The 57,094-nt window shown below is 69.7% G+C and carries 51 protein-coding genes and 2 pseudogenes (2 of these 53 cut by a window edge); 37 read left to right on the top strand and 16 right to left on the bottom strand.

Translation table 11 applies throughout. The features are described 5' to 3' along the window. The 3 genes from AB0N16_RS03095 to AB0N16_RS03085 all read left to right on the top strand — a co-directional run. A protein-coding gene (locus AB0N16_RS03095) for a response regulator (RefSeq protein ID WP_365792413.1) crosses the window boundary here: on the top strand, positions 1-297 show its final stretch. The gene continues 390 nt to the left of window position 1, outside the view; only the last 297 of its 687 coding nucleotides appear in the window; the start codon falls outside the window, past its left edge; it ends in the stop codon at positions 295-297. Positions 298-421: 124 nt separating this feature from the next. Next, positions 422-820: an OB-fold nucleic acid binding domain-containing protein gene (locus AB0N16_RS03090; RefSeq protein ID WP_351325771.1), complete on the top strand. Its 399-nt coding sequence runs from the start codon at positions 422-424 to the stop codon at positions 818-820. Positions 821-823: 3 nt separating this feature from the next. Next, entirely contained in the window at positions 824-1,579 is a 756-nt protein-coding gene (locus AB0N16_RS03085) for a DUF3159 domain-containing protein (RefSeq protein WP_365792411.1), read from the top strand. Positions 1,580-1,675: 96 nt separating this feature from the next. Here the strand turns inward: AB0N16_RS03085 and AB0N16_RS03080 are convergent, their stop codons facing one another. Beyond that, positions 1,676-2,347: a TrkA family potassium uptake protein gene (locus tag AB0N16_RS03080; protein ID WP_365792409.1), complete on the bottom strand. Its 672-nt coding sequence runs from the start codon at positions 2,345-2,347 to the stop codon at positions 1,676-1,678. After that, the gene (locus AB0N16_RS03075; RefSeq protein ID WP_351325777.1) at positions 2,347-3,018 is read right to left on the bottom strand and encodes a TrkA family potassium uptake protein; all 672 of its coding nucleotides are present in this window, start codon (positions 3,016-3,018) and stop codon (positions 2,347-2,349) included. The genes AB0N16_RS03080 and AB0N16_RS03075 overlap by 1 nt, the downstream gene beginning before the upstream one ends. 363 nt (positions 3,019-3,381) lie before the next feature. On the opposite strand from AB0N16_RS03075, the gene AB0N16_RS03070 reads away from it, so the two are divergent. From AB0N16_RS03070 to AB0N16_RS03030, 9 genes and pseudogenes are all read left to right on the top strand, one after another. Beyond that, entirely contained in the window at positions 3,382-5,427 is a 2,046-nt protein-coding gene (locus tag AB0N16_RS03070) for an APC family permease (protein WP_365792406.1), read from the top strand. 337 nt (positions 5,428-5,764) lie between these two features. Then, positions 5,765-7,093, top strand: coding sequence for a TRAM domain-containing protein (locus tag AB0N16_RS03065; RefSeq protein ID WP_365792404.1), 1,329 nt, complete (start codon positions 5,765-5,767; stop codon positions 7,091-7,093). A gap of 231 nt (positions 7,094-7,324) precedes the next feature. Beyond that, positions 7,325-8,010: pseudogene (locus AB0N16_RS03060) on the top strand (hypothetical protein). Then, positions 8,007-8,541 (top strand): annotated as a pseudogene (locus AB0N16_RS03055) (sigma-70 family RNA polymerase sigma factor). The pseudogenes AB0N16_RS03060 and AB0N16_RS03055 overlap by 4 nt, the downstream one beginning before the upstream one ends. A 188-nt stretch (positions 8,542-8,729) precedes the next feature. Further along, the gene (locus AB0N16_RS03050; RefSeq protein WP_365792402.1) at positions 8,730-9,767 is read left to right on the top strand and encodes an ABC transporter substrate-binding protein; all 1,038 of its coding nucleotides are present in this window, start codon (positions 8,730-8,732) and stop codon (positions 9,765-9,767) included. Between the two features lie 56 nt (positions 9,768-9,823). Beyond that, complete coding sequence (locus AB0N16_RS03045) at positions 9,824-10,789, top strand: iron ABC transporter permease (RefSeq protein ID WP_365792400.1); 966 nt, start codon at positions 9,824-9,826, stop codon at positions 10,787-10,789. A 4-nt stretch (positions 10,790-10,793) separates the two neighbouring features. Beyond that, the gene (locus AB0N16_RS03040; RefSeq protein WP_365792398.1) at positions 10,794-11,600 is read left to right on the top strand and encodes an ABC transporter ATP-binding protein; all 807 of its coding nucleotides are present in this window, start codon (positions 10,794-10,796) and stop codon (positions 11,598-11,600) included. After that, positions 11,548-11,853: a DJ-1/PfpI family protein gene (locus AB0N16_RS03035; RefSeq protein WP_365792782.1), complete on the top strand. Its 306-nt coding sequence runs from the start codon at positions 11,548-11,550 to the stop codon at positions 11,851-11,853. The genes AB0N16_RS03040 and AB0N16_RS03035 overlap by 53 nt, the downstream gene beginning before the upstream one ends. Before the next feature lie 248 nt (positions 11,854-12,101). Beyond that, complete coding sequence (locus AB0N16_RS03030; RefSeq protein ID WP_365792396.1) at positions 12,102-12,662, top strand: hypothetical protein; 561 nt, start codon at positions 12,102-12,104, stop codon at positions 12,660-12,662. 670 nt (positions 12,663-13,332) lie between these two features. On the opposite strand, the gene AB0N16_RS03025 is transcribed toward AB0N16_RS03030, so the two are convergent. The 3 genes from AB0N16_RS03025 to AB0N16_RS03015 form a co-directional block, all read right to left on the bottom strand. Further along, on the bottom strand, positions 13,333-14,001 hold the full coding sequence (locus tag AB0N16_RS03025; protein ID WP_365792780.1) for a nucleotidyl transferase AbiEii/AbiGii toxin family protein: 669 nt from the start codon (positions 13,999-14,001) through the stop codon (positions 13,333-13,335). A 5-nt stretch (positions 14,002-14,006) separates the two neighbouring features. Continuing rightward, a complete protein-coding gene (locus AB0N16_RS03020; protein WP_365792394.1) occupies positions 14,007-14,399 on the bottom strand; it encodes a hypothetical protein in 393 nt (130 codons plus the stop codon). A gap of 877 nt (positions 14,400-15,276) precedes the next feature. Continuing rightward, a complete protein-coding gene (locus tag AB0N16_RS03015; protein WP_365792392.1) occupies positions 15,277-16,710 on the bottom strand; it encodes an endo-1,4-beta-xylanase in 1,434 nt (477 codons plus the stop codon). Between the two features lie 1,081 nt (positions 16,711-17,791). Here AB0N16_RS03015 and AB0N16_RS03010 point away from each other — a divergent pair. Then, on the top strand, positions 17,792-19,216 hold the full coding sequence (locus tag AB0N16_RS03010; RefSeq protein WP_365792390.1) for a non-reducing end alpha-L-arabinofuranosidase family hydrolase: 1,425 nt from the start codon (positions 17,792-17,794) through the stop codon (positions 19,214-19,216). Between the two features lie 67 nt (positions 19,217-19,283). Here the strand turns inward: AB0N16_RS03010 and AB0N16_RS03005 are convergent, their stop codons facing one another. Together AB0N16_RS03005 and AB0N16_RS03000 are read right to left on the bottom strand one after the other, a co-directional pair. Beyond that, positions 19,284-20,348, bottom strand: a complete 1,065-nt coding sequence (locus tag AB0N16_RS03005; protein ID WP_365792388.1) for a carbohydrate kinase — start codon at positions 20,346-20,348, stop codon at positions 19,284-19,286. Then, the gene (locus AB0N16_RS03000; RefSeq protein ID WP_365792386.1) at positions 20,341-21,399 is read right to left on the bottom strand and encodes a LacI family DNA-binding transcriptional regulator; all 1,059 of its coding nucleotides are present in this window, start codon (positions 21,397-21,399) and stop codon (positions 20,341-20,343) included. The genes AB0N16_RS03005 and AB0N16_RS03000 overlap by 8 nt, the downstream gene beginning before the upstream one ends. A 149-nt stretch (positions 21,400-21,548) precedes the next feature. Here AB0N16_RS03000 and AB0N16_RS02995 point away from each other — a divergent pair, with 149 nt between their 5' ends. From AB0N16_RS02995 to AB0N16_RS02980, 4 genes are all read left to right on the top strand, one after another. Then, positions 21,549-22,676: a substrate-binding domain-containing protein gene (locus tag AB0N16_RS02995; RefSeq protein ID WP_365792384.1), complete on the top strand. Its 1,128-nt coding sequence runs from the start codon at positions 21,549-21,551 to the stop codon at positions 22,674-22,676. A 107-nt stretch (positions 22,677-22,783) separates the two neighbouring features. Next, positions 22,784-23,818, top strand: a complete 1,035-nt coding sequence (locus tag AB0N16_RS02990) for an ABC transporter permease (RefSeq protein ID WP_365792382.1) — start codon at positions 22,784-22,786, stop codon at positions 23,816-23,818. After that, positions 23,815-24,597, top strand: a complete 783-nt coding sequence (locus tag AB0N16_RS02985; protein ID WP_365792380.1) for an ATP-binding cassette domain-containing protein — start codon at positions 23,815-23,817, stop codon at positions 24,595-24,597. Before AB0N16_RS02990 ends, AB0N16_RS02985 begins: the two co-directional genes overlap by 4 nt. 16 nt (positions 24,598-24,613) lie before the next feature. Continuing rightward, positions 24,614-25,621 (top strand): aldose 1-epimerase, encoded by a 1,008-nt coding sequence (locus AB0N16_RS02980; protein ID WP_365792378.1) that lies wholly within the window; start codon positions 24,614-24,616, stop codon positions 25,619-25,621. Positions 25,622-25,934: 313 nt separating this feature from the next. On the opposite strand, the gene AB0N16_RS02975 is transcribed toward AB0N16_RS02980, so the two are convergent. Beyond that, positions 25,935-27,614, bottom strand: a complete 1,680-nt coding sequence (locus tag AB0N16_RS02975; RefSeq protein WP_365792376.1) for a CocE/NonD family hydrolase — start codon at positions 27,612-27,614, stop codon at positions 25,935-25,937. 263 nt (positions 27,615-27,877) lie between these two features. On the opposite strand from AB0N16_RS02975, the gene AB0N16_RS02970 reads away from it, so the two are divergent. The 7 genes from AB0N16_RS02970 (at position 27,878) to AB0N16_RS02940 (ending at position 36,494) form a co-directional block, all read left to right on the top strand. Continuing rightward, complete coding sequence (locus AB0N16_RS02970) at positions 27,878-28,945, top strand: SDR family oxidoreductase (protein WP_365792374.1); 1,068 nt, start codon at positions 27,878-27,880, stop codon at positions 28,943-28,945. A gap of 529 nt (positions 28,946-29,474) precedes the next feature. Beyond that, positions 29,475-30,314 (top strand): helix-turn-helix transcriptional regulator, encoded by an 840-nt coding sequence (locus AB0N16_RS02965; protein WP_365792372.1) that lies wholly within the window; start codon positions 29,475-29,477, stop codon positions 30,312-30,314. A gap of 246 nt (positions 30,315-30,560) precedes the next feature. Next, a complete protein-coding gene (locus AB0N16_RS02960; RefSeq protein ID WP_365792370.1) occupies positions 30,561-31,154 on the top strand; it encodes a helix-turn-helix domain-containing protein in 594 nt (197 codons plus the stop codon). A 104-nt stretch (positions 31,155-31,258) separates the two neighbouring features. Further along, the gene (locus AB0N16_RS02955; protein ID WP_365792368.1) at positions 31,259-31,993 is read left to right on the top strand and encodes an NAD(P)-binding domain-containing protein; all 735 of its coding nucleotides are present in this window, start codon (positions 31,259-31,261) and stop codon (positions 31,991-31,993) included. 198 nt (positions 31,994-32,191) lie between these two features. Beyond that, on the top strand, positions 32,192-33,775 hold the full coding sequence (locus tag AB0N16_RS02950) for an FMN-binding glutamate synthase family protein (protein WP_365792366.1): 1,584 nt from the start codon (positions 32,192-32,194) through the stop codon (positions 33,773-33,775). A gap of 13 nt (positions 33,776-33,788) precedes the next feature. Continuing rightward, positions 33,789-35,552, top strand: coding sequence for a thiamine pyrophosphate-dependent enzyme (locus AB0N16_RS02945; RefSeq protein ID WP_365792364.1), 1,764 nt, complete (start codon positions 33,789-33,791; stop codon positions 35,550-35,552). 96 nt (positions 35,553-35,648) lie between these two features. After that, the gene (locus AB0N16_RS02940; RefSeq protein ID WP_365792362.1) at positions 35,649-36,494 is read left to right on the top strand and encodes an RNA polymerase sigma factor SigF; all 846 of its coding nucleotides are present in this window, start codon (positions 35,649-35,651) and stop codon (positions 36,492-36,494) included. A gap of 491 nt (positions 36,495-36,985) precedes the next feature. Here the strand turns inward: AB0N16_RS02940 and AB0N16_RS02935 are convergent, their stop codons facing one another. Beyond that, the gene (locus AB0N16_RS02935; protein ID WP_365792360.1) at positions 36,986-37,159 is read right to left on the bottom strand and encodes a CsbD family protein; all 174 of its coding nucleotides are present in this window, start codon (positions 37,157-37,159) and stop codon (positions 36,986-36,988) included. 138 nt (positions 37,160-37,297) lie between these two features. Between AB0N16_RS02935 and AB0N16_RS02930 the strand changes: the two genes are divergently transcribed. Next, on the top strand, positions 37,298-37,468 hold the full coding sequence (locus tag AB0N16_RS02930) for a hydrophobic protein (protein ID WP_324942219.1): 171 nt from the start codon (positions 37,298-37,300) through the stop codon (positions 37,466-37,468). A 550-nt stretch (positions 37,469-38,018) separates the two neighbouring features. On the opposite strand, the gene AB0N16_RS02925 is transcribed toward AB0N16_RS02930, so the two are convergent. The 3 genes from AB0N16_RS02925 to AB0N16_RS02915 form a co-directional block, all read right to left on the bottom strand. Beyond that, a complete protein-coding gene (locus AB0N16_RS02925) occupies positions 38,019-39,227 on the bottom strand; it encodes a phospholipase D-like domain-containing protein (protein WP_365792778.1) in 1,209 nt (402 codons plus the stop codon). A 520-nt stretch (positions 39,228-39,747) separates the two neighbouring features. Continuing rightward, positions 39,748-41,379 carry a SpoIIE family protein phosphatase gene (locus AB0N16_RS02920; protein ID WP_365792358.1) on the bottom strand — a complete coding sequence of 544 codons (1,632 nt, stop codon included), beginning with the start codon at positions 41,377-41,379 and terminating at the stop codon, positions 39,748-39,750. Further along, a complete protein-coding gene (locus AB0N16_RS02915) occupies positions 41,376-41,906 on the bottom strand; it encodes a methanogen output domain 1-containing protein (protein WP_365792356.1) in 531 nt (176 codons plus the stop codon). Before AB0N16_RS02915 ends, AB0N16_RS02920 begins: the two co-directional genes overlap by 4 nt. 267 nt (positions 41,907-42,173) lie before the next feature. Between AB0N16_RS02915 and AB0N16_RS02910 the strand changes: the two genes are divergently transcribed. From AB0N16_RS02910 to AB0N16_RS02895, 4 genes are all read left to right on the top strand, one after another. Further along, positions 42,174-42,578 (top strand): ATP-binding protein, encoded by a 405-nt coding sequence (locus tag AB0N16_RS02910; protein WP_365792354.1) that lies wholly within the window; start codon positions 42,174-42,176, stop codon positions 42,576-42,578. A 247-nt stretch (positions 42,579-42,825) separates the two neighbouring features. Beyond that, positions 42,826-43,164 carry an STAS domain-containing protein gene (locus tag AB0N16_RS02905; protein WP_365792352.1) on the top strand — a complete coding sequence of 113 codons (339 nt, stop codon included), beginning with the start codon at positions 42,826-42,828 and terminating at the stop codon, positions 43,162-43,164. Continuing rightward, complete coding sequence (locus tag AB0N16_RS02900) at positions 43,164-44,096, top strand: anti-sigma factor RsbA family regulatory protein (protein ID WP_365792350.1); 933 nt, start codon at positions 43,164-43,166, stop codon at positions 44,094-44,096. The genes AB0N16_RS02905 and AB0N16_RS02900 overlap by 1 nt, the downstream gene beginning before the upstream one ends. Positions 44,097-44,244: 148 nt before the next feature. Then, a complete protein-coding gene (locus tag AB0N16_RS02895) occupies positions 44,245-45,093 on the top strand; it encodes an RNA polymerase sigma factor SigF (RefSeq protein WP_365792348.1) in 849 nt (282 codons plus the stop codon). A 249-nt stretch (positions 45,094-45,342) separates the two neighbouring features. On the opposite strand, the gene AB0N16_RS02890 is transcribed toward AB0N16_RS02895, so the two are convergent. Continuing rightward, positions 45,343-46,572 carry an NAD(P)/FAD-dependent oxidoreductase gene (locus AB0N16_RS02890; RefSeq protein WP_365792346.1) on the bottom strand — a complete coding sequence of 410 codons (1,230 nt, stop codon included), beginning with the start codon at positions 46,570-46,572 and terminating at the stop codon, positions 45,343-45,345. Positions 46,573-46,644: 72 nt separating this feature from the next. After that, the gene (locus AB0N16_RS02885; RefSeq protein WP_365792344.1) at positions 46,645-46,830 is read right to left on the bottom strand and encodes a hypothetical protein; all 186 of its coding nucleotides are present in this window, start codon (positions 46,828-46,830) and stop codon (positions 46,645-46,647) included. Between the two features lie 67 nt (positions 46,831-46,897). Between AB0N16_RS02885 and AB0N16_RS02880 the strand changes: the two genes are divergently transcribed. Together AB0N16_RS02880 and AB0N16_RS02875 are read left to right on the top strand one after the other, a co-directional pair. Continuing rightward, on the top strand, positions 46,898-47,500 hold the full coding sequence (locus AB0N16_RS02880; RefSeq protein ID WP_365792776.1) for an ABC transporter ATP-binding protein: 603 nt from the start codon (positions 46,898-46,900) through the stop codon (positions 47,498-47,500). Beyond that, positions 47,497-48,297 (top strand): hypothetical protein, encoded by an 801-nt coding sequence (locus AB0N16_RS02875; protein ID WP_365792342.1) that lies wholly within the window; start codon positions 47,497-47,499, stop codon positions 48,295-48,297. The genes AB0N16_RS02880 and AB0N16_RS02875 overlap by 4 nt, the downstream gene beginning before the upstream one ends. 55 nt (positions 48,298-48,352) lie before the next feature. On the opposite strand, the gene AB0N16_RS02870 is transcribed toward AB0N16_RS02875, so the two are convergent. After that, a complete protein-coding gene (locus AB0N16_RS02870) occupies positions 48,353-50,113 on the bottom strand; it encodes a SpoIIE family protein phosphatase (protein ID WP_365792340.1) in 1,761 nt (586 codons plus the stop codon). Between the two features lie 54 nt (positions 50,114-50,167). Here AB0N16_RS02870 and AB0N16_RS02865 point away from each other — a divergent pair, with 54 nt between their 5' ends. Further along, positions 50,168-50,983: an SDR family NAD(P)-dependent oxidoreductase gene (locus AB0N16_RS02865; RefSeq protein WP_365792338.1), complete on the top strand. Its 816-nt coding sequence runs from the start codon at positions 50,168-50,170 to the stop codon at positions 50,981-50,983. Positions 50,984-51,162: 179 nt separating this feature from the next. Here AB0N16_RS02865 and AB0N16_RS02860 read toward each other — a convergent pair whose 3' ends face one another. After that, the gene (locus AB0N16_RS02860; protein ID WP_365792336.1) at positions 51,163-52,002 is read right to left on the bottom strand and encodes a GntR family transcriptional regulator; all 840 of its coding nucleotides are present in this window, start codon (positions 52,000-52,002) and stop codon (positions 51,163-51,165) included. Between the two features lie 260 nt (positions 52,003-52,262). Here AB0N16_RS02860 and AB0N16_RS02855 point away from each other — a divergent pair, with 260 nt between their 5' ends. The 5 genes from AB0N16_RS02855 to AB0N16_RS02835 all read left to right on the top strand — a co-directional run. Beyond that, positions 52,263-53,531 carry an extracellular solute-binding protein gene (locus AB0N16_RS02855; RefSeq protein ID WP_365792334.1) on the top strand — a complete coding sequence of 423 codons (1,269 nt, stop codon included), beginning with the start codon at positions 52,263-52,265 and terminating at the stop codon, positions 53,529-53,531. Positions 53,532-53,563: 32 nt separating this feature from the next. Continuing rightward, a complete protein-coding gene (locus AB0N16_RS02850; protein ID WP_365792332.1) occupies positions 53,564-54,553 on the top strand; it encodes a sugar ABC transporter permease in 990 nt (329 codons plus the stop codon). Continuing rightward, entirely contained in the window at positions 54,550-55,389 is an 840-nt protein-coding gene (locus tag AB0N16_RS02845) for a carbohydrate ABC transporter permease (RefSeq protein ID WP_365792330.1), read from the top strand. The genes AB0N16_RS02850 and AB0N16_RS02845 overlap by 4 nt, the downstream gene beginning before the upstream one ends. Before the next feature lie 43 nt (positions 55,390-55,432). Continuing rightward, on the top strand, positions 55,433-56,965 hold the full coding sequence (locus tag AB0N16_RS02840; protein ID WP_365792328.1) for a beta-N-acetylhexosaminidase: 1,533 nt from the start codon (positions 55,433-55,435) through the stop codon (positions 56,963-56,965). A gap of 82 nt (positions 56,966-57,047) precedes the next feature. Continuing rightward, positions 57,048-57,094, top strand: partial view of a cellulose binding domain-containing protein gene (locus AB0N16_RS02835; protein WP_365792326.1) — the 5' portion only. 1,381 nt of this gene lie beyond the right edge of the window; 47 of the gene's 1,428 nt are visible here — the first part of the coding sequence; its start codon is at positions 57,048-57,050; its stop codon lies off the right edge, out of view.

Raw genomic sequence — 57,094 nt, 5'->3', positions numbered from 1 at the left:
CTGGTGGAGACCGAGGGGTTCACCGTCGACCTGGCCGCGAAGAAGGTCAACCGGGCCGGCCGGGACGTCCGGCTCACCCCCACCGAGTGGCATCTGCTGGAGGTGCTGGTCCGCAACACCGGCCGGCTGGTCAGCCAGAAGCAGCTGTTGCAGGAGGTGTGGGGGCCGTCCTACGGGACGGAGGCCAACTATCTGCGCGTGTACATGGCACAGCTGCGCCGGAAGCTGGAGGCGGACCCCTCGCACCCCAAGCACTTCATCACGGAGCCGGGCATGGGGTACCGGTTCGAGAAGTGAACCGGACGCCAGGTCGAGAAGCGAACCGGACGTTCGAGGAGTGGATCCGGCGTCCGGTTCGGGAAACGAGCCGGGGCGTGAGCTGGACTACGGCAGTGTCGGTGTGCCCCGGTACGCTTCAGACATGAGTGCTGTTCCCCGTTCCGAAAAGCCGGCCGGCCGGTTCCGGCGCATGCTGGGCCGGCTGTCCTCGTCGCAGGAGGACCTGGAGTCCGAGGAGCTGCGCGAGGACGCCGACACGGCGGGCTGCATCCGGATCGGCGACTGTCAGGACCGGCAGATCGTCACCGTTACTGGTACCTTGCGCACGGTCACCCTGCGGCCGCGCGCCGGAGTCCCGGCCCTGGAGGCCGAGCTGTTCGACGGCTCCGCGGCACTCGACGTGGTGTGGCTCGGCAGGCGCTCCATCGTGGGCATAGAACCGGGGCGCAGGCTCATCGCGTCGGGCCGGATCTCGCTGAGCCGGGGCCGTCGGGTGCTGTTCAACCCCAAGTACGAACTGAGACCCCTTGGTAGGGAGTAGCCGGTGACGTCGCTCGACAAGCCGACCGAAGACACTCAGGCGGAGGACCATGCGCGGGCGGTGACCGAGGCCGCGCTGTTCGAGGCCTTCGGCGGCGTGCGCGGCATGGTCGAGACGGTGCTGCCCGGCCTGCTGTTCGTCACGATCTTCACCATCAACAAGGACCTGCACTGGTCGGCGATCGCCGCCCTCGCGGTCTCCGTGGTGCTGGTCGTGGTCCGCCTGGCCATGAGGGACACCGTCAAGCACGCCTTCAGCGGGGTCTTCGGCGTCGCCTTCGGTGTCGTCTTCGCGATGATGACCGGCAACGCCAAGGACTTCTACCTGCCCGGCATGCTCTACACCCTGGGCCTGGCGCTGGCGTACATCATCACCACGCTGTGCGGGGTGCCGCTGATCGGCCTGATCCTCGGCCCGGTCTTCAAGGAGAACCTCTCCTGGCGCACCCGCAACCCCGGCCGCAAGAAGGCGTACGCCAAGGCCAGCTGGGCCTGGGGCCTGATCCTGCTCGCCAAGTGCGCGATCCTCTTCCCGCTGTACTGGTGGGCCGACACGGCCCAGCTCGGCTGGGTGCTGGTCGCGCTGAAGATCCCGCCGTTCCTGCTCGCCGTCTGGCTGACCTGGGTCTTCCTGGCGAAGGCGCCGGCGCCGATCGACGTCTTCGCCGAGATGGAGGCGGAGGAGAAGGCCGAGGAGGAGCGCAAGGCCGCGCTGGCCGAGGAGAGCGGCGAGCCCTCCGGCGGACGCCACCGCAAGTAGGCGAGTACCGGATGACGACAGAAGGGCGCCCTCCGCCACGGTGGGCGCCCTTCTTCCTGTGCTGTGTCAGACCTTCCGGTGCTGCCTAGTGCTGCCTCAGACGTCTTCCCGCCGTACCGACAGCAGGTCCTCCAGCTGTTCCTCGCGGGCCTGGGCCGCCACGAACAGAAGTTCGTCGCCCGCCTCCAGGGAGTCCTCCCGGGAGGGGGTGAGGACCCGGGTGCCCCGGATGATCGTGACCAGCGAGGTGTCCTCGGGCCACTCCACGTCGCCGACCTGGGTGCCGGCCAGGGCCGACTCCTCGGGCAGGGTCAGCTCCACCAGGTTGGCGTCGCCGTGGCTGAAGCGGAGCAGCCGGACCAGGTCGCCGACGCTGACCGCCTCCTCGACCAGGGCGGACATCAGACGGGGCGTCGAGACGGCGACGTCCACGCCCCAGGACTCGTTGAACAGCCACTCGTTCTTCGGGTTGTTGACCCGGGCGACGACGCGCGGAACGCCGTACTCCGTCTTCGCGAGGAGCGAGACGACCAGGTTCACCTTGTCGTCGCCCGTCGCGGCGATCACGACGTTGCAGCGCTGCAGCGCCGCCTCGTCCAGGGCGGTGATCTCGCAGGCGTCGGCGAGCAGCCACTCCGCCTGCGGGACCCGCTCGACCGAGATGGCGGTCGGGGCCTTGTCGATCAGCAGGACCTCGTGGCCGTTCTCCAGCAGCTCGCCCGCGATCGAGCGGCCGACGGCGCCGGCTCCGGCAATGGCGACCCTCATCAGTGACCGCTCTCCTCTTCCGGACCCCCGGCGAAGGCGGCCTCGACCTTGTCGACGTCGTCCGTCCGCATCATCACATGCACCAGATCGCCCTCCTGCAGCACCGTCTGCGAGGTGGGCAGCATCGCCTCACCGAGCCGGGTGAGGAACGCGACCCGGACGCCGGTCTCCTCCTGGAGCGTGCTGATCTTGTGGCCGACCCACTTCGGGGAGGCGTGCACCTCGGCGAGCTGGACCCCGCCGGTGGGGTCGCGCCACAGCGGCTCCGCACCCGAGGGCAGCAGCCGGCGCAGCATCTGGTCGGCGGTCCAGCGGACCGTGGCGACGGTCGGGATGCCGAGGCGCTGGTAGACCTCGGCGCGGCGCGGGTCGTAGATGCGGGCCGCGACGTTCTCCACACCGAACATCTCGCGGGCCACCCGGGCCGAGATGATGTTCGAGTTGTCACCGCTGGAGACGGCGGCGAAGGCGCCGGCCTCCTCGATGCCCGCCTCGCGCAGGGTGTCCTGGTCGAAGCCGACGCCGGTGACCCGGCGGCCGCCGAACCCCGGGCCCAGCCTGCGGAAGGCGGTGGGGTCCTGGTCGATCACGGCGACCGTGTGCCCCTGTTGCTCCAGGGTCTGGGCGAGAGCGGAACCCACTCTGCCGCAGCCCATGATGACGATGTGCACGACCGTCCTTCCGGTGTCCAAAAGTTAGTGCTCAGCCCCATCAGGGTCTCAGACCGAGGCCCAAGCTACACACGCACCGGCCTGGCCGGGCACCCCTGTGCCACGCTCATCGCCGAGTGATGCTGCGCACGCTCCACGCTGTGAGGATTCCGAGGCCGACGAGGGCGACCGCGGCACCGATCAGTTCTGCGGTCGCGGGCATGGGACCTCCGAAGTGCGAAGACAGGCGGGGTGTGCCATCTAGGCACGATGGGTACGAAGGCTGCGGAATCCGCAGTTCCGACCGTCACTTTTTTCACTCGGGAGGCAGATCCCGTACTGCGGCTGGAGACCTGCCAGGTGGAAGGCCTACGATCCTCTCTCGTGTCCAAACTGACCGACGTGCCCAAACGGATCCTGATCGGGCGCGCTCTGCGCAGTGACCGGCTGGGCGAAACTCTCCTGCCGAAGCGCATCGCACTCCCTGTCTTCGCCTCCGACCCGCTGTCCTCCGTCGCCTACGCGCCGGGGGAGGTCCTGCTGGTCCTGTCCATCGCGGGCGTGTCGGCGTACCACTTCAGCCCCTGGATCGCCGTCGCGGTCGTCGTGCTGATGTTCACGGTGGTCGCCTCCTACCGGCAGAACGTGCACGCCTACCCGAGCGGCGGCGGCGACTACGAGGTCGCCACCACCAACCTCGGCCCCAAGGCCGGCCTCACCGTCGCCAGCGCCCTGCTCGTCGACTACGTCCTGACCGTCGCCGTCTCCATCGCCTCCGGCATCGAGAACCTCGGCTCGGCGATCCCCTTCGTGGTCGAGCACAAGGTCTTCTGCGCGGTCACCGTGATCCTGCTGCTGACCCTGATGAACCTGCGCGGGGTGAAGGAGTCCGGCAAGCTCTTCGCGATCCCGACCTACGTGTTCGTCGGCGGCGTCTTCATCATGATCGCGTGGGGTGCGTTCCGGGGCCTGGTCCTCGGGGACACGATGCGCGCCCCGACCGCCGCCTACCACATCAAGGCCGAGCACCAGGGCCTGGCGGGCTTCGCCCTGGTCTTCCTGCTGCTGCGCGCCTTCTCCTCCGGCTGTGCCGCGCTCACCGGTGTCGAGGCGATCTCCAACGGCGTCCCGGCCTTCCGCAAGCCCAAGTCGAAGAACGCGGCGACCACGCTGGCCGCGATGGGGCTGCTGGCGGTCACCATGTTCTGCGGCATCATCGCGCTCGCCATGGTCACCAAGGTCCGCATGGCCGAGAACCCGGCCACCGACCTGCTCCACAACGGCGTCGCGATCGGCTCCGGCTACGTCCAGAACCCGGTGATCTCCCAGGTCGCCGAGGCCGTGTTCGGCAAGGGCAGCTTCCTGTTCATCCTGCTCGCCGCCGCCACCGCCCTGGTCCTGTTCCTGGCGGCGAACACCGCGTACAACGGCTTCCCCCTGCTCGGCTCGATCCTCGCCCAGGACCGCTACCTGCCGCGCCAGCTGCACACCCGCGGCGACCGCCTCGCCTTCTCCAACGGCATCGTGCTGCTCGCCGGCGCCGCCGCCCTGCTGGTGGTCATCTACGGCGCCGACTCGACCCGTCTCATCCAGCTGTACATCGTCGGTGTGTTCGTGTCCTTCACGCTCAGCCAGACCGGCATGGTCCGGCACTGGAACCGCCACCTGGCGACCGAGAAGGACCCGGCCAAGCGCAGCCACATGGTGCGCTCCCGCGCGATCAACGCGTTCGGCGCCTTCTTCACCGGCCTGGTGCTGGTCGTCGTCCTGGTCACGAAGTTCACCCACGGCGCCTGGGTGGCGCTGCTCGGCATGTGCATCTTCTACGCGACGATGACCGCGATCCGTAAGCACTACGACCGGGTCTCCGAGGAGATCTCGGCCCCCGAGGAGCCGGACGACGACCTGGTACGACCGTCCCGCGTGCACTCGGTCGTCCTGATCTCCAAGATCCACCGCCCCACCCTGCGCGCACTGGCCTACGCCAAGCTGATGCGCTCGGACACCCTGGAGGCGCTCACGGTCAACGTCGACCCGGCCGAGACGAAGGCGCTGCGCGAGGAGTGGGAGCGACGCGGGATAGACGTGCCGCTGAAGGTCCTCGACTCGCCCTACCGCGAGATCACCCGGCCGATCATCGAGTACGTCAAGAGCCTGCGCGCCAAGTCCCCGCGGGACGCGGTCTCCGTGATCATCCCGGAGTACGTGGTCGGCCACTGGTACGAGCATCTGCTGCACAACCAGAGCGCCCTGCGCCTCAAGGGGCGGCTGCTGTTCACGCCGGGTGTCATGGTGACCTCGGTGCCCTACCAGCTGGCGTCCTCGGAGGCCGCGAGGAACCGGGCCCGCAAGCGGCAGGACTGGAACGCACCGGGCGCGGTCCGGCGCGGGCCGGCCGAACACCGGCCGAAGGAGCACAGCGGGGGGTGAGCGGGAGGGGCGCCGGGTGCAGGCCCGGGGGTCGGTGGGCCTGTGCGGCTTGTGCGGCCTGTGCGCCTGTGCGGCCCGTACGGGCCTGTGCGCCTGTGTGGGCCTAGGTCCCCGTGCGGGCTTGCTGTGCGGGCTTGGTGCGCCTGTATAGGCCCGTGCGTGCCCGTGCGTGCCCGTGCGTGCCCGTGCGGGCCCGTGCAGGCCTGTGCAGGCCTGCGGGCAGACGGCTTCCGCGATCGAGTGTCCGCGGGGGGTCTCTGCGAGCACGTAGACTGGTCGGCTGTCGTCGGCCCATGCTCGGCCGTACCCCCTCTCGTTGATCTGGAGTCACCCCGCCATGCAGGCAGAACCGAAGAAATCTCTGGTGGGGACGGAGTACGAGGTCGAGGTGGGCCCGGTCGCGCACGGCGGCCACTGCATCGCCCGGACCGCCGAGGGCCAGGTGCTGTTCGTCCGGCACGCGCTGCCCGGCGAGCGGGTCGTGGCCCGGGTGACCGAGGGCGAGGAGGGGGCCCGCTTCCTGCGCGCCGACGCGGTCGACATCGTGGACGCCTCCAAGGACCGCGTCGAGGCCCCCTGCCCCTACGCCGGCCCCGGCCGCTGCGGCGGCTGCGACTGGCAGCACGCCAAGCCGGGCGCCCAGCGCCGGCTCAAGGGCGAGGTGATCGCCGAGCAGCTGCGGCGGCTGGCCGGCCTGACGCCGGAGGAGGCGGGCTGGGACGGCACGGTGATGCCCGCCGAGGGCGACAAGCTGCCCGCGGGCGAGGTGCCGCAGTGGCGCACGCGCGTGCAGTACGCGATCGACGCCGACGGCAACGCGGGACTGCGCCGGCACCGCTCGCACGAGGTGGAGCCGATCGAGCACTGCATGATCGCGGCGCAGGGCGTCAGCGAACTCGGCATCGAGGAGCGCGACTGGTCGGGCATGGTGACGGTGGACGCGATCGCCGCGACCGGTTCCCAGGACCGGATGGTGATCCTGGAGCCCCGCCCCGGCGCCCGCCTGCCCCTGGTCGAACTGGACAAGCCGGTCTCGGTCCTGCGGGTGGACGAGAACGACGGCGGCATCCACCGCGTCCACGGCCGCGCCTTCGTCCGCGAACGGGCCGACGGCCGCACCCACCGCGTGGGCAACGGCGGCTTCTGGCAGGTCCACCCGAAGGCGGCGGACACCCTCGTGACGGCGGTGATGCAGGGACTGCTGCCGCGCAAGGGCGAGATGGCGCTGGACCTCTACTGCGGAGTCGGCCTGTTCGCCGGCGCCCTCGCCGACCGCCTCGGCGAGAAGGGCGCGGTGCTGGGCATCGAGTCCGGCAAGCGAGCGGTGGAGGACGCGCGCCACAACCTGGGCGACTTCCCCCGCGTCCGCGTCGAACAGGGCAAGGTCGAGTCGGTCCTCCCGCGCACCGGAATCACCGAGGTCGACCTCATCGTCCTCGACCCGCCCCGCGCGGGCGCGGGCCGCAAGACGGTGGAGCACCTGACATCACTGGGCGCCCGCCGAGTCGCCTACGTCGCCTGCGACCCGGCCGCCCTCGCCCGCGACCTGGCGTACTTCCGGGACGGCGGGTACCGGGTGCGGACGCTGCGGGCGTTCGATCTGTTTCCGATGACCCACCACGTGGAGTGTGTCGCGATCCTTGAACCGGCCGGAAAGGCCGTCTGACCTGCGGGTTCGAGTGGTGTGCGTTATGTGCGCTGTGGGCGTTACGGGCGAAATCTTGACGCTGAAATGACGCTCTCCGGGGTATCTTGACGCACGTCAAGGGCGCCGAGGCGGTGCAGCGGGTCAAACGGTGGCTTGAAGGCACCATGCGCGTGTCGCAGTCCTACACCAACATCGATGGTGCGTGGGCAAGGAAGCTCACCTTGCGGTGGCCGAACGGATGGGCGGGCTATGACTGTCCGAGGGTGGTGCCGTCCGCTGCGGGCCGGTGTGTTCGCCGCCGTCTGCGTGCTGCTCGCCGCCCTCGGTCACGTGATCATGTCGGGTACCTCCGTCCCCTGGTGGGCCATGGCCGCCGGTGCGGCGGGGACCGGTACGGCCGGCTGCTGGCCGGCCGTGAGCGCGGACGCATGCTGATCGTCACGGTGGTGACAGCGGCACAGGCGGTACTCCACGAGGCGTTCTCCCTGGCGCAGACGCTCACCACCGCGGCGACTCCCGGACAGGACGCCTCGGCTCGCGCCCCGGGCTCCATGGACATGAGCGGCATGGGCTCCATGCACATGGACCCGATGGACATGGGGGCCATGACGCATGCGATGACCGGGGTCCAGCACGCGCACGGCATGGGCGAGATGAGCGGCGCCGCCTCGTACGGCATGTTCGCCGCGCACCTCCTGGCCGCAATGCTGTGCGGGCTCTGGCTCGCGTACGGCGAGCGCGCCGTCTTCCGCGTTCTGCGGGCCGCGGCCACCCGGCTGGTGGCACCGCTGCGGATGCTGCTGGCCGGGCCCGCCCCGCTCCCTCGCCCGCTCACGGTCAGGCGCCGCGCCACCGACGTGCCGGCCCCGGCAAGGCCTCTCCTGTGCTGCTCCCTCACCTCTCGGGCTCCGCCCACGGGTGCCGCTGTCGCCTGAGACAGCCGGGCGGCGGCGACCCCCGCGCGGCCGAGCACTTCGTCCGCGCCCTTCACGACGACGTGCTGTGCTACGTCGTCCACCTCAGCGGCGATCCCCAGACCGCTCACGACCTCACCCAGGACACCTTCGCGCGGGCGTTCGGCAGCCTGCACCGCTTCGAGGGCCGCGCCTCGGCCCGTACCTGGCTGCTGTCCATCGCCCGTCGCGCGGTGGCAGACAGTTTCCGGTACGCCGGCGCTCGACCGCGGCTCGTCGACACCCCGGACTGGCAGGCTGCCGTCGAACGCACCCAGCCGCGCGATCTGCCGGGGTTCGACGAAGGCGTGGCTCTGCTCGACCTGCTGGCCGCGCTGCCCGACGAACGCCGTGAGGTTCGTCCTCACCCAGGTCGTCGGCCTGTCCTACGAGGAGGCGGCCGGCTTCACCGGCTGCCCCGTGGGTACCGTCCGCTCCCGGGTCTCGCGCGCCCGCGCGGCTCTGGAACGGCAGCTCGTGGAGGCCGAGGCACCGGGCGCCCTGGCGGCCTGACGCCACCGGTTGGTGCTCTCCGGTGGGGAGCACCAACCCTGCGGTCCGGGGGCATCAACTCCTCTGCCGAGTTGGTCAATTGCGGCACACGCGCGGGAACTCACGGCCACCGCGCCCCGACTACTGCACCAGAACCACGCAGAAGACCAGCAGAAGCATCAGCGCACCCCGCACGCATAGGAGCCCGCATGTCGATCAACCGGCCGGCCGCCACCGCCCTGGCCGCAGCCCTCTGCCTGCTCACCGCGGCATGCGGCTCCTCGTCCGACGACAAGGCGAGCGCCGACACGGCCGAGGCCGCGGCCTCGAAGACCGGCTACCCGGTGACCCTGGACAACTGCGGTCAGAAGGAGACTTTCAAGAAGGCGCCCAGCCGGGTCGTCGTCATGAACGGAGCCTCGGTCGCCGAGGTCTCCACCCTCCTCGCTCTCGGCCTGGGTGACAGGATCGTCGCCAACCAGCAGGGCTACGGCATGTCCGAGGTGCCCGGCCGGGCCGCCGCCATCAAGAAGCTGCCCACCGGGAACGTCAAGCTCAACGACGCCTACGACATCCCGCGCGAGGCGATGCTCGGCCTGCGCCCCGATCTCGTCCTGTCCGTCACCACGTACGGCTTCGACCAGAAGAACGGCTTCGCCACCCGCGACCAGCTGGCGCAGGTCGGCGCCAACAGCTACGTCTCCCCGCAGGGCTGTGACGACGACCCTTCCAAGATGACCGTCGCCGACAGCTACCGGCTGCTGCGCGACATGGGAAAGATCTTCCACGTCAGCGACCGGGCCGAGAAGCTGATCGCGGCCTCCGAGAAGAGCATCGCGGCGGTCTCCAAGAAGGTCGCCGGGGAGAGGAAGCCCAAGGTCATGGTGCTCTTCTCCAACATGTCCATGGGCAGCAACGACTTCAGCTCGGTCCTCGCCAACGGCATCGTCAACGACATCCTCGCCAAATCCGGCGGCACCAACGCCTTCTCGAACACCACCAAGGCCACCTTCGCCGACCTGAGCAAGGAGAAGGTGGCCGCCACCGACGTCGACGCCGTCGTCGTCATCAGCTACAACGGCCCCGATCCGGCGGCTTACGCCAAGAAACTGCTCAAGGAGTTCCCCCAGTGGCCGGCCGCCAGGAACAACACGTACGTGACGCTGTCCGACTCGATGTACCTCGGTCCGAGCAACGACCTGGCCGTGGAGAAGGTCGCGCAGATGCTGCACCCCGACGCCCTCTGAGCCGCCTCAGGATCCCGCTGGCGCTCGCGTTCCTGCCGGTCGCGCTGCTTGCCACCATGATCGTGGCGATCAGCATCGGCGCCGTCAGCGTGCCGGTCGGTGACGTGTGGGCGATCGTCCTGCACCACGTCACCGGCGCGGGGTCGGCGCCCTCCGACCCTGCACTCGACCAGATCGTCTGGAACTTCCGCACCCCGCGGGTGGTCCTGGCCGCCCTGGTCGGCGCGGGCCTCGCCGTGTCCGGCGCGGTGCTCCAGACGGTGGTGTCCAACCCGCTCGCCGACCCCATAGTCCTGGGCTTCTCCTACGGCGCCTCTCTCGGCGCCGTCCTCGTCATCACCCTTGGCGGGGGCGCCGCGCTCGCCGGGGTCGGGGTGTCGGCGGCGGCCTTCCTCGGCGCGGTCGTCGCCGGGGCGCTGGTGTTCGCGCTCGGGCAGCGGCGGGGGCGGCTGGCCCCGACCCGGCTGGTACTGGCGGGCGTCGCCGTCGGGTACGTCTTCCTCTCCGCCACCAACTACGTCCAACTCCAGGCGACGCCGAACGAGTTGCGCACGGTGATGTTCTGGATGCTGGGCAGTGTCGCGGGCGCCCAGTGGGACCAGGTCCCCACGGTGGCCGCGGTGGTGCTCGTCACGACCACGCTCCTCGCCCTCTTCGGCCGGCGCCTCAACGTCCTGCTCGCGGGAGACGAGTCCGCCACCGCCCTCGGCGTCGACGTCAACCGGCTGCGGGCCGTCCTCCTGGTCCTCAGCGCGCTGCTCACCGGCACCGTCATCGCCGTCGCCGGCAGCATCGGCTTCGTCGGACTGATGATCCCGCACCTGGTGCGCCTGACCACCGGCGCCGACCACCGCCGCCTACTGCCCCTGACCGCCCTGCTCGGCGCCCTCTACCTGGTCCTCGTCGACCTGCTCTCCCGCACCCTCGACCGCCCCAACGAACTGCCGCTCGGCATCCTCACCGCCCTCCTCGGCGCCCCGTTCTTCCTGTGGCTGCTGCGCCGCAACAAGGGTCTGGACTGACCGCATGAAACTGACCGTTGACCAGCTCCACATCACCCTGGACCGCACCCCGATCCTCCGAGACGTGAGCCTCGAAGCCCGCAAGGGGGACATCGTCGGCCTCGTCGGCCCGAACGGCAGCGGCAAGTCCACCCTGCTGCGCGCCGTCTACCGCTCCCTGCGCCCGGCGGACGGCGCCGTCCGGGTCGGCGAGGACGACGTCTGGGAGCTGTCCCCCCGCGCCGCGGCCCGTCGTACGGCTGCGGTCCTCCAGGACTCGGGCGGCAACACCACCGGCCTGACCGTCACCGAGATCATCGCCCTCGGCCGCTCCCCCCACCACGGCCTGCTGGGCCGCGACGGAGCCGACGACCACCGGGCGGTGACGGACGCCGTCGACCGCTGCGGCGTACGGCCCTTCGCGCACCGCGACTACGCCTCCCTGTCCGGCGGCGAACGCCAACGCGTCCTGCTGGCCCGCGCGTTGGCCCAGAGACCGCAACTCCTCGTCCTGGACGAACTCACCAACCACCTCGACATCCGGGCCCGGTTCGAACTTCTCGACCTCATCCGCGCCACCGGCGTCACCACCCTCGCCGTCCTGCACGACCTCGACCTCGCCGCCCGCCTCTGCGACCACCTGGTCGTCCTGCACGAAGGTGCCGTGACCGCGGCGGGCCCGGTCCTCGATGTCCTGACCCCGCAGATCCTCGCCGACGTCTTCGGCGTCCGCGCCCGCACCGCACGGCACGCCGACGGCATCGTCCGGATCACCTACGCTGCCCGGCCGCTCGCGGACGAGGGCGCCCCCTCAGCCAAGGAGACCAGCTGATGTCGCTACGTGTTCGAATCCTAAGGATCCGGAGGTCCATCGGGACCTCGTACGTGCACAGGAGGCGGGAGTCACCATCGCCAGCGTCTGCACCGGGGTCCTGGTGCTGTCCGCGGCGGGCTTGACCAGCGGCCGTCCCTGCACGACACATCACCTGGGCAAGGCCGATCTGGCCGCTCAGGGAGGGAGGGTGATCGACGCACGAGTCGTCGACGACGGGAATCTGGTCACCGCGGGCGGTGTCACCAGCTGAATCGATCTGGCGCTCTGGCTGCTCACCCGAGAGTGCGGAGCATCCGTCGCCCTCGGCGTCGAGTCCGTCATGGAGTACGAGCAGCGCGGGGCCGTCTGGCGAAGCTCCTGATCACCGGCCCCCTGAACGCCGGGACGCTCCCGTCCGTAAGAGGCGACAAGCCCATTCGTACCAGGAGTTGTCCGTGTCCCCGACCTCGGCCGCAGTGCGGGGACCTGGCTGAGACGCTACTGCCCGACACCCCGGGGGTGACCCGCGCGGTCGTCCTGGTCACGGACCCCGCCCAGCTGGCCCTGTGGCGCACCCTGCTGACGGGCGAGGAACTCACCTCGGCTGCCCCCGTGGTGCTGCGCCGCCACGACCGCCGCAGCCTGCGTGGCTGGGCCCAGCGCGTCGAGATGTTCCACACGGAGGACCGCTTGGACCGCCTCCACGACCTGACTGGCGGCTGGCCCCTCCTGGTCGGCCGGGCACACCGTCTGCACGGCGAACTGGGCGACCCGGATGAGGTGCTGCGCCGCCTGGCCGGCCTGCGCACGAACCCGGCCGAAGCCCGCGCCTTCGCCGAGGCGACCGGTGTGTACGCGAACCCGCTGCTCGCGGTCGGATACCGGGCCCTCGACGACGAGTTCGCGGAGGGGCCATTCGACCTGGAGAGCGCGGTGACCGCCGTGGCGGTCCGGATCGAGGACGAGGACGAGGCCCGCTGGATCGCCAACTGTCTAGATACGCTCCAGGCGTTCGACCGCGAGGACACCCAACTGCGCTTGGAGCCACTGCTCCGCCAGTGCGTGGCGCTCCGCGTGTGATAACGGATGACACCCTGCTGGCCGCCCGCATGTCCGGGCGGCCGGTCGCGCTTCGCGGTCACCTTGCCGCCGACCGGGCATGGCGAGGCCCACCGTGAGGCAGGCCGCCGGGCGAGGTGAGAGCGGAGCTGTTCCTTGTCCAGCGGCCTCCTCCCGAACCTGGCGTGCGGCGTCAATCTCAACGGGCTCTCCAGTGACTGCCGTGAACTCAGGGTTCGGAGCCGACGTGGATGCCGTCGTGTCAGGCTGAGCAGACCATCAGGGTCCTTGCACCGCTTCCTACTCATGAGGACCGCCCAGTCGGGTTGTGTCTGCCCGAGGCGGTCAAGGGCTGTGAGCTTGCGGATCTGGTGGATCTGGTAGGGGGAGGGCCGTCGGCAGTCTGGCTGGCCGCCGGGCGCGGCGTAGTGTCACCCCGGTGGCGCACGGCACGCTGACCTGTTCACGCCGCTTTCCGACGGCTGAGGCCCTTGAGTAAGCGTGGGGACGCACGAGGGTCGGCTCTCATTGATCACCCGCCACTGGGGCCGCAGCCTGCCCGCCGACAGATTTCCCAGGTCCTGCCTGGCCTACTTGAGGTGGGACAAGCCCGCGACCGGCTGCTTTCCTACCCGCTCATCTCTTGGCTCTTGCTCTGATCGCTTGCAGGTGTCGTCTCATCCGGACGTGATCAGTCGTTGTCCGGATCATCGGCTTCTACGAGGAGACGGGTCGCGAGGCTGTCGGCCCACTCCACTGCCCAAGCGCGGAGAGCGGTGATGGTGGCGTCATCGAGTCCATAGGCGGCGAAGGCTTCGTCGTCGGTCCACTCGGCGCCTGTGAGGTTCGCCTGGAGATCCTCGCGCTCGAAGCGGCCGCGGGCGTGGCGACGGCCGAACTCCTCGAGCTCGGCATTGGTCCAGCGGCGGGAGGCTGCGAACACGTCGATCAGGTCGCGGGGCGCTCCGCGGTCGGCGAGGGCGCGGATCTTGGTCCCGATCACGTCCTCCTCCGCGAGGACGGGTCCGTACGGGCTCTGGGCGACTGGCCGCCAGAAGATCTCCTTGAGGATGTCGACTTCGCATTCCTGCCCGGTGGCCGGGTCGGACACGGTGAAGCGGGCGGACAGCGGGGCGGTCTCCAGCGCGTGCACCTTCCAGCCGCGGGCTTCCAGGCCGGCGCGGAGCGTGGCCGCGATATCGGCCATGGGAGCCGGGTTCTCGGTGGCGACGTCGAGGTCCTGGCTGGGGCGGCTTACGAGGTGGTGTGCCCGCACGGCGTATCCGCCGGTGAGGACCAGGGGATACGGGGAACCGAGGGCGATCACGTCCGCCAGGAGCCGCGTGTGCAGCTCCGGCATGTCCGTCACGCGGCTGCCTGGGTGTGGGAGGCGAGCTGAGGGAAGGCGTCCTCCCACACGGTGCGCACGGTGCGGCCGACGAGGGTGCGCAGCACCGGCCACAGCTGCAGGAGTAGGTTCTGGTTGAGGTAGCGGGGCAGGTCGTCGTGCAGGCCCTCGTGCAGGACGGTGCGGTACAGGCCCATGCGCTGGCGCGGCTTGCTCAGGTCGTATGAGGTCATCCCGGACCAGGCCATGTGCAGCGGTAGCTCCACGATCCCCTGGGTCGGGCCGTGCAACTCGTTCAGCGACTTCGGCAGACGCCGCCGGAACTTCTCCCGATACAGCGCGAGGTCCTTGGCGTCCGCGCCCGAGACGTCCCTCGGGGTGGGTGCGGGGTGCTGCGGGTTGGAGAGCATGAGTTCATTATGGCGGCCGTAGAGGTGGTGCGGTCCTGATGTGGGGTCGGCGTCGGAGCGAGCAGGAGCGGATCTCTCGGGAGAGAGGTTGCCGCAGTCTGTTCCGCCCTGAGCCGGATGGACTGTCGGCCGTGACGCTCGTTTGACGCTCTGGGTGCCCGTTCGCTGCGTGGCGAGACGAGAAAGCGGCTCTGACCTGGCCTTTTCCAGGGCTGGCCTAGGCCGACACCTTTCCGATGACGCATCATGTGGAGTGCGTCGCTATTCTTGAGCCCGCAGTAAAGGGCGTCTGACCTGCTGTTCTTCTGGTTTCCCAGGTTGCATGCGGGTCGTGCCGACATGTTTCCACAGGTCCACCGCGTGGAGCATGCTGCAGGTTCCTGCCACGTGTCTCACCTGCGGTTTCGCAGCGGGGCGCGGGTCGAGAACGCTTTGCCTCAACTCCGTGCGGGCCGGGTGCGGCAAATGCCTTGACGCCCGTTCGACGCTGATTCTGACGGAGCGTGACGCGGTTGTCCCGGATCGGATAGCGCGGGTCAATCGCCAGCTGGCACGTCCTGTCGGGGGAAGGCGACGCGCACCCGCACTCTGGGAGGGCGGCAGCCGTGTGCGACCTGCTGTCCGAAGCGAGCGAGGGCGGATCCCGGTGAGCTGGTTGCCCCAGTCTGCTCAGCCCTGAGCAGGACGGACTCTCGGCCACGGTGTTCGCCCTCGCCGCCTCGGCGGGCGCCGGATGCACCGCGGCGAGCATTCCGATCGCGAGGTCGCCGCCACCACGGCGGCGACCTGGGACCGTCAACGATGTCCTTGCGGAGGGGCGGGAGAAGCCGCACCGTGGGCTGTCACGGCTTCACCCCTTCGTTTGTGGCAGCCCCCCTCAGGTACGGGTCCAGCGTTGGTTGTTGCCGTTCGAGCAGGAGTAGAGCTGGATCAGGGTGCCGTTGGCGGTGCCGCCTGAGACGGCGTCGAGGCAGAGGCCGGACTGGACGCCGACGATGGATCCGTCGGGGTTGAGGCGCCATTTCTGGTTGTCGCCGCCCCAGCAGCTGTAGATCTGGACTTTGGAACCGTTGCCTGTGCCGGCGGCGTCAAGGCATTTGCTGCCGTAGACCTTGAGCTCGCCGGCGTCGGTGTACGTCCACTGCTGGTTGGTGCCGCTGTGGCAGTCCCACAGCTGGAGCTGTGTGCCGTCGGTGGTGCCGGCTCCGGGCACGTCCAGGCAACGGCCCGAACCGACGCCCTTGATCTGTCCGCCATCCGCAGGGGGTGTCGTGGAGCCGCCGCCGTTGAGTGCGTTGAGGACGGCGGTGTAGGCAGGCTTCTTGCTGCCGTCGCCGTTGAACAGCAGCGGCGTGTCCCCCGATCGCCAGGAGTCGGTGTCGCGCACACCCCAGACGGTGATGCCGAGGCAGCGCGGGACGGCCAGGCAGTCGTTGGTCACGTTGGCGTAGGTCGAGGCCGAGGCGCCCTGTATGTCGAGTTCGGTGATGGCCACGTCGACGCCGAGGGCGGCGAAATTCTGCAGGGTGGTGCGGAAGTTGCTGTCGTAGGGGCTGCCGCTGTTGAAGTGCGACTGGAACCCGACGCAGTCGATCGGCACGCCGCGCTGCTTGAAGTCCCGGACCATGGCGTACACGGCCTGGGTCTTGGCCCAGGTCCAGCTCTCGATGTTGTAGTCGTTGTAGCAGAGCTTGGCCGCCGGGTCGGCGGCGCGCGCGGTGCGGAAGGCGACCTCGATCCAGTCGTTGCCGGTGCGTTGCAGGTTGGAGTCCCGCCGACCTCCCGAATTGCCGTCGGCGAAAGCCTCGTTCACGACGTCCCACTGGGCGATCTTGCCCTTGTAGTGGCCCATGACGCCGTTGATGTGGTCGATCATCGCTTGGCGCAGTGAGCTGCCGCTGAGGCTCTGCATCCAGCCGGGCTGCTGGGCGTACCAGGCCAGTGTGTGGCCACGCACCCGCTTGCCGTTCTGCACCGCCCAGTTGTAGACGCGGTCGCCGGCGCTGAAGTTGAACTGGCCCCGCTGTGGTTCGGTGGCGTCGATCTTCATCTCGTTCTCGGCCGTCACCATGTTGAACTCACGGTTTGCGATCGTCGTGTACGCCGAGTCGCCCAGCCTGCCGGAGGCTATGGCGGTGCCGAAGTAGCGGCCGCTCTGTGCCGCCGCGGCGCCAAGCGTGTCCTCGGCGGCGTGTGCGGTCGGCGGTGCGGCCAGTGCGGTGACCGCACCGAGGACACCGACGACCAGCGCCAGCAGCAGGGTGCGGATCTTCCGGCGAGTAACGGATCTGGGAAGGGCATACGAGCCCATGACTGTGCCTCCGAGGTAGAAATCGCTGATCGACTGAAGCGCAGGGGATTGCGTCGTCCGGCCCCGTCCGGCGGACGGGCGGGGCAGGTCGGAGCCCGGGCAGGACGGAATCACCGGACACCGCGGTCATGGGGACCGGGATGACGCCAACGGCACGGGCGCCGCACCCGGTCGGCCCTCGGGCGACGTACGGCGGGCGGCGGGCGTGTTCCACGTCTCGACACAGGCATGGGGTACTCCAGCGCGGCTCAGCCGGGGGACCGTCACGTGGCGTCGCATGCCTCTCCAACTGCGGGAAGAGCCAGGATGCGCTGGTGCGAACCTCACCGGAACGGAACGGGGTGGCGCAGGTGATGTGGTGCGCGGGTCTGCCGTGCAGCTGGTCGCTGATCTGCCGTGCAGCATGGATTGCCCAGGCCGAGACAGCCCGGAATCTCGAACCAGGCCCGGCTTCTCCGACAGGGATGATTGAGGCGTGACCGTGGATCGTCAATACTTCCCGGCCGAAGAAATTTCCGATTGTCGCACGAATCTTTCGGTCACCCGGTAAGCGGACGCCGACCCCCGGTCTGGCGTCGGCGTCGTGCGACTTTCGCTGTCAGGGACGTTGGAGGCAGGCCCGGCCGAGTGTCTGCGCCGTCCGCGCATCGCTCCCTTCCGGGGTCAAGTCGCTTACGAGCCAGCCACTTGTCGGTGTGGCGTGCGTTGGTCGGCGCGTGATGGTACGAATGTTTCGGCGCTTGAGGCGATACATGCGAGAGGTATTGACGGCCTTCACCGGTTCCCTATCATCGGGTTGCTCGATGGCTCGACCTCTGTTCGACATAACGAACACTTCGGGCCGCTCCGTCGCACAGTAGGGCCATGCCGGGCAGTACCGCCTGAAGTCGGAATCGCAAGGGCCATGCCGCATGTGTATGTAACGGATGTATATGTCGCAGTTGCGCATGTCATGGACTCGTCCACTTCCCCGGTCCGCCGTGGTGCTCGCGGACTGCTGCACACCGCACTACGCCGAACAGTCCGGCCGGCCTCTGACGAGGCCAACCGGAACCGCCTACTCAGGGTCTAGGGAGTATCCATGCGCAGAGGAAGTTCCAGCCGCAGGCATCCGTCAGTGGTGCTCGCCGCCGTGGTTGCGGCCCTGGCCGCGTTGGCGGCGATGCTCGTCGCCGCCCCGGCTCAGGCGGCTTCCAGCGGCGCCTTGCGCGGTGTTGGTTCCGGCCGGTGTCTCGATGTGCCGGGCGCCAGCCAGACCGACGGCACGTATCTGCAGATCTATGACTGCTGGGGCGGGACCAACCAGCAGTGGACGTTGACGGATAGCAACCAGCTCACCGTGTACGGCAACAAGTGCCTGGATGTTCCGGGCCACGCAACCACGGCCGGTACGCGGGTGCAGATCTGGACCTGCTCCGGCGGTGCGAACCAGCAGTGGCGGGTGAACTCCGACGGCACGGTCGTCGGCGTGGAGTCCGGGCTGTGCCTGGAGGTTACGGGCTCCGGTACCGCCAACGGCACAGCGGCGCAGATCTGGACGTGCAACGGGGGCAGCAACCAGAAGTGGACCGGCCTGTCCGGGACGACCCCGCCGGGGGACGGCACGTGTTCTCTGCCGTCGACGTACCGGTGGACGTCGACGGGTGCGCTGGCGCAGCCGGCGAACGGGTGGGTCTCGCTGAAGGACTTCACCAACGTGACCTACAACGGCAAGCACCTGGTCTACGCGTCGAACGTGTCGGGGTCGTCGTACGGCTCGATGATGTTCAAGCCCTTCACGAACTGGTCGGACATGGCGTCGGCCGGCCAGACCGGGATGAGCCAGTCCGCGGTGGCGCCCACGCTGTTCTACTTCGCGCCCAAGAACATCTGGGTGCTGGCGTACCAGTGGGGTGCGTGGCCCTTCATCTACCGCACGTCGAGCGACCCCACCAACCCCAACGGCTGGTCCGCGCCGCAGCCGCTGTTCACCGGCAGCGTCCCGGGCTCCGCCCCGATCGACCAGACCCTGATCGCCGACGGCCAGAACATGTACCTGTTCTTCGCCGGCGACAACGGCAAGATCTACCGGGCGAGCATGCCGATCGGGAACTTCCCGGGCAACTTCGGCTCGTCGTACACGACGGTCATGAGCGACACCGAGAAGAACCTGTTCGAGGCGCCGCAGGTCTACAAGGTCCAGGGCCAGAACCAGTACCTCATGATCGTTGAGGCCAGGGGTGCGAATGAGCAGCGCTACTTCCGCTCCTTCACGGCCTCCAGCCTGAGCGGTTCGTGGACCCCGCAAGCCGCAAGCGAGAGCAACCCCTTCGCGGGCAAGGCCAACAGCGGTGCCACCTGGACCAACGACATCAGCCATGGTGACCTGGTCCGCAACAACCCCGACCAGACCATGACCATCGACCCCTGCAACCTGCAGTTCCTCTACCAGGGCAAGTCCCCCTCCGCGAGCGGCCCCTACGACCAACTGCCCTGGCGGCCGGCTGTCCTCACCCTGCAGCGCTGAACTGGCCCGTGTACCTCGCCGACGGCCGGCCTCACCCAGATAAGCCGGTCTCCGTGACGCGGAGGCGCTACTTCTCGGCCGGCTGAAGCGGCTGCGGAGTCGGGCCGCCCGTGCCCGTCCGGTCGGCGAAGGCCAGGTCCGTCACCGCCAGGGGGGCCTGGGCGGAGAGGTGAGGGCGGGGCAGGGCGGTGGGCGGGTCGGCGCCCAGGCGTTCACAGGTCAGCGCGGAGACGAGGACCGCGTCGTCCACAACGATCGTCAGCACGTCCGGGTCGGCCGCGGCCAAGGCCCCCGGCGTGTCCAGCCCGTGGCGCAGTAGGGCGCCGAGCAGCCCGGCGGTGAAGGCGTCGCCCGCGCCGACGGTGTCCACCACGGCGACCTTGCGGCCGGCGCGGCTGAAAGCTCCCGCGCTGCCCGGGAACACGTGGGCTCCGTCGGGGCCGTCGGTGATGACGACGAGCAGTGCGCCGACGTCCAGCCAGTGGGCGGCGATCTTCTCGATCTGCGTGCCCGGGTAGAGCCACTCGACGTCCTCACGGCTGGCCTTGACCAGGTGGGCGAGGCCGACGCTGCGCTCGACCGCCTGCCTTCCGTGTTCCGGATCGCCCAGGAGGAGGGGGCGGATGTTGGGGTCGTAGCTGATCAGGGTCGTGCCGGCGCTGCGCAGCCGTTGGACAGCGGAGTGGATGTGGTCGTCGGCCGGCGGGGTCCAGGACGCGACTGAGCCGAAGTGGAGCACGGCGGTGTCCGGCGGGACGAGGGCGGTCTCCGCCTCGGTCCACTGCCAGTCGGCGGTGCCGTCGAGGTAGAAGTCGTAACTCGCCCGCCCCTCCGTGTCCATGGAGACCACGGCGAGCGTGGTGGGTTCGGCGGCCGACGGGGCGTACGCCAGGTCGATGCCCTCGGCGGCGGCGTGGGCGCTCAGCTGCCGGCCGAAGGAGTTGCCGGCCAGCCGGGCCATGAGCGCGGTGCGGTGGCCGAGGCGGGCCAGGCCGACGGCGACGTTGAAGGGGCTGCCGCCGGGCCGGGCGCGGTAGTCGCCGGGGGTGCCGAGCTGGACCAGGTCGATGAGTGCTTCGCCGATCACGGTCACGGCCGGGGGCTGCCCGAGGTCTTGTGTCGCTTCAGTCATGGCGGGGTCCTCCGGGGGCTATCTCGCCGGAGCCCCGCTCGATGAGCCGGGTCGGCACGGTGACGGTGTGGGTGGGGGAGTCGTCGCCGTCCAGTCTGCGGAAGAGCTTCTCGGCGGCTGTCCTGCCCAGTTGCTCGACGTCCTGGGCGATGACGGAGATCCCCGGGTTGAGGATGTCGGCCAGCGGAAAGTCGTCGAAGCCCACCTGGGCGACGCCGTCCTGCAGGCCGAGGGCCCGCAGCGCGCGCAGGACCCCTATGGTCACGAAGTTCTGGCTGGTGAACAGCGCCGTCGGCGGGTCCGGCAGCGCGAGGAGCTGTTCGGTGGCGGCGACGGCGGCCAGTTCACTGGACCCGACATGGCGGACGATCCCGTCGTCGTACTCGATGTGCGCGACTTCCAGGGCGTGCCGGTAGCCGTCGAAGCGCTGGGCGGCGGTCGGGATGGACGCCTGGTCGCCGAGGTAGGCGATCCGGCGGTGACCGGCCTTGAGCAGGTGGTTGACGGCGGTGACGGCACCCTGTCGGTTGTCGGAGACGACGGCGTCCGCGTCCAGCAGGCCGGCCTCGCGGTCGACGAAGACCAGGCGGGTGCCGGAGCGCTGTTCGCTGATCAGGTAGCTCTGGTCACGTCCCGCGGGCACGATCACCAGCCCGTCGACCCGGCGGTCGATGAGCGCCTGGGCCAACTCCCTTTCCCGGGCCGGGTCCTCGTCGAGGCTGCCGACCAGCACCAGCACGCCGCGGGCCCGGGCCACGTTCTCGACGGTGCGGGTCAGGGCGGCGGAGAAGGGGTTCGCGGCGTCCTCGACGAGCATGCCGATGGTGGCGGTACGGCCGTCGCCGCGGCGCAGGCTGCTGGCCGTGAGGTTGGGACGGTAACCCAGTTGGTCGGCGGCCTCGCGGACCCTGGCGACGATCGCCGGGTCGACGGTGGGGACCCCGTTAAAGACGCGCGAGACCGTCTTGATGGCCACTCCGGCCAGCGCCGCGACCTCACGCATGGTGGGGCGGCTGCGGGTGGACCGGGGCGCCGGCTCGCCCTGAGTCATCGTTGTCTCCAACCGATCGCACGTTACCTACTCGTTGCCCGCGCATGTCTATCAGCGTCTTGACGGCCTCGTCCATACGGGCCCAGTATCTCGCCCAGTCAACGTTGTCTCAGCGTCGGCCAAGGGACGGATCCGAAAGGGATCGAGCCATGAACTTCTCCACCAGTCACCTGCCGAGCCGCCGCAGCCGGCGTACCCGGGCAGCAGCGATCGGCGTCACGGTCTGCCTCGGGGCCACCCTCGCGGCCTGCGGTTCTTCCGGCTCAAGCTCCTCCTCGTCCGCTTCGGGAGGCGGCGGCAAGGTGGGCGTCTCGCTGATCCTGAAGACGCTCACCAACCCGTACTTCGTGAGCATGGAGAAGGACGCCAAGGCCCAGGCCGCCAAGGACAACGTGGGTCTCACGGTGGCGGCGGGCAACAGCGACGGCGACACCCAGACCCAGATCACCGCCATCGACAACGCCATATCGCGCGGCGACAAGGGCATCCTCATCACCACCAACGGTGACGCCGTGAACGCCGCCCTCGGCCGGGCCAAGCAGGCCGGCCTCTTCGTCATCGCCCTGGACACCGCGCCGAACCCGGCCAGCACCGCGGACATCACCTACGCCACGGACAACGAGCAGGCGGGCAAGCTCATCGGCCAGTACGCCGCCGCCGCCCTGAACGGCAAGCCGGCGGTCATCGCCATGCTCGACCTGTTCAACAACCAGGTCGTCTCCGTCGACATCAACCGCGACCACGGCTTCCTGGAGGGCATGGGCATCGACCCGGGGAGCAAGACCGAGAACGGCAAGGAAGCCAAGTCCGGCAAGTACGCCGGCGGCAAGGGCGGCACGTACAAGGTCGTCTGTCACCAGCCCACCCAGGGTGCCATCGACGGCGGCCGCACCGCGATGGAGAACTGCCTGTCCGCCAACCCGGACATCAACGTCGTCTACGCCATCAACGAGCCCGCGGGCGAGGGCGCGTACAACGCGCTGAAGGCGGCCGGCAAGGAGAAGCAGGCCGCGATCTACGCGATCGACGGCAGCTGCTCCGGCCTGAAGAACGTCACCAGCGGCGAGTTCGCCGCCGACGCGGTGCAGTACCCGGGCAAGATGGCGGCCCTCGGTGTCACCTCGATCGCCAAGCTGGCCCGCGGCGGCAGCAAGCCCAGCGTGACCAACGGCAAGTCCTTCTACGACACCGGTACCGCCCTCGTCGCCGCCAAGTCCCTGGACGGCCTGACCGTGCAGTCCCCGTCCCAGGCCGCCTCCGCCTGCTGGGGCAGCTGACACCGAGCCGGGTGCGGCGCCGATGACCGCCGTGACGGCACCGGCGGCGCACCCGCACCCCACGAGCCCATGAGCCCGTACCAGGGAAAACACCGGAAGGACCCCCTGTGACCACCCACGTGGACAGTCAAGCCACACCGGCACCGGCGGAGGAGTTCCTCAACAGGCCCGCCACCCTCAGCCAGCGCATCCACTCGGTGCTGCACCGCCAGCCGGCCCTCAGCCCGGCCATCGTCCTGGTGCTCGCCGCCGTCGTGTTCTCCCTGGTGAACGAACGTTTCTACGCGTTGCAGAACCTCTCGCTCGTCGCCCAGCAGACGGCCGTCATCGGTTCGCTCGCCGTCGGGCAGACGGTCATCATCCTCACCGCCGGCATCGACCTGTCGATCGGCGCGGTGATGGTGCTCTCCTCGCTGCTCATGTCGAAGCTGGTCGCGGACAACCACTGGCCCGGCGTGTTCGCCCTGCTGGCCGGGGCGGTCGTCGCGATAGCCGCGCAGGCCGTCAACGGCCTGCTGGTGACCAGGATCAAGCTGCCGCCGTTCATCGTGACCCTCGGCACCCTCAGCGTCTTCACCGCCATCACCCTCATCTACGCCAAGGGCCAGACCGTCGCCCTGCAGCCGGGCAACATCCTGCTGTGGAGCGGCCAGACCGTCTCCCTCGGCCAGCTGAACCTGACCTACGGCGTCCTCCTCATGATCGCCCTGTACGCGGTGGTCGGCTACGCCCTGCGCTACACCGCCTGGGGACGTCATCTCTACGCGGTCGGCGACGACATCGAGGCCGCCCGGCTGGCGGGAATCTCCGTCAACCGCGTGCTGCTCAGCGCCTACATGGTGGGCGGTTTCGCCATCGCCGTGGGCGCCTGGATCCTGGTCGGCCGGGTCGGCGGCGGCGACCCGAACAGCGGCCTCAACGCCAACCTGCAGTCCATCACCGCGGTCGTCATCGGCGGCACCAGCCTGTTCGGCGGACGCGGCGTGGTCTTCGGCTCGCTGATCGGCGCGCTGATCGTCCAGGTCTTCGTCAACGGCCTCGCGCTGGCCGGCATCGACCCCAACTACCAAGTCCTCGCAGTCGGCATCCTGGTGATCGCGGCTGTCTCCGTCGACCAGTGGATCCGGAGTGTGAAGTCGTGACGACCGCCACCGCCCCCGTTCTCGAAGCCAAGGGCCTGGTCAAGCTCTTCGGCAGGGTCGTCGGCCTGAACAGCGTCGACCTCACCCTCCACCCCGGCGAGGTCCTCGCCGTCATCGGCGACAACGGCGCCGGCAAGTCCACCCTGATCAAGTGCCTCTCGGGAGCCCTCGTCCCAGACCAGGGCAGCATTCTGATCGACGGCAAGGAGGTGCGCTTCAAGCGCCCCCAGGACGCCCGCGACGCCGGCATCGAAACCGTCTACCAGACCCTCGCCGTCGCCCCCGCCCTGGACATCGCCAGCAACCTCTTCCTCGCCCGCGAGATCCGCCGCAAGGGCATCCTCGGCTCGGTGTTCCGCATGCTCGACACCGGTGAGATGCGGAAGCAGGCCGCCGACCACATCAAGCGACTCGGTATCGGCACGCTGCAGAACATCAACCAGGCCGTGGAGACCCTCTCCGGCGGCCAGCGCCAGTCCGTGGCCGTCGCCCGCACCGCGGCCTTCGGCGGCCGGGTGGTGATCCTCGACGAACCCACCGCCGCCCTCGGCGTCCGCGAGACCGGCCAGGTCCTCAAACTCGTGCGCGACCTGCGCGAACAGGGCCTCGGCGTCATCCTCATCAGCCACAACATGCCCAACGTCTTCGAGGTCGCCGACCGCATCCACATCCAGCGCCTCGGCGCCTGCGCCGGCGTCATCACCCCGCAGTCGCACTCCATGGAGGACGCGGTGGCCATCATGACGGGCGCGAAGAAGCTCGCCCCCGAAGCGAGCTGAAAGGAACGGCAGGGCAGTGACCGCCGAGTACCGGATCGCCGAGGACCGCCTCGGCGGCGAGCCCACCCTTGTCGTCTCCGCACCGGACGGCTCGGCACGCGCCGTCCTCTCCCTGCGCGGGGCGACCCTGCTGAGCTGGCAGGTCAGAAACGAAGCGACCGGCCGGCTCACAGAGCTGACGGACGGCTACCGTGACGAGAAGGAACTCCTGTCCCAGGACGGCGTGCGCGCCGGCCTGCTGGCCCCCTTCCTCAACCGCGTGGCCGACGGCCGCTACCGCTACGCCGACCAGGACCACGACCTGCTCCCCGGCGACCACGAGGACAGGCTTGTCTACCACGGCTTCGCCCGCGAGGCCCCCTTCGAACTCGCCCACGCCACCACGACAGCCGACTCCGCCCGACTGCTGCTGCACACCACGAGCATCCGACCGGGCCGCTACCCCGGCTACCCCTTCGCCCTCGACCTCACCGTCGAATACGTCCTCAGCGGAAGCGAGTTGGGCATCGAGATCCGCGCGACGAACGTGGGCGACACCACCGCCCCCTACGCGGCGGGCTGGCACCCTTACTTCACGCTGTCCCGCCCCATCGACGCGCTGACCCTGCAGATCCCCGCGCGCACTCTGATCCGCACCGACGCAGCCCTCATCCCACTTCCCGGCGAGAACGCCCTGCTCTCCCTGGACGACTGCCCGGACATGGACTTCCGGACCCCGAAACAGCTCGGTGACGCGGTCATCGACGCCTGCTACGCGGACCTGACCCACGGCGCCGCCGGCCAGATCGACACGGTGCTCACCGACCCGGCGACCGGTGAGGCACTACGGGTGTGGCAGCACAGCGGCTACCTGCACGTCTTCACCGGCGACACGCTGGCCCGCGACCGCCGCACCTCCATCGCCCTCGAACCCGTCGAGACGATGACCAACGCCTTCAACCGCCCGGAACACGCCGCCGCCCTCGCCCTCGAACCCGGCCGAACCCGCGCATTCGCCTTCGGCGTCGAGTACATGGTCTCGTAAGCCCGCGGTGCCGACGCGGCGTGCTGCGCTCTCCCCGGCGGTGGAGTCACCGCGACAGCTCCACCGGTTACGTGGTGCTGGCACCGCTCGTGGTTCTCCTTCGGGCCAGGATCATGGGCTGTCGGTGGTGTGCCGGTGCACGGTGGGTGCCACTTGAGCCTGCTGGTCGTCACCGATGCTCTGCTGGACGCGGTCCGCGAGGTGAGTCGGACAGGGCTGGGGTGGTGGCCGGTTGTGAGACAGGTCCGGTCCGCTGTGTACCGGACCGGACCTGTCTGGTGGGTGTGGGTTGCCCCGCCGGGACGGGTGGGTGCTACGGCAGGGTGATGAGGGGGATGTCGATGTAGGACTCGTTGTCCTTGGGGGAGGTGATCTCGAGGGCGGACGGGATGGTGTTGTCATCCGCGAAGAACGGGTCGTAGCTGTCGATGATGAGCTGCAGCTGGCGGCCCTTGGCAAGGACGTAGTGGGCGGGCTGGAAGCGGAAGGTCACTGTGGCGGCCTGCTGGTCGGTGAGGGTGTAGGGGGCGTGGGTGATGATGGCGGCCCGGCCGGTGGCGGGGTCGCAGTCCAGCAGGTAGGCGATGAAGGTGGCGTTCTTCGTCTGCGGCTTCACGGTGACCTTGGCCTCCAGGTCGCCCTGGACGCGCATGGGCTGCTCCAGGGGCGCGGTCGTCCAGACCGCGGCGACATCGCGCTTGATGTCGGCGGTCTTGTAGACGTGGGGCAGTCCGACCCGCTCCATCATTCCGGTCTGGACGAGCTTGGGGGCGACGACGACCCCTGTGTCCGGGCCGGCGGCCTGCACGGAGCGGGTCCAGCCCGCCTGCGGCTGGCCCTGCGCCATGGGTGCGTCCTGCTGCCCTGCAGGAACGGCGCCGAGATGGAAGCGCTGCATCGGCAGGGCGTACCCCGCCCAGTCGGGGTGGGTGAGGTCGGACAGGAGGTTGTGCATGTACTCCGAGCGGATGCCGTACTGCGGCTTCGCGCCGTCGCCGGCGCTGCCGCCGAGGTGATGGTCCATCCAGCGGTAGGTCATCTCGGTGGGCTTGGAGATGGCGCCGAACAGGCCGGGCAGTTCTCCATTGCCGTGGTCGCCGATCTGCACCAACAGCGATTTGGGGCCCTGCAGCTTGGTGAAGAGGTCGACGACGGCGGGCACGGAGAAGATCGTCTCGTGCCAGTAGGTGGTCATCAGGACCGGCAGCTTGCGGTCGTTGTAGGTCTTCAGGTGCTGCATCGGCGAGCGGAGGCGGGCGAACTCCTTGACCTCGTCGTCGATGACGTTGTCGCGGATCTTCTTGATGATGTTCTGGAATTCCGCCGAGCAGCGCTCCTCGTGGAACAGGGCTACGAGCGCCTCGAACGCCTTGATGTGCCGGGTGCCGTTCTCGAAGAGCGAGGTGAACAGATCGCCCCAGGCGCTGGCACCGGCGACGGCCTTGACACGGGGGTCCTCCGCGGCCAGCAGCAGGCTGGTCCCGGCGCCGTAGGAGGCGCCGAAACATCCGATCCGGTCCTCGTCGACGCCTTCCAGCGCGCTGAGCCAGTTGAGGATCTCGACGCCGTCGGCGACGTCCTGGGGCCCGGCGACATGAATCTCGCCGTCGGAGCGAGCCAGGCCGCGCTGGCTGTAGGTGAGGACGGCGTAGCCGCCGAGCGTCCAGCGGGGGATCATGCCGAAGTAGGCAAGTCGGCCGAGGTCGTTCAGCGGGGCGGGCATGACGATGGCGGGGCAGGTCTGCCCCGGAGCGAGGCTGCGCGGCATGCTCAGCCCGGCGTCGATCCGGGTCCCGTCCGACATGAGGATCGGGAACTCCCGGTACTCTGCGGCCTCCACCTGCACCTCGAAGGTGTCGGCAAGACCCCACTGGTCGAGCATGCCGATCCGGCGCGGCGACGGGTCGAGCAGCGCCATACGGATCGCCTCCAGCATGGCGACGTCGTCGGGGCTGAGAGCGAACGGGTTCTCCGGGAATCCGTTGACCGGCATGGATGTTCCGCCTTTCGCGGCAGTGTCTCTGACGGACTGTCATAGACATGGTCGTGCCGGTGTGATCATTTCCGGCGAGCGAACCGCGCCCGCCACTCGAACGAGTGACCGGCGACTGTTAATACCCCGGAGGGAACGACGGCTGACGCTTATTTGGCGCTTGTTCTGATGAGGCGTCAGGGGGAGGGCGGCGGAGGGGCGGAGTTGCCACGGCCGGCCTCGGCTGGGGCCACTGCTGCTTCGCCGAGCCGACGCATCTGCCGGTGGCCAGGAAGAAGCTCGTCTTCGCGCCGGGCGGACAGCCGGTGCGCCGTGTCCGCCAGTCGACCACGCAGCCCGGCGGTGTCGTCGACGCCGTCGTGGGGACCACCCCGTATCGCGTGGCGAGTTCGTCCGGGTTCTCCTACCGGCGGCTCGCCGCGTCTGGTCTGGAGGCGCTGACCGGCTGTGGCGTCTTCTACGGCTCAGCCAGGGAGCGCCGGTCCATGGACAAGCCGTCCTCTCCCGCCCCTGCGCGGGCGCTCCTACGGTCGAGGCTGCGGGCGCTCACCGGCCCGCCGCACCGAAGGAGCAAGACCTCCATGAAGATCACCGGCAACACGATCCTGATCACCGGCGGAACCTCGGGCATCGGCCTCGGCCTGGCCCTGCGTCTGCACGAGGCCGGCAACAAGGTGATCGTCGCCGGACGGCGCAAGGAACTCCTCGACGAGATCACGACCGCGCACCCGGGCATCGACGCGCTCGTCCTCGATGTCGCGGACCCCGACTCGATCGCCCGGGCCCGTGGGACCGTGGCGGCGAGCCACCCGGGGCTGAACGTCCTGGTCAACAACGCCGGCATCATGCTGCGGGAGAACCTCCTCGACCCGGCCGAACTCCCGATCGCCGAGGATCACGTCGCGACCAATCTGCTCGGCACGATCCGGATGACGTACGCCTTCCTGCCGCTGCTGGTGGGCAAGGACGACGCGGTCGTCATGAACGTCACCTCCGCGCTGGCGTTCGTCCCGTATCAGAGCACCCCGACCTACAGCGCGACCAAGGCCGCGCTGCACTCCTTCTCCGAGAGCCTGCGCATCCAGCTCGCCGGTGCTGACGCCGGCGTCCAGGTGATCGAGGTGGTCCCGCCGGGCGTGCGCACGACCCTGCTGGGCCAGCAGGACAGCGACCAATCCATGCCGTTGGCCGACTTCCTCACCGAGACCCTCGACCTGCTGCGCGAGAAGCCCGATGCGAAAGAGCTTGTCGTCGAGCGCGCCAGGTTCATCCGTGACGCGCAGGCCAACGGCTCGTACGACGACGTTCTCGCCGTGATCAGCGGCAGCTGACCGACCTGTCAGGCCGACGCGGAACAACGAAGAGCACGCGGGCAGGTCCTGGGGGGCCACATCAGGGACGCACGCCAGCTGGACCCGCCTCGGGTGGTCCTCACCGAAGACGCGGAACGGTAGGGAAGCGTCGTCGGCTTCGCCCCGGTCGTCCCACGGGAGGCGACCGGCTCCGTCCTGAGCGCCGCCGACGGGCACGCGAGCGCCCGTCACACGACGAACATCGTCGTGTCGGCCAGGCCGGGTGGCGAGGCCCGGGGGCCGTCCGAGGCGTCCGGCGTCCTCGACGGGGGACCGTCGCGGCGGGCCGTCTTCCCTGTGGTCGGCCTGCGGCTTCCCTGTCGTCGGCCTGCGGCGCCGCCGACGGTCGGCGCATTTCCCAGCGGGTCATGCGGGTCAGGTGACCATCGGGACGTCTCGATGCGAGCGCCCTCCGCGTCGGCCGTACGAGCGGCTTCGCGCGGGGGGGTGCTCAGCCATGGATCGGCGGTCTCTGGATAGCCGGGTGGGATGCGGCGAGGATGGCGGCATGGACAAGAAGGAACTGGCGGAATTCCTGCGTCACCGGCGTGAGACGCTGCGGCCCCGCGACGTCGGGCTGGTCGAGGGGCCGCGCAGGCGTACGCAGGGGCTGCGCCGCGAGGAGGTCGCGCAGCTCGCCGGCATGTCCACCGACTACTACGCCCGGCTGGAACAGCGGCGTGCTCCGCAGCCCTCCGTCCAGATCACCGCGGCTCTCGCCCGGGCGCTGCGGCTGTCCCTGGACGAACGCGACCATCTCTTCGTGCTCATCGGCCACAACGCCCCGGCCCGATTCCACCGCTCCGAACACGTCAGCCCGACCTTGATGCGGGTCCTGGACCGTCTGGACGACTCCCCGGCCATGGTGCAGACCGACCTGTTCGACACCCTCGCCATGAACCCCGTGGCCGTCGCGCTGCTCGGCGACCAGACCCGCCACACCGGTCTGGCCCGCAGCGGCTACTACCGCTGGTTCATGGACCCGGCCGAGCGTCTGATGGTTCCCGAGGAGACCCACGAACGCCACGGCCGCGCCCAGGCGGCACGCCTGCGGGCCGCGCTGACAGCCGGCAGCGACACCCCCCGAGCCACCCGGATCCTCGCCGAACTCCAGGAACACAGCCTCGAGTTCGTCCGCATGTGGGAACTTCAGGAGGTCGCGCAACGCTACGACGACTGCAAGACCATCCTCCACCCCGAACTCGGCCGCATCGACGTCGACGCCCAGCTCCTGTACACGGAGAACCGCGCCCAGACCCTGGTGGTGCTGACCACTCGCCCCGGCACGGAGAGCCACAGCAAACTCGAACTGCTCTCCGTCGTAGGGCACCAGCGGCTCACGCCCTGACGTCCTGGGCCGCGGCACGGGCCAGGCTCGGCGCGGGAGGGCCGGACAAGGGCACCCTGGAAGGGTGCAGCCCGCACGGCTTTCGCCCTGCGCTCCACGGCCACATTTGTCGGCCTGCTGCGCCGTCCGGGCTCGGCGCTCAGGCCGCCGGTTTGACCGGATGCTGCCTCCGCTTTACTCTCGCAGGTGTGCGGAGGCAGCATCCGTTTTGATGCGGCCGCAGGATCACGGCAGGCAGGAGGGCGCATGAGCGCCGGTGAACAGCGGGGACGCAAGCCCCGCGCGGACGTCCAGCGCAACCGCGCGGCCCTCCTGGAGACCGCGCAGCGTCACTTCCTGCAGCACGGGGTCGGCACCTCCCTTGAGGCGGTGGCCAAGGAGGCGGGCGTCGGGCCCGGCACCCTGTACCGGCACTTCCCCACCCGGGAGGCGCTGCTGGCAGCTGTGCTGCAGACGCGCTCCGAGGAGTTGGTGGCCCGCCAGGAGGACATCGACCAGCTCGGCGACCCGGCCGAGGCGCTGGAGCAGTGGCTGCGGGCGATGGAGGAGTACTTCAGCGCCTTCAGCGGGCTACCGGATCCGCTCATGGCCGCGGCCCGGGCGCAGGAGCCGGACAACCCGCTCACGATTCCCTGCGACATCCTCATCTCCGCCACCGATCAGTACGTGCGAGCCGCGCAGCTCGCGGGACGCGTGCGCGCGTCGGTGCGGGGGCACGACCTGTTCCTCGCCGCCTGTTCCGTTGCCTGGATCAAGGGCACCGGAACCGAGGAGGAGTCGCTCGACCGGCTCCGCACGCTCATCGCGAGCGGCTACCGCCGGCGGGACACCCAGGCGTAAACCGCCAGGCGCCCCGCCACGATCCCGCAACGCCAGCGGCACCACCACACGGCCATCACATCGCGCTGCCCTCAGGGGCGGCACAACCTCTCAAGGAACACATCATGAAAATTACCGTCATAGGCACCGGCGCCATCGGCGGGAACCTCGCTGCCAGGCTCAGCACGGCCGGTCACGACGTCCAGGTGGCCGACGCCCGCGGCCCCGAGGCCGTCCGGGCGGAGGTGCTGGAGTCCGGGGCCCGCGCGGTGGACCTCGCCGACGCCGTACTGGGCCGGGACGCCATCGTCCTGGCCATCCCCTTCGGGGTGGCGGGGAAGCTGGCCGGCCTGTTCGCCTCGGTCCCCGCCGAGACGGTGGTGATCGACACCTCGAACTACTATCCGCACCTCAACGGGCAGATCGAAGCCGTGGACAACGGCGAGATCGAGAGCGTGTGGAACGCCGAGCAGCTGGGGCGCCCCGTGGTCAAGGCGTGGAATGCCGCCCTGGCAGAGACCCAGCGGACCAAGGGTGTTCCGGCCGGAACGCCCGGCCGTCTCGCCATCCCTGTCGCCGGCGACACCGAGGAGGCGCGGCGCGTGGCGATGCAGCTCGTGGACGACACCGGCTTCGACCCCTACGACGCCGGCACGCTGGCCGACTCCTGGCGCCAGCAGCCGAACAGCCCCGCCTACTGCACCGAGCTGACCCTCGACGAGCTGCCGGCGGCCCTGGCCGCGGCCGACCGCGTCAAGGACGCCCGCATCCGCGACAGCGTGCCGGAACGCCTCGCCAACCTCCCGGCCACGGCCACCCTGGAGGACGTCGTCGAGATGAACCGCGCCGCCCACCGCTGAGTCACCCGACGCGACTCTCGTGCACGCAGCGGCACGAGGGCGGCGGCAATGCGTCCGCTACCTCGGCGCCATGATCGGCCTCCCGCCTGACGAGCGTGGCCGGGGGCTCTCGCGGCCCGTCCGGCGGCCACGGCGACTGGGAGCGTCCAGTGGCCGGCTGTCGCGCATGGCGATCGATAACCGGGCAACACGCCAGGAGTGACACGCGTTGGAATCATCCTCCTGACTCTGGTGGCCGCTCTCGGGGCTTTGGCCGCGGCGCTCGGGATCTCGCCCTACTGGTGGTTCGCGGCCGCCCCGCTCATCTTCACGGGGGTGCTGGGCGCCTGGGACCTGGTGCAGCGGCGGCACTCGGTGCTGCGCAACTATCCCGTCCTCGGCCGTGCCCGCTACCTCCTGGAGCGCGTACGGCCGGAGCTGCAGCAGTACTTCATCGAGCGGAACTATGACGGGCGCCCCTTCGACCGGGACGTGCGCAGCATCGTCTACGAGCGCGCCAAGGGCACCGACGCGGAGGAGCCCTACGGCACCGAGCGGGACGTGTACCAGCCCGGTCACGAGTTCCTGGTCCCGTCGATGGCGCCGTGCCCGGTGCCGAAGGACCCGCCGCGCGTGAGGATCGGCGGACCGGACTGCAGCCGTCCGTACGACATGGCACTGCTGAACGTCTCGGCGATGAGCTTCGGCTCGCTCTCCGCCAACGCGGTCCTCGCGCTCAACGCGGGTGCCGCGGCCGGGGGTTTCGCCCAGGACACCGGTGAGGGCGGGCTGTCCGAGTATCACCTCCGTCCGGGAGGCGACCTCGTGTGGGAGATCGGCACAGGGTACTTCGGCTGCCGTACCGAGGAAGGCGATTTCGACGCGGCCGAGTTCGCCGACAAGGCCGCACACGATCACGTCCGGTGTGTGTCCCTGAAACTGTCGCAGGGCGCGAAGCCCGGCATCGGCGGTGTTCTGCCGGGAGCCAAGGTGAACGCCGAGATCGCCCGGGTCCGCGACGTGCCCGAGGGGCGGACGGTCGTCTCCCCGCCGTACCACCGGGTGTTCTCCACCCCGCGCGAACTCGTGCGCTTCGTTGCTCGCATGCGCGAGTTGTCCGGTGGCAAGCCTGCCGGGTTCAAGCTGTGTGTGGGCTCCCGCCGGCAGTTCCTGGCCGTGTGCAAGGCCATGCTGGAGGAGGGCACTGCGCCTGATTTCATCGTGGTGGACGGCGCCGAGGGCGGGACCGGTGCGGCGCCGCTGGAGTTCGCGGACCATGTGGGCACCCCGCTCACCGAGGGCTTGCACACCGTTCACAACGCCCTCGTGGGCGTGGGTCTGCGCGATCGGATCAAGATCGGGGCGAGCGGCAAGATCGCCACCGGCACTGACCTGGTCAAACGAATGGTGCAGGGCGCCGACTACGGCAACGCTGCGCGGGCGATGATGTTCGCCGTCGGGTGCATCCAAGCGCAGAGGTGCCATACCAACACCTGCCCCACGGGTGTCACGACCCAGGACCCACGGCGTGCCCGCGCCCTCGACGTAGGCGACAAGACGACGCGCGTCCAGCGTTTCCAGCAAGCGACCGTGGCCAGCGCGTTGCAGATCATGGCGTCCATGGGTGTCACCGATCCCGCGGAACTGCGTCCGCACATGCTCCGCCGGCGCGTCGACCCCTGCACCGAGCGCTCCTTCGAGGAGCTGTACGAGTGGCTTGCGCCAGGGCAGCTGCTCGCCGAGCCGCCCGCCTCCTGGGTGGCCGACTGGCAGGCCGCCGACCCCGACCGTTTCACCGTGTGACCTGGAGGACTACGTGACCCGTACTGTTGCCCGCGTCATCGTCGACGCGTTGAGTGAGCTCGGCGTGCGCCAGGTGTTCGGCGTCGTGGGAGACGCGCTCAATCCCCTGACCGACGCCATCCGCACCACCGACGGCCTGGAATGGGTGGGCTGCCGGCACGAGGAGGCGGCGGCTTTCGCCGCGAGCGCCCAGTCGCAGCTCACCGGCACCCTCGGCGTGTGCATGGGCACCGTCGGACCCGGTTCCGTCCACCTCCTCAACGGGCTGTACGACGCGGCCAAGAGCCACGCTCCGGTCCTGGCCATCGCCGGCCAGGTGCCGCTCGCCGAACTCGGCAGTGACTACTTCCAGGAGGTCGACAACGACGCCCTCTTCAGGGATGTGGCCGTGTTCCGAGCGACCATCACCTCTCCCGACCAGCTTCCGCAGATGCTGGAGACGGCGGTGCGTCACGCACTGGGACGCAGGGGCGTCGCCGTTCTCACGGTGCCGGGTGACCTGGGCGAGCGGGAACTGACCGCCGACCGGCCGGCCCGGTTCTCCCTGAACGCCCCGGTGAGCCGGCCGGACGGGCCGGCCGTCCACCGCGCCGCGGAACTCCTCGACCGCTCCGAACGGGTCACCCTGCTCGTCGGTGAGGGCGCCCGCGCCGCACGCGAGGACGTCCTCACCCTCGCCGACCGCCTGGCCGCACCGATGGTGCTCACCCTGAAGGCCAAGGCGGGCTTCGAAGGCGACGACAACCCCTTCCAGGTCGGCCAGACGGGGCTGATCGGCAACCCCGCCGCCGCAGCGGCCCTCCAGGACGCGGACACCCTGCTGCTGCTCGGCACGGACTTCCCCTACCGGGACTGGTATCCCGAGGGCCGGACCGTGATCCAGGTGGACACCGAGGCCACCCATATCGGACGCCGGGTACCGGTCGACGTCGGACTCGTGGGAGACACCGGCGCCACCGTACGCGACCTCCTGGACGACCTCGCCGCCGCGCCCGCCGGGTTGGAAGGCGCACGTGACCGTTCGCACCTGGAGAAGGCGCGTGAACGCTTCGACCAGTGGCGCACCGGGCAGGCCCGGCTCGCCGATCCGTCGCACGACAAGGGCGTGGTGGGCCGTATCCGCTCCGCGCTGGACAACCGCGCCCATGACATCCGCCCCGAGGCGCTGGCCGCGGCCGTCGACCGGATCGCGGCCGATGACGCCGTCTTCACCTCTGACACGGGCATGGCCACCGTGTGGCTCTCGCGCTTCGTCGAGATGCGTGGCGAGCGGCGCCTCATCGGCTCCTACAACCTCGGCTCGATGGCCAACGCCATGCCCCAGGCCCTGGGCGCCCAGTGCCTGGACCGCGAGCGCCAGGTCGTGGCCTTCTGCGGGGACGGCGGACTGAGCATGCTCCTCGGCGACCTCATGACCCTGAAGACGTACCGCCTTCCCGTCAAGCTCGTCGTCTTCGACAACCGCCGGCTGGGCATGGTGAAACTCGAACAGGAGCAGTCCGGCCTGCCCGAGTTCGGCACCGTACTCGACAACCCCGACTTCGCCGCCGTAGCCGAAGCCATGGGCATCACCGGCATCCGTGTGACCGACCCGGCCGACGTGGAGGGCGCCGTGCGACGCGCCTTGGGCAGTCCGGGACCGGTCCTGCTGGACGTCCTCACCAACCCCGACGAGATCGCCGTCCCGGCCAAGCCGACCGTCGAGCAGGGCTGGGGTTTCGCGGTCGCCAAGGTGAAGGAAGTCGTACGCAGCCATGGAGAGTCCGGCGGGAACTGACAACAGTTCGAGGAATGCCGCTCGGCGGACGGGGTAGACGCGAGCCTGCCGGACGATGGACCGGCGAGGACGAGGCTGATCGACTGGGAGGGCGCCATGATGCCGACGACGACCATGCTGACCGCCGAGCAGACGGTGGATGTGCCGGAGATCACGGATCCTTCGAAGGTCGCGCCGAAGGACGCGCGGGAGCTGTCGAAGCCGTTCTTCGACCGGCTGGCCGTCCTGGAGGAGGGAACGCCCGAGTACCAGTACACGCGCAACACGCTGATCGAGATGAACATGTCCCTGGTCCGCTACGCGGCCGGCCGGTTCCGCAGCCGCGGGCCGGAGGAGATGGAGGACATCGTCCAGGTCGGCATGATCGGACTCATCAAGGCGATCGACCGCTTCGAGCTGACCCGCGAGGTCGAGTTCACCTCCTTCGCCGTGCCGTACATCGTCGGCGAGATCAAGCGGTTCTTCCGCGATACCTCCTGGGCCGTCCATGTCCCGCGCCGGCTCCAGGAAGCCCGCGTCCAACTCGCCCGCGCCAACGAGGAACTGCGCAGCCGACTGGGCCGGACACCGACCACCGCAGAGCTTTCCGAGCTGATGAGCCTTCCGGAGGACGAGGTCGTCGAGGCCCAACTGGCCTCCAACGGCTACAAGTCCGCCTCCCTGGACGCGGCGATCAACGGCAGCGAGGAGGGCGAGGCCGCGCTGGCGGACTTCATCGGCGACGAGGACGCCGCCCTCGGCCTGATCGAGGACTTCCACGCCCTCGCCCCGATGATCGCCGAACTCGACGAACGCGACCGCAAGATCATCCACTGGCGGTTCGTGGAGGAACTCACCCAGGCCCAGATCGGTGAACGTCTCGGTGTCTCCCAGATGCACGTCTCCCGGCTGATCTCCCGTCTCCTGGCCCGCCTGCGTGAAGGCATGCTCAGCACCGGCTGACGCGCGAAGACGTGCTCAGCACCGTCTGACGGTCGGACGCCCGGCAGCCACCCGGCTGCCGGGCGTCCCGCGGAACGGGGGAGACGTCGGGTGCAGTGCCTCACCGGCCGGTGCGCGCTGGTCCGGTGCAGGGCGCGCAACGCCCGGCGGAAGACCCTCAGATCGCTGGACCCCGACCACGGGCCTTCGCCCCTCCGACGATGATCAACGTCCATGCCGCCGACGACTGTCCGGCCATCTGCCGCAAGGTGCCACGCAGCAGAGCGCGGGACGCGACCGGAGCGGCCTGCGGCATGCGGTGCGGGCCTGGTGGCACCTGGGCGACGGCCATGGACGGGAAATGGTCGGCATGGTGGCGGTGAAAAGGCCGATGAGTAGTTGAGGCGAGACTCAGTGCCTGCGTGTTCGGCCCTCGCCGATCCGTCGAAAGGGGCCTTCCCGGAGTCATTGCCGGGCAGGCCCCTTTCGAATTCTCGGTGGAGAATGCGGGTTTAGCGCTTGAACGCGTCCTTCGCCTTTTCCTTGGCCTCACGGGCATCACCCGTGCTCTTCTCAGCCTGCCCCTCAGCAGCCATACGGTCGTTTCCGATGGCGCTTCCCACGGCTTTCTTGGCCTTGCCCTCGGCCTGCTCGCTCTTTGCCTTGGCCTTCTCGCCGGCAGTCATGGAGGAGTACCTCCTGATAACTCGTGTGCCGCTGTCGCGGTAACCCGCTGGTGCCCCGGCGTTCATTTCACAAACAAGCGTAGTCGGTGAATGGCGACGGAATTGCAGGGCAGACGTACGTGCAGGAGGTTGATAAACATGGTTCCCCTGCTGCTTGTTCTGCTTCTTGCCCTGCTCCTCTTCGGTGCCGGCTTCGCCGTCAAGATCCTCTGGTGGGTCGCCGTCGTCGTCCTGGTGCTGTGGCTTCTCGGCTTCGTCATGCGCTCCACCACCGCGGGTGGCGGCCGAGGTCGTTGGTACCGATGGTGATCTGACCCGCAGCGCGCCTTCATCACGGGGCCCGGCCGACATGACGGCCGGGCCCCGTGCGCATGCCGGACGTGAGGCGACCTGGTACGTAAGGGGTCATACAGCACATAGGCGTGCAATATGGCAGCGGGGTAGGCGTGTTGCAGCCGGGGACGGGACACGCACGCGCGAGGGAACCAGCGCGACCTCCTGCCGTGTCCCGCCCCTGGCCCTACCGGCGGCCGTGCGTCCAGCCGGGCTGCGGCGGCGTGCGGAGATCCCGTGGCGCGACTCCCGGACGCAGTGGCCGGCGCGCGGCTACCGAGGTGGCCGGGGGAAAGCGACCACGGCCGAGCTGATCCGTCGCAGCCCCGACCACGCCCGTACGGACCTCCCGTTGCCTTTCAGCGTCGGCTCCCGTTCGAAGCCTGACCCTGGGGAGACGTAACAGTGCTTCGATACCTGGATGCGGAGAGCGGCTCAGAGCCGGGGCACCTTCGCTTCACGCGTGCGGCGCTGGCCGGCTCGGGCGGATCCTGCGGTTCGCCATCGTGCCAGGGTGCCGGTCGGCTCACAGGAAGCGCCGGATCGGGGTGACGGCGACCTCCTTGGCCCGTTGCAGCACTGCCCGTCGTCTCCATCGAGTGAGCTCGATGCCCACGCTGTGGCGCAGGTCCGCCTCGTAGTCGCGGTCCAGGGAGGCAGTGAACTCCTCGTCCAGGACGGCGAGCATCACTTCTTCGTCGTGGTCCATGGACCGGCGGTTGAAATTGGTGGATCCGATGAGAGAGGCGACCGAGTCCACAGTGATGATCTTGGCGTGAAACATGGTCGGCTGGTACTGGCGGATGTGCACGCCGGCCTGCAGCAGACGCGTGTAGTGGTGTTGACCGGCGAGCTGGCAGGCGCGCTGGTCGGTGTGGGGGCCGGGCAGCAGGATCTCGACACGCACGCCGCGACGTGCGGTCTGGCACAGCAGGTCGATGAAGTAGGCGTCAGGGGCGAAGTAGGCGGTGGCCAGCCGGAAGCGTTCCTCGGCGGAGGTGAGCATGACCCGGATGAGGGTTTGCATGTCCTGCCAGCCGATGCTTGCGGAGCCGCGCACGACCTGTACCACCGACGAGCCGGCCTGCGGGTGTTCCGCGAAACGGTCGCGGTCATCGAAGAGTTCGTCATGACACTCGGCCCAGTTCTGCGCGAACGCGGCGGCGATGCCGTCCACGGCCGGGCCGCGCACCTGGACGTGGGTGTCGCGCCACTCGGCAGGGTTGCGGGCATCGCCGCTCCATTCCTCCGCGATGCCGACGCCGCCGGTGAAGGCGGTGTGTTCGTCGACGATGAGGGCCTTGCGGTGGCAACGGTGGTTCTGTTTGAACGGTGACAGCCACACGGGTTTGCGGAACCAGGCCACCTGCACGCCCGCGGCGCTCATGAGATCCAGCAGCCGCCCCTCGATCTCCTTGGCGCCGAAGCCGTCGAGCAGCAGTCGCACGCGCACCCCCGCGCGGGCGCGTTCGGCCAAAGTGACGGCGAAGTCGTGGGCGATCTGACCCCGCCAATACACGAACGTCATCATGTCGACGGTGTGCCGGGCCGAACGGATCGCCCCGAGCATCGCGGGGAAGATCTCATCACCGTTGCGCAGGGGCACCAGGTCATTGCCTTCGGTGGCGGCCACGCCGATCAGTCGCTCCAGGCGACGGCGTAGGCGCTGCTTGCGCGCTGCCGGGTCAGGCGCGGTGTCGCGCGCAGGGGGTGCCGGTATGCCGTCGACTATCACGCCGAATCTCCCACTCTGGACCATGAAGACAGAACGCCACGGGCGCTGGGCGGCCTGAACAACCACATTCCCGGCAGGCACCGCGGCACTCCAGCAGTCTGCCTGGTCCGAGCCCACCGACACCGCGACGCCAGCCGCACAGTCTTTGCCGACGACGTCACTCGGGCGACCACCGTCGTGCCGTGCCGACGCTCGTTCGACGCTGCTTCCGGCGGAGCGTCAGGTGGGTGGCCCGCTGGTCTGCCTGGTCATGGCCCGCTCCGACCCACTCGTCCGCGACCGCTCTGTCCCGCGTGGGGACAGCCGATCCGCTCCTCACCGGGACGGCCTCCGCCTGCCACCGGACGCGGGCGAGATCCACCGGCCGCCGCCAGGAGGCGGCCCGTCGCCGTCAGCTGATGAGGGGTGGCGACCGGCACGGCACGTACTGGCCGGCGTGGCGGCCCAGGAGGCCAGGGGCTGTGCCCACGGATGCGCGCATCCTCGTTCTGCCGAGCGCCGACCTGCCGAGGGCGAGGGCTCACGCCGTCCTCGGCGCCCCTGCGCCCTGCTGTCGCCGAGTGGAGGGGCGGCCAGGCCGGTGCGAGAAGCGGACGGCGAGCAGGGCCCGGTCGTCGGGAAACGCCGCCTCGGGCTGGTGGTGCAGGAAGCGGTCGCACAGTTCGGTGATGTCCAGGCCGCTGGTGGTGCGGGCCAACTCGGTCAGCCGTTGCATTCCTACGGCGAGGTCTTCGCGGCGGCGCTCGATCAGCCCGTCGGTGTACAGCAGCAGCGTGTCGTCCTCGGTCACGGTGGTGTCGGCCTGCCGGTAGCGGATGCCCCGGACTGGGCCGAGGGGCGGGGAGGTGGCCTGGTTGAGGTAGGTGCTGGAGCCGTCGGCGTGGAGAAGCAGGGGCGGCGGGTGGCCGGCGGTGGCGTAGGTCAGGGTGCGGGTTCGGCGCTCGAAGACCAGGTAGCAGGCGGTGGCCATGTGCTCCGGGTGGTAGCGGCCGAGGAAGGTGTTGACTTCGTCGAGGACGGCGGCGGGGTCGGTGCCGCAGCGCGGCACGATGTTGCGCAGGGCGGCGGTGATCTGTGCCATGACGGTCGCTTCGTGCAGTCCGTGGCCGGCTACGTCGCCGATGCTCAGGCCGATGTGATCGGCGTCCACGTCGTAGACGTCGTACCAGTCGCCGCCGACCGACAGCAGGTCACTGCCCGGGGCGTAGCAGGTGGCCGTCTCCAGGCCGGGAAGCTGCGGCAGCCGGGGCAGCAGATTGAGCTGCAGGCGTTCGGCGACCCGGTGCTCGTGTTCGTGCAGGCCCGCTCGGCGCAGGGCCTGGGCGATCTGTTGGGCCACAGCCGTCACATGCTCGGGAGCGGTGGAGCCGTCTGAACCGTAGACGATCAGCATGCCCAGGTGGACGCCGTCCGCCTCCAGCGACAGGGCGAAGGGCACCGCGTCCGCGGCTTCACCAGCGAGCGGGCGGTCCGAGGAAGACGGCCGGTCCAGGTCGGTCCAGCCGCCCGCGCCGACCGGAAGGCCGTTGTCCTCCGGCTGCAAGGGCGGTACCAGCCGTGCCGAGTGCAGATAGAGCTCCGCCGCGGTGGCCCCCAGGGCGGCCGGCGCCGCCTCGCTGACGGCCCGGGAAACCTCCGCGAGGGTGATCGCGGCGGCCAGGGCGGCGGTCAGGTCGTACAGGTACTGCAACTGGGCCCGGGCGGCCTGTTCGGCGGCCAGCAGCCGCGCCCGGTCCACTTCGGTGGCTCGGCGGAAGGCCACCTCCCGGTTCAGCGCCTCCACCTGCTGGCTGAGCATGACGAACCGGTCGGACGTCCCGGCCTCGACGAGGTGCAGCTGCACGGCCGGCTGCGGGCCGTCCCACCAAGTGGCCCGTGCCCCGTGACAGCGGAAGCGCCGCGTGCGGCCGTCGGCGTCCTTGAGGACCAGCGCGCCGGGCACGGGACTGCCGCTGCGCAGCCACCCAGCCAGCTGCTGACGCAGCAGCGGGGTGTCGTCGGGCCGTAGATCGAAGACGCTGGCGCCCGGGCGCAGCCGGTCGTCACAGCGGCCGGCAGCAGGGTTGGCGGCCAGCACGCGGCCGTCGGCCCCGCACAGCAGCACCGGATGGGGCAGCGGTCTGGTGATGGCCCTGAAGAGGCCAAGGGTCATGGAGCCACAGCCCGGTCGCCGAAGTACTCACGGCCGCTCACCGTCTCGACGTCCACGTCGGGGACCAGGTGCACCGACACACGGCAGCCGGCGTCGCCGCGGGCGATGGTCTCCCCCAGCTCCACCCTCGCATAGCCCAGATTGCGGGCGGCCACGGTGCCGAAGACGTTGGACGTCATCATGCACATCGACTCGCGGCCCACCACCTTCTCCGCGAACGGGCACACCCGGTTGCCCAGCACGATCTTCGTCTCGTCGTGCTCGATGACGTAGAAGTCACCGTTGATGCGACGCTTGAGGTCCACCAGCGCCTCGGCGACCTGCTCACCCGTGAGCCGGTCCGTTCCCAGGGCCTTGAGGTACATCTCGTCGATCTGCGTGCCGACGGCCTGCCCCACGAGGCTGACGTAGCCGGCCGCCTCCTCCAGGCCGATCACCGACTCCAGCGACGTCGCCAGCTCACGCACCAAAGTCCGCAGGAACACGTCACGGTCCAGGGGAATCTCCACATCCGAAACCTGTTGCATGCCGGCTCCCTCGCCCTCGGGCCCCGGCGGCAGCGCGACCGGCGTGGCTCATGTCGTGTGACGGGATGATTCTGCCAGCGCCCTCCAGCCCCCCACCACCAGTCCCGTCGACAGTGGCGATCAACCCTTCACAGGATCAGCCCGTCGCTCGGCGGACACAGATGGTTCACCAGGCGAGCAGGGGTAACCCGAGAGATGACTGCGACCGGCTGTACGCAGCGCCAGCCGGCGGCAGAACGGGGCCGCCACCCAGGTTGGAGGAATCTCGTGAACGGCGAATCGACCATCCCATCCTGCGAGACGCGTTTCCCCGCTGTCACGGAGAGCATCGCGGCCGCCCGGCACTGGGTCCGGGACTGCGTGGAAGGTTTCGGCGGCCCGCTGCACCAGCACCGGATGATCCAGACCGCCGAACTGCTCGTCTCGGAAATGATCACCAACGCCATCCGCCACGGCGCCGGCCCACCCCTGATCCGACTCACCTGGAACGGCCGGCTGCTACGCATCGCGGTCAGCGACTACAGCGACCGCTGGCCGCGCCTGCATGTCACCAAGAACACCGAGCCCGGCGGCTTCGGCATGCAGCTCCTCGAACGGCTCGCGCACCGCTGGGGCGTCACCCCGCGCCACCCCGGCAAAACGGTCTGGGCCGAACTCAGCCTCGCTCCCTGAGCTCGCCCTCCCCCTCCCCGAGCGTGAGTCAGCATGGGCGCCACTGCGGGAGGACACCTACTCGGTCGCATGAAGTGCACCAGCTCGCCTCCCCGGGACCGTGCAGGCCAGGCCCGGCCCGATCCCCACGCCTGGCCGGACTGGGCGTCCGCGGTGTCTGACCGAGTATCGTGAAAGGCGATCGGTAGAGCCGCCGTGCGGCCGAGCCCGGGGAACTGGGGGCAAGAGCGTGGATGTCGTACCTGGCGTGGACGGGTTCTGCGCCGTGCCGCCGCGGGGCGCGGTACTGCAGATCGATCCGTTGCCTGACAGATCGGGGCTGGGGGCGATAGGGGAGATCAGCATGAACACACGGTCCGTATGGCAGCAGGCGCTGAATCAGTTGGTCGAGCGTCGCGCGGATGTGCTGCACATGGATCTGTCCCGGGTGAGGTTCGTGGATGTGGCCGGTGTGACGGACCTGGCGGTCACCGCCCAGCGTCTCCCCGAGGGGCAGCGCATCGTGCTTCACGGGCCACCGCCGCAGGTGCCACGCATCCTTGAGCATTTCTGGCCCGACATCGTCGCGATCGAGGTGGCTGCCTGATGAGCACAGCCACCTCGCACGAGCCGTTCGTTCACCCGGCTCTCTTCTACCGCGGCGCGGACCAGTACATCGAGGGCACCGTTCCCTTTCTGCGGGAAGGGCTGGACGCCGGTGAGCCCGCAGCCGTCGCCGCTCCGCCGGATCGCCTGGAGCTGATCCGTGAGGGGCTGGGTGAGCGAGCGGCGGAGGTGCGCTTCATCGACATGACCCAGGCCGGCCGCAACCCCGGCCGCATCATCCCCAGCGTGCTGCGCAAGTTCGCCGACGCCCAGCCGGGCGCCCGCCGGGTCCGCATCATCGGCGAGCCGATCTGGCAGGGTCGTTCCGCCGTCGAGTACCCGGCGTGCGTCCAGCACGAGGCGCTGATCAACACCGCTTTCACCGGGCGCGCGGTGACCATCCTGTGCCCCTACGACGCGGGGAAGCTGGACGAGCAGGCCCTCATCGACGCCCTGGCGACCCACCCGGTCGTCATCGACGCCGATGGCCAGACGCCATCCGCCGCCTATGGCCCCGAGCAGATCATCGCCCGCTACAACGAGCCACTGCTCGCGCCCCTCGACGCCGCGGCCCGCCCGTTCGCCGCCCAGACACTGCCCGACACCCGCGACTTCGCCGTGTCCCAGGCGCGGTCCCTGGGCGTGTCCGGCGTGAGCCTGGGAGATCTGGAACTCGCGGTGGCGGAGCTGACCACCAACAGCGTCATCCACGGCGCCGGCTCGGGGACACTGCGGATCTGGGCCGAGAGCGACCGGATCGTCTGCGAGGTCCACGACGGCGGACAGCTGACCGACCCCCTGGCCGGCCGGCGCCCGCCGAATCCCACGCAGCCCGGCGGCCGTGGACTCCTACTCGTCCACCAACTCGCCGACCTCGTCCGCGTCCACACCGGCCCGGACGGCACCACCATTCGCTGTTACCTCCCCAGCTGACCAGGACCAGGTGGCGGGCCCGCTCGACACAGCACGGGTACAGGTCTCGACACAGCACAGGTATAGGTAGGGGAGTACGGGGTAGGCGCTGCGCCGTCGGCCGTTGTGCAGGCGGTAGTGGTCGGCTCGAACTTTGGGAGGGCACAGCATGGCGGTCATGAGCATTCCGGCGGCACTGGACGCACGAACGAGCGAGCTGCCGGAGGTCGCCGACCCCTCCCGGGTGGCGCCCAAGGACGCTCGCCAGCTGTCCCGGCTCTTCTTCGAACAGCTGACGGTCCTCGAAGAGGGCACCCCCGAGTACAGCTACGCCCGCGGAACGCTGATCGAGATGAACATGTCCCTGGTCCGATACGCGGCCGGCCGGTTCCGCAGCCGCGGCGCGGAGGAGATGGAGGACATCGTCCAGGTCGGCATGGTCGGCCTGATCAAGGCCATCGACCGGTTCGAGCTGACGCGCGAAGTGGAGTTCACGTCGTTCGCGATCCCCTACATCGTGGGCGAGATCAAGCGGTTCTTCCGCGACACCACCTGGGCCGTGCACGTGCCGCGCCGGCTGCAGGAAGCCCGCGTCGAACTCGCCCGCGCCACCGAGGAACTGCGAAGCCGGCTCGGCCGCACGCCCACGGTCCAGGAGCTGTCGGAGCTGATGAGCCTGTCCGAGGAAGAGGTGCGGGAGGCCCGTCTGGCCGCCAACGGCTACAACTCCTCCTCCCTGGACGCCGCGATCAGCGGGAGCGAAGACGGCGAGAGCGCCCTGCAGGACTTCATCGGTGCCGAAGACCAGGCGCTGGAACTGGTGGAGGACTTCCACACCCTGGCTCCGCTGCTCGCCGAACTCGATGAGCGGGGCCGGCAGATCATCCACATGCGGTTCGTGGAAGAACTCACCCAGGCCCAGATCGGCGAACACCTGGGCGTGTCCCAGATGCACGTCTCCCGACTCCTGTCACGGACCCTGAGCCGCCTGCGCGAAGGCATGCTCACCCACCGCTGAGGCCCACCGGCAACGCGATGCCAGGTCTGCGAAGTCCGTCGGCGGATGCCGTCCAGAACCGGGCGACGCGCTGCCGTCGAGGTGGGCGGCAGGCGTCGGTCGATGAAGGCGGCGGACGACCCGTGGATGACTCCGAGGGCAAGCCGCTGAAGGGTACGTCGCCGCCTCGGTGCCCGGTGCCGGGGCGGCTGCCGGCGACCGCCGGCGGACGCCGGCTCCGAGCCCCGTGGCCAGGCTTCCGAGGCTCGGTCAGTTCGGAGCGTGCCCTTTGCTGAGTGCGTCGGCCGTGCGGTCGCCGAGCTGGGGGGTGAAGTGGGTTGCCCGCGCCTTCTCGCGGCGGAACGCGTGGGCGATGGCGCGCGCCTCGATGCCTGCCTGTCGAAGGACGCCCGTGAGGGGATTGGTGTATCCGGCGAAGTAGAGACGCGGGGCTTCGGGATGGGTCTGTGCCCCTACGGCGAGGGGTTGCCCGGCATCGTCGAGTACGCCCAGAGACCCGACCAGGTCGTGCAGGTTGGGCCGGTACCCCGTGGCGGCGATGACCGTGTCGGGGCGCAGTCGGGTGCCGTCGGCCAGTAACACGTCGGGACCGTCGAACGCCTGGACGGCTGCGACCGGCTCGACCCGCCCGGACCGGACGGCGTCCACGAAGCCGTGGTCGAGCACCGGGTTGACCCCTTCGCGGGCATTGCGGGTGTACAGGCCCGTGCGGGGCCGCGGCAGTCCCCGTGAGGTCAGGTCGGGCACCGCGAGGCGTTGCGTGAGCAGGGAGGTGCGGTCGCGCCACGCGAGCGGGAGGGCCTCCGTCAGCCGGCCGGCCGCATGCCATCGGGCGCTGGAGCGGGGCAGGATGTTGGGTGGGGTACGGACCGCGATCCGTACCTGTTCGGCTCCGGCTCCGGCCAGGACGCTCGCGATCTCGGTACCGCTGTTACCGGCGCCGACCACCAGGACGTGCTGCCCGCGGTAGGGGGCCGGAGAATGGTAGTGGGCGGAGTGCAGCAGCGTGCCGGTGAAGGTCGAACGCCCGGGCCAGTCGGGGATGTTCGGGGTGTGGCAGCGGCCGGTGGCCACCACGACCGCGCCGGTGGGCACCGGACCGTCGGGCGTGTGGACCAGCCACTGTGCTGTCGAACCTGGCTCGGCCCGCTCGATGTGCCGCACCGGGGTGGCCACCCGGACGTCGAGCCGATGATGGACGACGTAACCCTCCAGGTAGCGCACGTAGTCGTCCCGGCTCACCCACCGGCCCGCCTGGCGCGGCACCGACAGGCCGGGGAGTTTCGACGTGCCGGGAGTGGTGTGCAGGCGCAGGTGGTCATAGCGCTGCGCCCAGCTCGCTCCCACGCGGTCCGACCGTTCCATGATCACGGTCGGCTCTCCGGAGCGGTTCAGAAGCGCGGCGGCCGCCAGGCCGTGGGGGCCGGCTCCGATGACGATCGTGGGAGCGCCGAGGTCTCGCTGTGGTGTCGTGGGCATCGCCTCCTACAACGGCAGACCGCAGCTCACGTCACGCCCAACTGACGGGTGTGGAACAGCGGGTGACCGCCGTTACACCGGCGGTACCGAGTCGTTGGACACCGGGCAGTAGACCTTGCGGGGGATCGGTCCGCCCCAGGGCCGGGCCGTCCGGGCAGGGCGCGGCTGAGCGGTCATGAGCCTGGCGAGCCCGGGGGCATGGGCCTGCGCGGCCCCGGACTCTGTGGCGGCCTTTTCCTCCGGGTCGGCTCGCTCCACCTGTCCGATCCTTCGAGGGGCTCATGTGCAGGCAGTGACGACGCACCACCGGTCACACCGGCCACGGCTGCGGATCAGCGGAGTTTGCAAGGGGTACGGCGGCAGGCAGGTCCTGCGCGATGTGGATCTCGATGTGTCTGCCGGGACGCTGGTGGGAGTCGTCGGCGAGAACGGGGCGGGGAAGAGCACTCTGCTGGAGATCGCCGTAGGCCACCTTGTGCCCGACCGCGGAACGGTGACACGGGCCGGGACGGTGGGGTACTGCCCGCAACGGGCGGTACTGAACGACGCGTTCACCGTCGGACAGCATCTGCGGTTGTTCCAGATGGCCTACCGGCTGCCGACACTGGAGCGCGCCGACGAGCTGATGGAGCAGCTGGCGCTGACCGGCTGCCGGCGCCAGCAGGCCGGCGAACTCAGCGGCGGAACGCGACAGAAGCTGAACCTGCTGATCGCTCTCATGCACGATCCGCAGTTGCTGGTCCTGGACGAGCCCTACCAGGGCTTCGACTGGGACGCCCATCAGCGGTTCTGGACCCTGGCCGCCGACCTGCGTGATCAGGGCCGGTCGATCATCGTGGTCTCTCACCTGCTGCACGACCTGCACCACTTCGACGCGATCGCTCACCTGCGCCAGGGGCGTCTGCACTTCGAGGAGACCGACCGATGAGGCTCTCCTGGACGGCATTCACCGAACTGCTGCGGTGCACTCTGCTGGGTCACCTGCGCAACCGGCTGGCCCTGGTTCTGGCGGTCGCGTTCATCCCCGTCTGGATCGCCGTGGCACGCCTGTGCACCTCCGGCCAAGTGGTGCGCATCCGGCTGGACGCCATCAGCACCCTCGTCTCCGTCCCGGCCGGCCAGGCCGGCCAGGTGGCCAGCGCGCTGGGCGCCATCACCATGGTCGCCGGCTTCATCGCCTTCACCGAGACCTTCCAATCGCGGGAGGTGGACCGCCGTCTGTTGCTGGCCGGCTACCCGCGGCTGCCGATGCTGCTGGCCAAACTCGCTGCCGTCGCCCTCACCGCCGCCCTGCTGGCCTTCTACACCACGATCCTGCTGTGGATCTCCCTGCCCGTACGCCACACAGCACCCCTGGCGCTGGCCCTTGCGGGCGCCGGGCTTGCCTACGGCGGCATCGGTCTTCTGCTCGGCTCTCTGGTCCGCGGCGAGCTGGAGGGCTTCTTCCTCATCATCATGCTCAGCCTGGTCGACACCGGCCTGCAGAATCCCGTCTTCAACACGCTCATGGACGTGGCGGGCGTGTCCGCGCTTCCTCTGTACGGCGTGACCCAGCTGGCGCTGAGCTCAGCCCTCACCCCGCGCATCCCCTGGTCCCACGGCCTGCTCTCCCTCACCTGGTCCGCGGCGACCGGCGCCCTGGCGCTGCTCGTCCTCCACACGCACCGCCCTTCCCGCCCCCCGTGGTCCCGCAGGACGAGAGTCCAGACAGGGCGATCACGGTGAGGACGGTCTTCCTCCCGGGCTCTCGTTGCCGGCCAGGAGGCTGTCCCATCATCGGTCAGGCGGGTCCTACGGAAGGGGGCGTGCGCAGCGCGATCATGGCGACGTCGTCATCGTTGTCGCTGGGGCGGACCTGGTCCAGCAGCAAGTTGCAGAAGGAGTCGAGGGGGCGGTGGGCGAGGGAGGCCGCGTGTCGGCGCAGCCGGTCAAGCCCGTGATCGATGGAGTGGTGCGGGGATTCGACCAGTCCGTCGGTGTAGAGCAGGAGCGTGGCCTGGGGTGGCAGGACGGTGACGGCGTCGGGGCGAGGTCTGGTGACTCCGGTGCCGAGGAGTATGCCGTGAGCCTCGTCGAGGTAGCGGGTCTGACCGTCGTGGGTGATGAGCAGGGGCGGCGGGTGGCCGGCGTTCGTCCAGCGCAGGCGCCACAGTGTGTCATTCCCGAGGGTGAGCCGGGCGAGGATCATGGTGGCCATGGGTACCTCGGCTATGTGCATCACGGCATCGTCGAGCCGTGTGACGACGGCGCTGGGTGCGGCCTCGGGGTGGGACCAGGCGAAGGCGCGCAGCATGTTGCGGACCTGCGCCATGCCGGCCGCGGCGTCGAGATCGTGTCCGACGACGTCGCCGATGGCCAGTGCGTGGGCGTGGGCGGCCAGAGCGAAGGCGTCGTACCAGTCACCGCCCACGGATGAGGCGTCCGGAGCGGGTACGTAGCGCGCGGTCATCTCCAGCCCGGGCAGGACGGGCAGCTGGGGCAGCAGGTGGCGTTGCATGGTCTCGGCGACCTTGCGCTGGCGCTGGTAGAGGCGCGCGTTGTCCAGCGCCAGGCCCGCCCGGCGGGTGAGGTCCTCCAGCAGCGGCAGGTCGGCAGGGGTGAAGGCGTCGTGACCCTGGGCGCGGCCCAGGGTCAGGGCGCCGAGTACGTCCCGCAGTCCGCGAATGGGTGCGATGACGGCGGAGTGCATACCTGTCGCGCTGAACAGGCGCTGCTGCTCGACCGCAATGCCGGAGTCGGGCGGACCTTGGTAGGTGGCGGGGCCGGCGAGGGAGGAGGCGGCGCCGCGCAGAGCCCGTGACAGGGGCATCGGTGACTCTGCCGGCACGGGAGGCATCGGGCCCTCCAGGTCGTCCCGCTCGACGAGAATGCCGTCCTTGTGCTCCATCACGAGAACGCGTCGTACTTCGTCACGTTCGGTGAGCAGGTCGAACACGGCCCAGTCCGCGAGCCGGGGCACGGTCAGGGCCGCCAGCCGATGCAGCGCCTCGTCCGCGTCCAGGGTGGAGGTGAGCTGCGTGGTCGTCTCCGCCAGCAGGGACAGGCGGTCCAGTTCCGTCAGCGGCGAGGAGTGCCCGCCGTCGGTGTGGCGCACGTCCCCTGGCGTCGGCTCGTACAGCATCGCCAGCGAACCTGTCCCGCCCGGATCGGGTGAGTAGGGCGTGACCAGCCAGGACAACTGGACGAGAGTGCCGTCCCCGCAGGCGAACCACTCGGCGTCGCCATGTCTGGTGTCCCCCGTGAGGATGGCCTTCCTCATCAGGCAGCGCGTGCGCGGCACCGAGTGCCCGTATCTGTCCCGGTGCAGCAGGTCGTGGAAGTCCTGACCGACGAGTTCTGAGGCTTCCCAACCCAGCAGGCTCTGGGCCGCGCTGTTGGCCGCGACGATGAGGCCATCGTCGTCGATCGCGATGGCGGACCCACGCAGGTTTTCCAGCGTTCCGTCGAGCAGGGCGCCAGGACGCGCCTGGTCCCCGGACAGGGGATCGCCTTCCCTGCCGGAGGCGGCGACGTCGTCCATGTCCCTCCTCTGTTCAAGCATGTCTCTCCTCTGTTCAAGCCCGAATCGTGTCGGGTACCCCAACCGGAGTCCGGCATGCATCGAAGGCTCGACTTCCTGCCGCGTCTGCTCGAGTCCTGGTGGTGCGGGAAGAAGCTGTCCTTGAAGTCCCGAATGCCGGTCGCGAGTGATGAGGAGGAACGTTCCGGCAAGGTCTTCGCGGTCGCCCTGGACGTCACGGACAACGACAGCATTCCGCGCGCGGTCGAGGCCGCCGTGGAGCGGTTCGGTGGTATCGACGTCCTGGTGAACAACGCCGGCCGCGGCCTGCTCGGCGCGCTGGAGGAGATCTCCGACACGGAGGCCCGGTCGCTGTTCGACCTCAACGTCTTCGGTCTCATCAACGTCACCCGCGCCGTGCTTCCCGTGATGCGCAAGCAGGGCTCGGGCCGGCTGGTGCACATCGGGTCCCGCTCCGGTTTCGAGGGCGAGCCGGGCGTCAGCCTGTACAGCGCCTCGAAGTTCGCCGTCGCCGGCATCAGCGAAGCGCTCTCCGCCGAAATGGCGCCGTTCGGTATCCAGTCGATGGTCGTCGAGCCGGGCGTCTTCCGCACCGACTTCCTGGACGCCAGCTCCCTGTCGGTCGCCGGGAACCGCATCAGCGACTACGACGGCACCCCCGCGCACGTGACGCTCGACTGGATCGACCAGGCCAACCACGCGCAGCTCGGCGACCCCGTCAAGGGCGCCGCCCTGATCGTCGAGGTGGCCGCCGCCGACAAGCTGCCCACGCATCTCTACCTGGGGCGCGACACGCTGGAGCGGCTCGACGTCAAGTACCAGCAGGTGCAGGACGACCTCGCTCCGTGGCGCGAGAAGTCCGCGGCCACCGCGCACGACGACGCCGCCTGACACCGACGCTCCGCCGGGTGTCCGATCCGCTTCATGGCCGCCGTCCCGCGCCACGTCAACCTCACCGAGATCACCCTCCTGCCCACCGCCCAGGCTGTCTGAGATTCGTCACCGCAGGGCGGGGAGAACAGTCCCGGGCTGTTCTCCCCGCCCTGCTCGCATCGGGGCACCGCCGTGGCTCACGGTGCCGACTGGATGTCGCCGTGTGTGGAGGACGTGATGGTGTCGCCGGGTGCGAAGCCGCCCGGCGGGATGCCGGGGTGGTGTCCGACGCCGGCCGACGGCACCGTGGTCGAGGGGCCGAGGGTGAGCCGGGAGACGATGCGGTAGCGGTCTCCGCGGTAGATCGAGTGGACGTACTCGATGGGCTGTCCCGTGGTGTCCGAGGTGAGCCGCTCGAAGAGCAGTGCCGGGGACAGTTCGGGCACGTCGAGCAGTTCGGCCTCGGCCCGGGTGACGACGGTCGGCTCGATCGCCTGTACCGCCTCCTGGACGTGCACGTCGTGCTGTTCGCGCAGGTGCTCGTACAGGTCGCCGGCCTCCAGTTCCCCGGCGGACAGGGCGGGGACCAGGTCGGCCTTGATGTGCAGGTGCTCGATGGCCATCGGGGCGCCGTCGACCAGGCGCAGCCGTGCCACGTACACGATGTCGGCGGCGGGGGAGATGCGCAGCCTGCGGCCCACGCGCGCGCCCGCCGGGATGGTGGTGAACTCCAGCAGCCGGCTCGACCAGGTTCCGGCGGCCCGGGGCACGGTCATGGCCTGCTGCCCGGAGACGAGTTCCTGGGTGATCTTCTCGGGGGCCACGAACATGCCGCGTCCGTGTTCCCGGACCAGCAGCCCCGCGGCGACCAGTTCGTCGGCCGCGGCGCGCAGGGTCGGACGGGACACGCCGAGGCGGGCGCAGAGGGCGCGCTCGGAGGGGATGGCGTCTCCCGGGCGTTGTGACTCGACCAGGTCGAGGAGGAAGTCGCGCACTCGCTCCCGTTTGAGCACCGCACCCGGTTCGTCGACCCTCATGTCGCACTCCCTCTTGCCCGGAAGTCCACTTGACCAGTTGACCAGTGGCCGCCTGCAACCGTCCTCTTGACCTGGGAAGTGTAACGGCCACTGGGGGATGGCCATCCGGATATCTGCTGGACTGGGCGTCAAAGGCCGTTGGTGCACGGGGGGTTGACGCCTCGATTGGTCTATGCCACCTTCGTCCCCACATCAAGAGGTGAGCTGTCCAGTGGACTTCACTGGTCAGGTGGTCAGGTCATGTCCTCCAGAGGTGAACCGTGAAGCTCCGCTTGTTTGCCGGTGTGTCCGCGATCCTGATGACGGCCGGGCTCAGTGCCTGCAGTAGCTCCTCCGATGCCTCCGGTGACGGCTCCGGCACGAGCACCACCATCGACGTGTGGCTGATGCGCGACAGCGTCTCGGCCCGGTTCCAGAGCGACTTCGTCAAGGGCTTCGAGGCCGCCCACCCCGACATCAGGGTCAAGGTGCAGATCCAGGAGTGGGACGGGATCGGCGAGAAGGTCACGGCGGCCCTCGCCAGCAACGACGCGCCGGACGTCATCGAGACCGGCAACACCCAGGTCGCCCAGTTCGCGCAGAGCGGTGGGCTGCTCGACCTCAGCGACAAGGTCGGCGAACTCGGCGGGCAGAACTGGCTCAAGGGCCTCGCCGAGCCGGGCTCCTACGAGGGCAAGCAGTACGGGATCCCCTACTACGCGGCCAACCGCGTCGTCATCTACCGCACCGACCTCTTCAAGAAGGCGGGCGTCGACGCCACCGCGATCAAGACCCGCGACCAGTGGATCGCCGCCACCGAGAAGCTCAACACCGGTGGTACGCAGGGCATCTACCTGCCCGGCCAGAACTGGTACACCCTCTCCGGCTTCGTCTGGGACGAGGGCGGCGAACTCGCCACCGAGTCCGGCGGCAAGTGGAAGGGCAGCCTGGACACCCCCGAGGCGATCCGCGGAATGGAGTTCTACAGGAAGCTCCAGGCCCTCGGCCAGGGCCCCAAGGACGCCGACGAGGCGAACCCCCCGCAGGCGGACGTCATGGCCAAGGGGAAGGTCGCCCAGGTCGTCTCGACGCCCGGCGGCGCCAACGTCGTCATCCAGAACAACCCCGCGCTCAAGGGCAAGCTCGGCTTCTTCCCGATCCCGGGCAAGACCGCCGGCACACCCGGCGCGGTCTTCACCGGTGGCTCCGACTTCGTCATCCCCACGGCCTCCACCAAGCAGGACGCGGCCTACACCTTCATCAGGGAACTCACCGGCGACACCTGGCAGAAGAAGCTCGCCCTCGCCATGAGCTACGTACCGAACAAGACCACCCTGGCCTCCGCGGTCGCCTCCGACCCGGGCGCCGCGGCCATGGCGGTCGGCGCGGCCGAGGGCCACGCCACGCCCAACACGCCCGGCTGGGCCGCGGTCGAGGCCAAGAACCCGATCAAGGACTACATGACGGCCGTGCTCACCGGAGGCGATGTGCGCAAGGCGGCCACCACGGCGTCCGAGGCCATCACCACGGCGATGAACTCCGGCTCCTGAACCGTCGTCGACGCACGGGAAGGTGGAGTGCCGTGCCGGCAGTCCGAGAGCAGACCGCGTCCCGCCCCCCACTCACCACCCGGCCACCCCGGCGGTCCACCACCGCGGGCAGGCGGCGCCCGTCGACGGCCGTCGGCCGCGGGATCTGGCCGTACCTCCTGATCGCGCCCGCCGTCCTCGGCACGCTCTACCTGCTCGTCTACCCCCTGGTCCGCGCCGTGGTGATCTCGCTCCAGGACTTCGGTCTGCGCCAGCTCATCGTGGGCCACGCGCGGTTCGTCGGATTCCGGAACTACGGGACGCTGCTGGGCGACGACCGCTTCTGGGAGGTGGTGCGCCGCACCTTCCTCTTCATGGCGGTCAACGTCGTACTGATCATGGTGCTGTCCACGCTGGTCGCGCTCATGGTCGAGCGGCTCGGCCGGTTCGGCCGGGCCGCGGTGCTCAGCGCGCTGGTGCTGACCTGGGCGATGCCCGTCATCGCGGCGACCACCGTCTTCCAGTGGCTGTTCCACTCGGAGTTCGGCATCGTCAACGCGGTCCTGACCGACCTGGGGTTCGGGTCCTTCCACCGCTACCCCTGGTTCGCGCACGGCCCGGCCGCCTTCGCCATCGTGGTCGTCCTCGTCGTGTGGCAGTCCGTGCCGTTCGCGGCGATCACCCTGTACTCGGCCCTCACCACCGTCCCCACCGAGCTGTACGAGTCCGCGCGGCTCGACGGGGCGTCCGGGCCGCGGATCTTCCGCTCGATCACCCTCCCGATCGTCCGGCCGATCTTCCTGCTGGTGCTCTCGCTCGAAGTGATCTGGACGTTCAAGGCGTTCGTGCAGATCTGGGTGATGACCAACGGCGGGCCCGGCGACGCCACCACGATCCTGCCCGTGTACGCGGTGCAGACCGCCCTGTCGAGCCAGCGCTACGACCTCGGCTCGGCGGCCTCCATGGTCACCGTCATGCTGATGTCGGGCGTGCTGGTCCTCTACTTCCGCCAGATGTTCCGCCAGGAGGACGAGCTCGCATGAGCACCACCCGGCCCCGCATCCGCCGCCTGCCCCTCAACGCCGCCGCCGTCGTCACGGTCGTGGTCTGCCTGTTCCCGGTTTACTGGATGGTCGCCACCGCGTTCACCCCGACCCGCGACATCCAGTCCGACAACCCCCGCATCGTGCCGGAGAGCTGGACCCTCGACCACTTCCGCACCGCGGTCGGCGCCCCCGGCTTCGGCCTGTTCTGGCGCAACAGCGTCCTCGTCACGCTCAGCGCCGTCCTGCTCGCCCTCGTCATCGCGCTCGGCGCCGCCTACGCGGTCGCCCGGATGCGGTGGAAGGGTCGCCGGCAGTTCATGCTCATGGTCTTCATCGCCCAGATGGCGCCCTGGGAGTCACTGATCATCCCGGTGTACATCATCTCCCGGGACACCGACATGCTCGACCGGCTGCCGAGCCTGACCCTCGTCTACTTCATGATGACGCTGCCCTTCACCGTCATCGTGCTGCGCGGCTTCATCGGCACCATCCCGCCGGAGCTGGAGGAGTCCGCCCAGGTCGACGGCTGCACCCGGCTCGGCGCGTTCCGGCACGTGGCGTTCCCGCTGCTTGCACCGGGGCTGATGGCCACCTCGCTGTTCGGCTACATCACCGCCTGGAACGAGTTCGCGTACGCCAACTTCCTGATCATCAAGCAGCAGGACCACCGCACCCTGCCCGTGTGGCTGTCCTCGTTCCAGAACGTCTTCGGCACCGACTGGGGCGCCACCATGGCCGCCTCGACCCTCTTCGCCGCCCCCGCACTCGTCGTGTTCCTGCTGCTCCAGCGCCATGTCACCGCCGGCTTCGCGGCCGGCGCGGTCAAGGGCTGACCGCACACCCCACCCCCACGCGACACGCTTCCGGAGACGATCCATGCCCGTCCACCGATCCGTCCTCACCCTTGTCCCCCGCCCGGCCATGGCCGTGCTGCGGCCGGGATACTTCACGCTCGACGCCGAGACCGCGCTGCACATCGGCGCAGGGACCGAACCGGCCGCGGAGCTGCTGCGCACCCTGCTCGCCCCCGCCACCGGACTGGCCCTGCGGCCGTCCCCGGCCGGGCAGGTGAAGCTGGCCGTCGACTCCACCCTCGGCACCCTGGGCGACGAGGGATACGTCCTCACCATCGCCCCGGACGCCGTGCTGCTGCGCGCCGCACACCTGACAGGCCTGCTGCGCGGCATCCAGACGATCCGTCAACTCCTGCCTCCACAGGCTCTGTCGGAGACCGTGCAGACCGACACGCCGTGGCTGCTGCCGTGCTCCGAGATCACCGACCACCCGCGGCACCCCTGGCGCGGGGCGATGCTGGACGTGGCCCGCCACTTCCAGCCCGTCTCCTATCTGCGCCGGTACGTCGACCTGCTGGCCCTGCACAAGATCAGCGTGTTCCATCTGCACCTCACCGACGACCAGGGCTGGCGTATGCCGGTCGCGGCCCGGCCCAAGCTCACCGAGATCGGCGGCCACCGCACGGAGTCGCAGAAGGGCCCGGCCGGCAGCGGCGAGTTCGACGGCACCCCGCACGGCGGGGCGTACACGAGGGCCGAACTCACCGGCCTGGTCCGGTACGCGGCGGCTCGCGGCGTCACCGTCATGCCCGAGATCGAGATGCCCGGACACGTCCGCGCGGCCCTCGCCGCCTACCCCTCCCTGGGCAACCGGCCGGAGCGCGGCCTCGACGTCTGGACGCGCTGGGGCGTGTGCGACACCGTCCTCGGTGTCCACGACGAGGTCCTCGACTTCTGCCGTGACGTCCTCGACGAGGTCATGGACGTCTTTCCCTCGCCGTACATCCACGTCGGCGGCGAGGAGTGCCCCACCACCGAGTGGACGCACAGTGCCGCCGCACGCGAACGGGCGGTGGCCGAGGGCCTGCCGGACGCCGAGGCCCTGCACGGCTGGTTCCTCGGACAGATCGGCGAGTTCCTCGTGCGGCGTGGCCGCCGCCCGGTCGGCTGGGCCGAGACCGGCGCCGAACTGCCCCTCGACTTCACGGTGATGACCTGGCGCGACTCGGCGCACACCCTGACGGCCGCCCGCCGCGGCCACCCCGTGGTCAGCGCGTACCACCGGGCCACCTACCTCGACTACGCCCAGTCCGGCGACCCGAGCGAGCCGCCGGCCCAGCCCGGAACCGTCGTCGACCTGCGTGCCGCCCACGCCCACGACCCCGTGCCCGAGGACGCCGAGCCGGACGTGGCCGAGCGGGTGCTCGGCACCCAGGCCCAGCTGTGGACCGAGTTCGTCACGATGCCCGCCCACATCGAGTACCTCACCTACCCCCGGCTGTGCGCCCTCGCCGACCGGGCCTGGAGCGGCGCCACCGACTGGGCCGACTTCCGGTCCCGCCTCGACGAACACACGGCCCGGCTCGACGCGCTCGGCGTCCGGTACCACCCCTGACACCACCTCTGACACCGCCCCGGACACCACCCCAGACCCTGTCCCGTTCCGGAATCACCCCACCTTCTGGAGAGGAACAACGATGAGATTCGCGAAGAACCGGCTGCGCGCGGCCGCGTCCGCCGCCGT

This window comes from Streptomyces sp. NPDC051105 (assembly GCF_040682795.1).
GTDB lineage: Bacteria > Actinomycetota > Actinomycetes > Streptomycetales > Streptomycetaceae > Streptomyces.
This window is presented reverse-complemented; position numbering and strand designations above follow the sequence as displayed.

Bases quoted from the DNA above. Each gene is read 5' to 3' on its own strand.
- AB0N16_RS03090 (WP_351325771.1), top strand. From the start codon at position 422: ATGAGTGCTGTTCCCCGTTCCGAAAAGCCGGCCGGCCGGTTCCGGCGC.
- AB0N16_RS03080 (WP_365792409.1), bottom strand. From the start codon at position 2,347: ATGAGGGTCGCCATTGCCGGAGCCGGCGCCGTCGGCCGCTCGATCGCG.
- AB0N16_RS03065 (WP_365792404.1), top strand. From the start codon at position 5,765: ATGCAGGCAGAACCGAAGAAATCTCTGGTGGGGACGGAGTACGAGGTC.
- AB0N16_RS03050 (WP_365792402.1), top strand. From the start codon at position 8,730: ATGTCGATCAACCGGCCGGCCGCCACCGCCCTGGCCGCAGCCCTCTGC.
- AB0N16_RS03045 (WP_365792400.1), top strand. From the start codon at position 9,824: ATGATCGTGGCGATCAGCATCGGCGCCGTCAGCGTGCCGGTCGGTGAC.
- AB0N16_RS03040 (WP_365792398.1), top strand. From the start codon at position 10,794: ATGAAACTGACCGTTGACCAGCTCCACATCACCCTGGACCGCACCCCG.
- AB0N16_RS03025 (WP_365792780.1), bottom strand. From the start codon at position 14,001: ATGCCGGAGCTGCACACGCGGCTCCTGGCGGACGTGATCGCCCTCGGT.
- AB0N16_RS03020 (WP_365792394.1), bottom strand. From the start codon at position 14,399: ATGCTCTCCAACCCGCAGCACCCCGCACCCACCCCGAGGGACGTCTCG.
- AB0N16_RS03015 (WP_365792392.1), bottom strand. From the start codon at position 16,710: ATGGGCTCGTATGCCCTTCCCAGATCCGTTACTCGCCGGAAGATCCGC.
- AB0N16_RS03010 (WP_365792390.1), top strand. From the start codon at position 17,792: ATGCGCAGAGGAAGTTCCAGCCGCAGGCATCCGTCAGTGGTGCTCGCC.
- AB0N16_RS03005 (WP_365792388.1), bottom strand. From the start codon at position 20,348: ATGACTGAAGCGACACAAGACCTCGGGCAGCCCCCGGCCGTGACCGTG.
- AB0N16_RS03000 (WP_365792386.1), bottom strand. From the start codon at position 21,399: ATGACTCAGGGCGAGCCGGCGCCCCGGTCCACCCGCAGCCGCCCCACC.
- AB0N16_RS02995 (WP_365792384.1), top strand. From the start codon at position 21,549: ATGAACTTCTCCACCAGTCACCTGCCGAGCCGCCGCAGCCGGCGTACC.
- AB0N16_RS02975 (WP_365792376.1), bottom strand. From the start codon at position 27,614: ATGCCGGTCAACGGATTCCCGGAGAACCCGTTCGCTCTCAGCCCCGAC.
- AB0N16_RS02965 (WP_365792372.1), top strand. From the start codon at position 29,475: ATGGACAAGAAGGAACTGGCGGAATTCCTGCGTCACCGGCGTGAGACG.
- AB0N16_RS02960 (WP_365792370.1), top strand. From the start codon at position 30,561: ATGAGCGCCGGTGAACAGCGGGGACGCAAGCCCCGCGCGGACGTCCAG.
- AB0N16_RS02955 (WP_365792368.1), top strand. From the start codon at position 31,259: ATGAAAATTACCGTCATAGGCACCGGCGCCATCGGCGGGAACCTCGCT.
- AB0N16_RS02940 (WP_365792362.1), top strand. From the start codon at position 35,649: ATGATGCCGACGACGACCATGCTGACCGCCGAGCAGACGGTGGATGTG.
- AB0N16_RS02935 (WP_365792360.1), bottom strand. From the start codon at position 37,159: ATGACTGCCGGCGAGAAGGCCAAGGCAAAGAGCGAGCAGGCCGAGGGC.
- AB0N16_RS02930 (WP_324942219.1), top strand. From the start codon at position 37,298: ATGGTTCCCCTGCTGCTTGTTCTGCTTCTTGCCCTGCTCCTCTTCGGT.
- AB0N16_RS02920 (WP_365792358.1), bottom strand. From the start codon at position 41,379: ATGACCCTTGGCCTCTTCAGGGCCATCACCAGACCGCTGCCCCATCCG.
- AB0N16_RS02915 (WP_365792356.1), bottom strand. From the start codon at position 41,906: ATGCAACAGGTTTCGGATGTGGAGATTCCCCTGGACCGTGACGTGTTC.
- AB0N16_RS02900 (WP_365792350.1), top strand. From the start codon at position 43,164: ATGAGCACAGCCACCTCGCACGAGCCGTTCGTTCACCCGGCTCTCTTC.
- AB0N16_RS02895 (WP_365792348.1), top strand. From the start codon at position 44,245: ATGGCGGTCATGAGCATTCCGGCGGCACTGGACGCACGAACGAGCGAG.
- AB0N16_RS02890 (WP_365792346.1), bottom strand. From the start codon at position 46,572: ATGCCCACGACACCACAGCGAGACCTCGGCGCTCCCACGATCGTCATC.
- AB0N16_RS02875 (WP_365792342.1), top strand. From the start codon at position 47,497: ATGAGGCTCTCCTGGACGGCATTCACCGAACTGCTGCGGTGCACTCTG.
- AB0N16_RS02870 (WP_365792340.1), bottom strand. From the start codon at position 50,113: ATGCTTGAACAGAGGAGGGACATGGACGACGTCGCCGCCTCCGGCAGG.
- AB0N16_RS02865 (WP_365792338.1), top strand. From the start codon at position 50,168: ATGCATCGAAGGCTCGACTTCCTGCCGCGTCTGCTCGAGTCCTGGTGG.
- AB0N16_RS02860 (WP_365792336.1), bottom strand. From the start codon at position 52,002: ATGAGGGTCGACGAACCGGGTGCGGTGCTCAAACGGGAGCGAGTGCGC.
- AB0N16_RS02845 (WP_365792330.1), top strand. From the start codon at position 54,550: ATGAGCACCACCCGGCCCCGCATCCGCCGCCTGCCCCTCAACGCCGCC.
- AB0N16_RS02840 (WP_365792328.1), top strand. From the start codon at position 55,433: ATGCCCGTCCACCGATCCGTCCTCACCCTTGTCCCCCGCCCGGCCATG.